We start from the raw sequence: 51805 nt of genomic DNA, 5'->3' as shown, positions 1-51805 counted from the left end.
ATAAAAAGACAAACTACAACTTTAACGAAAAAGTATAGTTTGTCTTCAATCTGAGAAGCAGATTAATAATCTGCTTCTTTTTTGTACTACAATCTAGTCTGGTCGCTAAACTAAGTTGGGATATTTTTGCGCAACAATTTATAATGCTCAATAAAATTCGTTGAGAATAAAAAAACTATCTAGGTGATTAAAAAAGCACAACGTGCTCAACTAGATAGTTTTTTTATAGTTATTGATTTGATATTGCTTGAATGAATATTTATTTTACCGGAAAAATTTATATTTCCGATTCCGAATTTCTACAAATAAGGCTAATAAAACACCAATAATGGTAAATCCAGCATCAATCCAAAATACTTTTAGCACGCTGCTTGCAGTCGAATTAATGACGAAACTAGAAACGAACGGACCAACGAAGTAGGTCAAGGCTGCTGCAAAACTGTAATACCCAGTGACTCGGCCTTTTTCATAAGGGAAGTACTTGGTTAGAACCGAAAGCCCTAATTGCCAAACCCCACCAGCGGCGAAGAAACCGATAATGGCACTGGTAACTTTTGCCAAAGCTGGATTTGGAGCAATACATAAGATGATCAAGAAAATAACAGAAATCAGTGGGTAAAAGATAACGATGTAAATTGGTTTAACTTTGGTAACCATAAATGTATTCACAAAGACAGATATCAATGAGAAGATAGCATACCAAGACATCAATGATTTGGCAGTATTTGCATCTAAGCCCAAAACGGCAGTTCCAAAGTTAGGGATGTACTGAGTATAAACATAGAATGTAAAGGAAATTGTGAAGCCTAGTGCGATTAATGCTAAGCCATCAATCTTCATACTTGGCTTTGGCCGACTGTCATCAACTTCTTCAGTTTTAGCAGTTTCCACTTTTGTGTCTTTGGTCTTTTCGCCCTTACCAGCTTGTGGTGCAAAATGACTGGTTGCAATAAAGATAATATCTAAAATAATAACGGCAGTTAAAATCCAAAGTGTGATTTTAGCATTTGGAATAGCGGCAACGATGAATGGCAGTGCAAACTGTGCCAAGGACATGGCAGCCTTAACCAAGGAATTCATACTAGCCGATTTAGCTGGAAAAGCTTCCGACAGTGCTGGATAACCAGCTGCATCTCCAAAAGAATTCATAAAACCAAGAAACAGTGAAAAAATTGATGCCATGATGATATTTGTACTGAATATTAAGCCAATGAAGAAGATTACTGTACAGCTCATACCCACAATAAAAATAGGTTTTCTGCCGAACTTATCTGAGAAAACACCTGCAAAGAGGATAGTTAAAATACGACCAATCCCCATCATCGAAATGACAGTAGAGATTCCGGCAATATTTGTGTTCCAAGAGTTCTGGAAATAAGAACTGTACTGTGAAATAATGATCTGCGCCATACTTAAAACAGCGTAAGTAATATAAATACCAGCAGCTGTGGGAATATAGCTGTGTTTTTTTGTAGTTTTTAGTGCATTTTCAGCCATCACAAAAAGCCTCCTAAGTTCGAATAGGTGAATAAAAGGGTGCAGCAAATGAGGAGAAAACAAAAAATATTGTTTCCTGACTACCTCAGTTCTGGGGAACTTAAGAGGGATGGAATTCAAACTCATGTTAAAGGGGTCACTAATCAGCTTTATTCTATCAGCTTTTATCAAACATTACAACAAAATAAAAGACTTCGCTTACGTAAAAACTAGGTCAGTTGTCCGATTTTCTTTAAATTATAGGCAGAAATGAACTCAAAGAAATCTTGTGAAAATTTGCTTTGCAATTGATTTTTATTCCGAACAATATAAACAACTCGTGTATTAGAAGGAATATCTAACGGAATTTTAACAAGATCAAACGGTGCTAGAAAAGAGGTATCCGCACAAACGCCAATACCTTGACCGGATGCAACTAGACCGGCAATACCCACTTCATCAATAGAGGTGTCATCTACGCTATCTGCTTTGATCTGACTGGTAACTTCTTCTTGAATGGTTGCACCAATAGGAATATCAGGCGTATAAGTTATTAGGCGTTCATGGGCCAACTGGTTTAATTTGATACGATGATATTTGGTGAATGGATGCGATTTAGGTGTTAAGACGATGATATCCTCTGTGTAAAAAGGTGTGAATTCTAGTTCACTGTAACCCTTCATATAGGAACTAATGCCAATATCATACTTCTCATCTCTAAGCCCATCTAATATGGGAATGGATGCTTTGCTAAAGAGCATAAAATGGATTGTTTCATCAAAATCCTTCTTAAAATCTTGAATGATTCTGGGCAACATGGTACCAAAAGTTGTAGGCAGCCAAGCTACACGAATCGTATTTTCTTGTCGTGAAAATTGTTCATTGGCTGCATTGATACCTTGATCCAATGTATCTAAAGCATCACAGACGGTTTTGTAAATCATTTTGCCATAGTTTGTCAGAATGATTTGACGGCCCTCTTTTCTAAACAATTTGCCATTAAGTTCTTCTTCAAAAGATTTCATAGAGTTACTTAAGCTAGGTTGGCTGATAAAAAGCTTGCTAGCAGCTTTAGTGTATTGCTTTTCTTCAACTAGAACACGAAAATACCGCAACTGGTTTAAATTCATAAAAAACGCGCTCCATCCTAGAATTTCGAATATTAAATTCAAAATCTCAGTCCATTAAAAAAAAGAAAACGCTTCATAAAGCGATTTTGTGAACTAATATTTTCAATAATCACTATCGATATTTTACCACAAAGATGGAAGCGTTAGTACAGCACACAAAAATATTTATAAGTTAAATAGTTAACATTCATTTTTTGAATAGTTGCATTGATAAAAGGTATTTGATTGATTATCAATCCAGGGTTACTGTAATAGTACAGGGATGGGAAAGCGTTTTCTCACTTTGCAAAGGGGAACTAATATAGCTTTGACAAGTTTCAAGAGGAGGCTAAAAAAATAATTTTTTGATTGAACTTACGGTAAGATTGTGAACTTGTTATTTAAATAATTGCGAATATTGATAGAATAATTCTATCAATCGGGTTTTATCAATAAGGAGGACTTATTTATGGTTACAAAAGTTAAGTTAACACCAGGACACAAAATGACTGAAGAACAATTCCAAAATTATTTGATTCAAATCAAAGAATTGGCTGAAGGCCCATTTGATGAAATGCAAAAAGAAGTTGAAGTTACCAATACTTTTCCAAAGGAATTCTTCCAATTAGCAATTGATAACGATTTATATAGATTTGCTTTACCTCTGAAGTATGGCGGTTTTGGTTTAAGCCAGAAACAGATTTTCCAAGTTCAAGAAATGTTTAGTCGGGGACCTGGTGGTATGCGGATGCATTTACATCATGCTGCTGATTTAAACTGGCGCATTATGGATGAATTTGGTTCTGAAGATTTAAAGAAGAAAGTTTTACCTAAAGTTCAAGACAAAGAAATCTATACGAACTTTGCTTTAACTGAAAAAACTGGTGGTACTGGTGCAGATGTACATACAACCGCAATTGAAGACGGCGACTATTACATCTTAAATGGTGAGAAATATTTAATTTCACATACAGATTGCAGTGATGCGACTTACGTTATTGCCGTTACAGATCCAGACAAAGAAGGCGACGATCGTTTGAGTGCTTTCTGGGTACCCGTTGATTTACCAGGTTATGAAATTGTGCCAATGCCTCATATGATGGGCTGTCGTGGTGCTGGTCATGCTGGCTTGAAGTTCACCAATGTTAAAGTGCCTAAAGAATACCTATTAGGCAAACGTGGTGATGGATTGCATGTTGCCATTTCCTCCTTATCTATTTCTAGAGCGCACATTGCGGATAGTAACTTAGGTATGGCTCAACGTATGTTGGAGATGTCTATTGCAAGAGCTAAAGATCGGGTCACATTTGGCAAGCCTTTAGTTAAACGTCAAATGATTCAACAACAAATCGCTGATATGGGTACTGAAATTTTCGCCTTACGGTCTATGCTTTATGATTTAGCTGAGCAATATGATAAGGGCGAAGACATTACTGAAAAAGCAGCTATGTGTAAATTACAGAGTATCAATACTGTCAGAATGGTTTCTGATTATACGTTAGAGACTTTTGGTGGTATCGGGTACTTTGAAGATAATCCTTATGGTCCAGTTGAACGTATGTATAGAGATTGCCGTGCAATGTGGCTTGAAGAAGGTCCACGTTCTGTTCAAAGAGTTACAGCAGCACGTCATTTAATTCAAGATAATGGTGTTATTAAGTAAAGATTAGTAAGTAGTCTTTATGCCGATAGCGGCAATTCGTACTTTGGAATTTAGCTGTTATTGGCATTTTTTGGAGGGACACATAATGGATGGAATTTTAAAAGGGGTCAAAGTCGTCGACTTAACAACATTTTTAGCCGCACCAACTGTTGCCAGAGTCTTAGGCGAATGGGGCGCTGATGTTATCAAAGTAGAATCACCAAAAGGCGATCCCGGTCGTATGCAAGGTTCCGTGTTCAATATGCACTATTCTGACGATGAAAACTTGGGCTTTGATATTTCTAATATGAATAAACGCTTCATCACATTAAACACAAAGACTGATGAAGGCTTAAAAATCATGTATCAATTGTTAGACACGGCAAATGTTTTTCTGACGAATGTGAGATCAAAATCTTTAGCTAAAATGGGCTTAGATTATGACACACTCCATAAAAAATTTCCAAAACTAATTTTTGCCCAGGTTTTAGGTTATGGTGAAAATGGTGATAAACGGGATGCAGCTGGTTTTGATGCAACGTGTTATATGGCTCGTGGTGGTGTTTTAGGAACAACTATGGAAAAAGATGAAACACCAATGAATCCTTCTAATGGTTATGGTGACTTTCAAGTTTCTATGTGTCTAACGGCTGGTATCTGTGGTGCTTTGGTTAAGCAAATGAACCAAGGCGTTGGAGATAAAGTAACGGTGACCCTACATCATGCAGCTTTATTTATGCAAAATGTTGCCATGGTTTCAGCACAATATGGGAATACTTATCCTAAGAGTCGTAAAGAAATTGCCAACCCGTTCAATAATACCTACAAAACTAAGGACGATCGTTGGTTGGTAATGTGCGTGCCAGTTTACGAAAGAGATTACAACAAAGTTATGACTGTCCTAGGTCGTGAAGATTTAATCGATAACCCACGCTATAACAATGTGGACAAAATCAACGCTGAACATCTGAATGCGGAATTTGTTCAAATCATGGGTGAAGCCTTTAAGAAACAGGACTTAGATTATTGGGTCAAAGCTTTTGATAAAAACGATCTGCCATTGGAACCTTGTTACGTACCAACAGAAATCTATTCTGATGAAGAAGCACTAAAAAATGATGAACTCAGAAAGATTAAATGCCCATCTGGCAACGAAAGATTTATTCCAACTAATCCAGTTAAATTTGCTTCTATTGGCAAACCAGAATTGAAAGTTTCTAAACCTCAAGGCTCAGATACTGATGCAATTTTGGAAGAGTTAGGCTACTCGAAACAAGACATTCAAAACTTGAGCGCTGAGGGTGCTGTTGGATTGACCAAACACATCTAGTTGTCAAGGCAGTATAAATAAGAATTGAGGGATTACAATGGCTTTACAATATACAGAAGATCAACAAGAATTTATTAACATGGTTAAGGAATTCGGTGAAACAGAATTAAAGCCACATGTTAAGGATTGGGATGAAGCTGGCAGATGCCCAGAAGGCGCCTTTGACAAGGCTTTTGACATGGGACTGCATATGCTAGAAGTGCCTGAAGAATATGGCGGTATCGGGTTGAACTTCGAAACCACTGCTATGATTTTTGAGGAGTTGGCAAAGTATGATGCAGGTTATGCGATTACTTTGGTTTCCAGTTTTGTTGCCTTAAGATCAGTTATTTTACGTGGTGATAAGAAGCTGGCTAAGTATTTTGCGGATATTATTGCACCAGGTAAATTTGCAGCCTTTTCTTTAAGTGAATCCAATGCAGGTTCCGATGCTGGTGCTGTTGCAGCAACAGCAACTAAGGATGGTAATGAATATGTACTGAATGGTGAAAAGACTTTTGTTACCAACGGAAATCTAGCCAGTATTTATGTAGCAATATTCAGAACTTCAGATGATGGTAACAAAGGTTTGAGTGCCTTTTTAGTCGAAAGGACTAGAGATGGTATCACTGTTGGTCACCATGAAGATAAAATGGGTTTGCGATTATCAGACACCAGCACAGTCAATTTTGATAACGTTCGAATTCCAGCTGATAACTTAATTGGCAATGAAGGTGACGGTTTTAAAGTAGCTTTGAATTCTTTGAATATCTCTAGAGCATTTGTCGCTACTTTAGCAGTTGGTATCATGCAAAGAGCTTTAGATGAATCTGTGAAGTATGCCAAGATGCGGAAGCAATTTGGTCGCCCAATCATTAAATTTCAATCTGTTCAGAATATGTTAGCAGATATGGCTACTGATGTTGAAGCATCACGTCTGATGGTCAATAACACTATGAAAATGATGGATAATGACTTATCTGTCCGTAAAGAAGGCGCCATGACTAAAACATTTGTATCTGATGTGGCCCAAGATGTAACGTCTAATGCAGTTCAAATCTTTGGTGGTTACGGTGTTTCGAAAGAATATCCAGTTGAAAAATTGATGCGGGATGTCAAGGTGTTCCAGATTTTTGAGGGAACCAATGAGATCCAACGTATGACAATTGCTACAGAATTAAATAAAGAATACGAAGAGGATTAGAGCAGGAGGCACACTATGAACATTGTTGTATATATAAAAGCAGTGGTCGATCCTGATAAGGCTAAAAATGACTTGGATCTCGCTAAGGGTACAAAAGAAGATAAACTAGCTTTGATTATCAATCCCTACGATAAGCAAGCCATCGAAGCTGCTTTACAACTAAAAGAGAAATATACTGGCAAGGTTACTGCTGTTTCGTTGGGCAGTGACCTTGCGACTGATAAGATTCTACGTGATGCACTTTCCTTGGGTGTAGATGAAGGTATCCAAATTTCTAATGATGATTTTGAATCTTTGTCTTCATATTCACCTGCTTTAGGGACTGTCTTAGCAAAAGCACCTGTTGATGATGTGGATTATTATATTACAGGTCGTGAAGCCGGGGATGATAATCAGTCCATCACTGGTGCCAGCATTGCTGCAGCATTAGATGTTGATTTTGTCGATAATGTTGATGAAGTTGAGTACAACGATGATGAAACATTAACATTGACATCACGTTGGGACAAAAGTGAATTAAAGGGAACCTATAAGCAAAAACCTTTGGTACTTTCAATTAAAGACACGGCAAATACACCAAGATTGCCAAGCTTCAAGGCTAAAATGCAAGCTAAAAAGGCTACGTTAAAACATTTTAAAGTTTCAGATTTACCTGACATCGATGTAGCCCGGATTAAAGCAATTGCTGATAGAGCAACAACAATCAATCTAGCTAAACCAGAAGTTGCAAGTAAGGAAACCGTTCTCTTTAACTTAAATGATGATGAAAATGCTGTTTCTGAACTAGTTGCTGACTTAAAGAAGCACAGTATTTTATAAAGGAGGGGGAACTTTATTATGGGTCAAGATACAATTTATTTAGTTACTACAACTGGAGATACTGCTGATGTTGAAGCCCTCCAAGCAGTGGCTCAAGCCAATTTTCCAGAGAAACAAACACGATTAGTTGTTTTTGAAAGCAATGCTGATAAAGTGGAAAATTTAAAAACGAAAACGGCTAATACTGTAGATGCAATCGATTTTCTGGCTATCTCAGGATTAGATTATCCAGATCCAAATGTTTTGGGGAAAGCTTTTGTAGCTTACTTTAAAAATGTTGATACGCCATTGATTCTATTGAATTCTAGTCGTTTCAATAATGCGGTTGCTGCTCGAATCGCTGCTGGGTTAACCGCTTCAATTGTGACGGATATTGAGCAACCAACAATTGATGGCACTAACCTGATAGTTTCAAAAAAGGGCTATTCTGGCGAGTTAAAACGTCAAGTTCAATTAGATATGAACGGAGGCATTGTTTTAACAGTTAACCCATTAAAAGATCCGGTTAAGCTACCAACAGATAAAGATACAGTTGTTCAAAATATTGCTTCTGAGGTCGTTGTGACTTTACCGGAAGATGCAACATATACTTTAACAACCAATGATCAGGATCTGAACTTAGATAATGCTGAAGTTGTTGTTGCCGGTGGTCGTGGCTTGAAGAGCGAGGCAGGGTTTAAAGAATTATATCAATTGGGTAAAATAATGAATGCTGCCGTTGGTGCTTCAAGACCTGTTGTAGATTCTGGTTGGGCGGATAGTTCACTTATGATTGGTCAATCGGGGAAGTCTATTAGTCCAAAAGTTTATTTTGCGTTTGGTATTTCTGGAACTGTACAACATACGATAGGTATTGAAAATGCAAAATGCATTGTAGCAATAAACAGTGATAAGGATGCACCAATTTTTAAATTGGCAGATTATGGTATTATTGGCGACGCTAAGGCAGTCATTCAACAGTTAGTCACAAGTAAAGTAAGTAATTAGTTTAGGGATACGAGGTGGTTGCCCATGTCTGGTGAAATAAAAGAAATTAAAAAATCGTTCAAGACACTTTCGGAGGCTTGGGCAAGTCGATGTGAATTATCCCCAACCCATACTTTTTTGATTGAGGATGGTCGTCGGATTACTTATGATGAAATGGACGAATTGACGCGTAAGTTTATCAGATTTTTTGATAAGGTCGGTGTACATGCACGGGATATTGTGGTGATACAATTACCAACCAGTCTTTTATCGATCAAGCTGATTATTACTTGTTTTAAATTGAATGTTGTTGTGATGCCAATTAGTGTTCGCTTGGATACTAAGGAATTTCAAGATATTTTAACCTCAGTGAATCCTAAATTGGTTATCTTATCTAGTAATGTTCTGGCAAACTATTTAACTTCAGGAGGTAATTTTGGCTCTTACGAAGGGTATGTACTGCCAGAATTATGTAAGACTGTGGAAAAAGTACATTATTTCATTAGCAGCCAGCCAAAGCTTACAATGCTGCCACCGGATATTGCGGCTATTTTGGCAACGTCAGGTACAACTGGTACGCCAAAAGGTGTTTTATTATCTCAAGAGAACATTCTCTATAGCGAGACTGGTTTTGTCCATACTTTTGAAATTGATCAGAATGATGTGTTATTACTTTCGCTACCAGTTAACCATGCCATTGGCTTTCATCATGGCATTGTCTCAACGATATTGTCTGGGAGCTGTTGTGTCATCTTAGAAAGTTATGATCCTAAGGCATGTTTACAATTAATCAAGAAATATCATTGTACGTACACATTATCAGTGCCGACAACGGCTTATGACTTATTTCAAGCAACATCAGAAGATGGTTTTTTAGAAAAAATCATTTGTGGTGGCTCACCAATATCCAGGCAGCTATTAAATGAATCTGTACAACGACATGTGCCAATTTACAACGTTTATGGCACAACAGAAAGTGTTCCATTTATTTGTACTACCCCTGCTTATTTCAAAGCAAAACACGGGACCACAGCTGGATTTCCAATCCAGGGAGTTATGGTGAAGCTTTTAGATAAACAAGGTCAAGAAATTAGAGATATGAATCATTCCGGTGAGATTGTTGTCAAGGGACCGATGGTATTTAAAGGATATTTCAATAACCCTACGGCTACTGCTGAAGTTCTATCAAAGGATGGCTGGTTTTATACCGGCGATTTAGCCCACTATAATCAGGACGGTGCTATTAAAGTGGACGGACGGATCAATGACATCATTATGCGTGGTGGTGAAAATATTTCCGCAGTACTCGTAGAAAAGTTTGTCTTAGCTTATCCTAAAATACAACAGGTTGCAGCGATTGGCCTTAAGGATGAACGGCTAGGCGAGCGTATCGGTATTTGTGTCATACCAGTATATCCCAATCAGCCGTTAACATTGAATGAAATTAAGAGTTTCTTGGCAAAAAAAGAAGTTTTAAAAAAGTATTGGCCCGAACGTTTAATTATCTGTGATCGTTTCCCCATGACAGATTCTGGTAAAGTTAGAAAAAAAACACTCAAACAACATTTGGACGCATATATTCGCCCAAACATTAAGCATATAGATATGAGATGATTGACATGGTAATGCCATCAAGAGAATTTAGTATCACAAGGTCCACTGCAACACAACGGCCTTCAGTCATGCGTCATACACCGCAATTCTTTAAGTTGAAAGGCCAAAATCAAGTATTTGCATCTATTTCTGGTTCAGAATTAACACAGTATCCAGACATTGCTGAACCCTTACCAATTATGATGAATGAAAATGATGACGAGCATACACCGAAGTATCAAATTATTGGTGGGTTTAATAATAATTGTGTCGAGGTCACGCTATCTGATGAACTTTTGAATTCAGAAAGTCATCACATTGAGTGGGTCTGTCTGTTAACATTTACAGGGTTTCAATTTAAATATATTGTGCATAATTCAAAGAAAAAATTACTTTTTGCTTTAGCAGATGAGGACGCTTATGCATACTGTGGTAAGGATCCCTGCGAGGAATGTCGCTTTAAATGTAAGAATGGTTTTGCGGTTTATGCAAGTTGGGGAAAAGAAGGTATTTTTGGTCGTGATATTTCGCCATTTACTAGTATTTTCGCTGACAAAAAAGATTAACGAACGTTAATGAACGGAGGCTTTCAAATGGAATCAACAAAACAAATAGACATTCTGGCTCTATTAAAGGATGTATTACCCAAAGAACAATTGCTTTCTGGTGATGAAATATCTGAAGACTATGGTCACGATGAAATGGGTACCTACTTTCACTTACCAGATCTTGTGGTCAAAGCAAAATCTACAGAAGATGTTTCTGCAGTGATGAAAGTGGCTTATGCTCAAAATATCCCTGTCGTTGTACGTGGCGCTGGGACTGGCTTAGTTGGTGGTTCAATTGCCGTGAAGGGCGGTATCTTAATAGACCTTTCAGGTATGAACCAGATCAAAGAACTGGATGAAGATAATTTAACACTAACTGTAGACCCCGGTGTTTTATTGATGGATATTAAGTCATTTACAGAAGAGAAGGGCTTCTTCTATCCACCAGACCCTGGTGAGAAATCTGCAACGATTGGCGGTAATATTTCTACCAATGCAGGTGGAATGCGGGCAATAAAATATGGTGTCACTAGAGATTTTATCCGGGCCTTAACTGTTGTTGCGCCTAATGGTGATGTCATGCATTTAGGTGGTAAAGTAGTGAAGAATAGTTCTGGCTATGATTTGAAGGACTTGGTGATTGGTTCTGAAGGTACATTAGGAATCGTAACAGAAGCCACCTTGAAACTGATTATGTTGCCAACAGTAACTACTAGTTTGTTAATTCCATTTGAAAGTTTTGAGGGTGCTATTAAGAACGTACCAGTAATCTTACGTTCTGGAATTGTACCAACAGCGATGGAATTCTTTGAAAATAATTCCGTTAAATTTTGGGAAATATTTACAAACAAAGTTTTTCCAGAAGACAACCATACTGCATATTTGCTATTATCCTTTGATGGTCAGACGACTGAAGAGGTGGAAGGCGCTTATGAAAAAGTTGCCGAGATTTGTTTAGACAATGGTGCTGAAGATGTCTATGTTTTAGATGATGATGGTCAGCGAGATACTGTTTGGACTGCGCGGGGAGCCTTTTTGGAAGCCATTAAGAATTCTACGACTGAAATGGAAGAAGCCGATGTGGTCGTACCAAGAAGTAAAATTGTGGACTTCATTCAATTTACCCATGACACTTCTAAATCTGAAGCTATTCGGATTCCAGGTTTTGGACATGTGGGCGATGGTAACTTACACTTCTATATTTGTCGAGATGATTTAGATGATCAAACTTGGCAAGCAAAATTGAACACGGTTTTTGATGCAATGTATGCAGAAGGACGCAAACTTGGTGGACAAGTTTCCGGGGAGCATGGCATTGGTATGGCCAAGCGTAAATATTTAAATCTTGCGTTGGAAGACAGTACTTTAAATATGATGCGTGCCATTAAGAAGGCTGTTGATCCAAATAATATCTTGAATCCAGAGAAAGTCATTTAGAACTCGACATTTAAATAAAACACAGGAAATCCTATGTCATTCGTTTACAATGATCGAAATAATAGCATAGGATAATTGTGTTTTATACACTTAATAGAATTGGGGCAAAGCTATGGAAAGATCACAGCGTTTAAAACTGAGCATAAGTCTTTATGTCAACTACTTAGTTCATGGGATGGCCATTGTTATCTTGGCACAGAATATGACAGCGTTAAGTCGCCAATGGGGGACGTCAGCTGCTGGTGTTTCATTTGTTATCTCATCCTTGGGTATTGGCCGGTTAATTGTGCTTTATATTTCTGGCGTACTTTCAGATAAATATGGCCGTAAGCCCTTTGTATTGTTAGGCATATTAACGTATATTCCCTTTTTCATTGGAATTACCTTTAGTCATAATATGTATGTTGCTTATTTATTCGGTATATTAGCGGGGATGGCCAATTCTTTTTTAGATTCTGGCACTTATCCGGCTTTGATGGAACTATATCCCGAGAATCCAACCACAGCGAATATTCTGATAAAAGCATTTGCCTCCATTGGGGAATTGATTTTACCGATTCTTGTGACAATGGTTGAACACTTTGACTGGTGGTTCGGTGTTTCCTTCATGGTTTGTACCATTATTTTTGCTATCAACTTTTTCTTTATCAGTAGAAGTACATTCCCGAAATTAACAACAGTACCAAAACCAAAGAAGGATACTGCTGATGAGGTTGTTAAAGAACCATTATCTTCTAATCAGAAAGTTAACGCTATTGTATTAACAATTTATGGATATATTTCTATGTCTACGTTTTATTTGGTAAGCCAATGGCTCACCAAATATGGCCAGGCCGTTTTAAATATGAATACAGCCCATGCCCGTTATCTAGTCAGCATTTATAGTGTTGGTTCAATCGTAGGCGTATTAGTCTCTGCGTTATTGACCGGTAGATTGCATATGCGCTCAACAAATTTAATGTTGATTAGTACATTTGTTTCATTCATGACCTTGATGGCTATTTCATTCATCTTGACACCTGTTGTTTTAACAGTTGGATCTTTCTTGATTGGATTTTCGGCAGCCGGAGGCGTTATGCAAATCGGTTTAACCATCATGAGTGAATTGTTCCCCCATCGAAAGGGTTTAGTTACAGGAATTTACTATACAGCCGGGAGTATTTCGTCTTTTACCATTCCAATCATTACAGGGTATCTGTTCAAAATCAGTATTCACAGTATCATGGTGTTTGACTGCGTTATAGCCGCGATTGGATTTTTACTTGGTATTATCATATTCTTCAATACCAAGAAACAAGCTATCATTTGATTTAAAGCATCTTGTTTTGACTTGTAAATTGGGCTTCGCAATAATGCTCAATGAAGTTGCGAAAGCGAATCACAGAAGGTATCATGAAGCGATTGTCACGATAAGCGAGATAAATTTGATGCTGAATCGGATTATCCTTTAAGGGTATTAGACGGACCAAACTTTGGTCTAATTGTGGTAAATTCGGAATTAATGCGATGCCATAGCCATATTGTACAAAACCAACAATAGTATGATCTTCTTCAATTTCAGCAATAATATTCGGTTTTACATGGGCATGTTTAAAAATACTGTCTATCAAGGACCGCAGACCACTATTTTTTGAAAAATAAATCATAGGATAGGTGGCTAGCTCTTGAACAGAAACACTTTCCCGATTTGCCAAGGGATGGTCTGGGGCTACTGCCAGCATAATCCGCTGTTTTACCAATGGAATAAATTCTAAACTATTGGTTGATTCTTGCTCGCCGATTTTTGGCATATAAGAAGAGACCACAAGATCATGTTCATCATTAATGAGTTGTTTTAATAAATCACGACTATTACCTTGTGAGAACTCAAAGCTGATGTGCTGATCTTTTTTTTGTGGTTGAAATTGCGTCACAATTTCAGGGATTAATTGTTGCCCCATGGTATACGTGAATCCCAATTTGACATGACCGATATTTGGATCTAGAGATTGGGCTAAAAGTTCTTTACCTCGATCTAGCTCATTGAGCCCTCTAGTAATGAATTGTAAGTAAGTTTTCCCAAGTACTGTCAATTTAATATTACGGCCATCTTTTTCAAATAAGGGCACCCCTAACTCCTTTTCCAGCTTATCAATGGCATAGCTTAGTGTGGGCTGAGAGATACCTAAGTTTTCCGCGGCTTTGGACATGTGCTGAGTACGTGCTAATTCTTTAAAAAATAGCAAATGTTTCAAATTCATTTTCATGACCTCCATTAATAGATATTATCTATTAATATATCTAAAATGTTGTATTTAATCAATAGATTAAACGTGGTAATCTGATTGTGAAATGTTTATTAAATAGTATTATTCAAAAAAATTGGAGGAACTGATAATGACAGAACGAATCGATGGGCATACAATTTTAATTGGGTTAATGGCTTATCCTATCAGGCATTCAATGTCACCAACTATGCATAATAATGCTTTTGCCAAACTCGGCTTGAACTATGCTTATCTTGCTTTTGAAATCACAAATGCGACGCTACCTCAAGCGGTTGATGCCATTCGAACATTAGATATGCGTGGTTCAAATATCTCCATGCCAAACAAACAAAAAGTTATGGACTTACTAGATAAAATTGATCCAGCTGCTGAAATGACCGGTGCCGTGAATACCATTGTCAATGATCATGGTGTATTAACAGGTTACTGTACAGATGGCACCGGATTTATGAAGTCATTAGAAGATGAAAATCTGGATATTCGTGGTGAAAAGATGACTTTAGCGGGCGCTGGTGGTGCTGGCACAGCTATTGCAATTCAAGCCGCTTTAGATGGCGTTAAGGAAATTTCCATCGTTAATAAGAAAGATGCTGAATGGGAAAATGCCAAGCGTAATGTTGAAGTCATTAATAGCAAGACAAAATGTAAAGCAACGCTGTTCGACATTGATGATCAAGCTACTTTCAAGAAGGAAATAGCAGATTCTGCTATTTATTGTGATGCTACTGGTGTTGGCATGAAGCCATTAGAAGACTTGACTCTAGTTAGTGATCCCGGCTGGTTCCGCAAGGATATGATTGTTTTTGATACAGTCTATGCGCCAAGGACTACGAAGTTAATGACTGTTGCGCAAGAAGCTGGCGTACAACATGTCTTTAACGGCTTAGGCATGATGTTAGAACAAGGTGCTGAAGCTTTCAAATTATGGACTGGTGAAAATATGCCAGTGGATTATATTCGTGATTTGTTGTTTTCTGAATAATTTATGAAATCTAATCGGAATCGTTCGATTTGAGAATAGGGGAATAGTGAATTGTCTAAACAAGGTGTTAAAGTTAGAAATATTGTTTTAGGTCAAGGCCGTCCTAAAATCGCCGTGCCTATCACCGGCAAAACCAAAGCAGCAGTTTTACAACAAGCTGAAGAAATTGCTAATGCAAAGCCTGATATTGTTGAATGGCGAATTGATTTCTTTGAAGGTATTACTGATAAGACGGCCTATATTGAAACTGCTAAGGCGTTACGCGCAACTTTAGGCGATTTGGCGTTACTTACAACTTTCAGAACGAAAGGCGAAGGCGGCGAATTGTTGCTCAGTGAAAATGATTATTTTGGAATTTGTAAGACAGTAATCAGTGCACAGCAAACCGATGCCATCGATGTAGAACTGTATCATGATGAAACCCAAATCAAAAGTATTTTACAACAAGCTAAAGTAGCAAATGTGGTTGTGATCATGAGCAATCATGACTTCAACGCCACACCAGCCAAAGCTGAGATTAAAACATGTTTAAAGAAAATGATAGCTTACGGCGCTGATGTCGCAAAAATGGCTGTAATGCCTCAGAATACTGCAGATGTCCTGGAACTACTGGCCGCTACTAATGAAGCGAGCAGTGAATTAACGCAACCTGTGATTACTATGTCTATGGGAAATATTGGTAAAGTTTCTAGAATTTCTGGTGAAGCGTTTGGCTCAGCGCTTACTTTTGCAACAGTTGGCGCTGCTTCTGCACCAGGACAGATTCCAATTCAAAATTTGCGTCAAGATTTAGAAGATTTAAAACTTTAAAGATAACTTCAAAGGGGGAAATAGTAATGACAGATTATCCACATATTTTTCAACCGTTAACTATTAATGGTATGACCGTACGGAACAGAATTATGATGCCCCCAATGGGGTCCAATTTTGCTAATTTCGATGGTTCTATCAATAAGGACCATATCAAATACTATGAACAGCGGGCTAAGGGTGGTACTGGCTTGATCACACTAGAGAATGTCTGTATTGATTATCCTTTAGGCACAAACGGAACGACTCAGTTGCGAATGGATAATGATCAATTCATGCCAGGACTTTGGACGTTTAATGAACGCATGCACGCTTTCGGTGCTAAGACTTCAGTTCAAATCAATCACGCCGGTGCTTCTGCCACCGGACTACGGTTAAACGGATTACAAACCGTTTCTGCATCTGATGTGCCTTCTAAACCAGGGATGCCACATCCAAGACCTCTAAGTATTGAAGAGATTCATCATATTATTAATTGTTATGCGGATGCAGCTAGCAGAGCACAGCGGGCAGGTTTTGACAGTGTTGAAGTTCATGCTGGGCATAGCTATTTGTTAGATCAATTTTTATCCCCACATTATAATCATCGGACCGATGCTTACGGTGGTTCTCCTGAAAAACGAGCCCGCCTCACTAAAGAAGTCTTGGCTGCTGTGCGAGCTGCTGTTGGACCTCGTTTCCCCATCTCAGTTCGTTTTAGTGCCGATGAGTTTATTAACGATGGGAATACATTAGAAGATACATTGCAATTACTAGACTATTTTGCTGATGAAGCTGATATTTTGAACGTTTCTGCTGCAGTTAATCAAACATTACAATATCAAATCGACAAGATGAACTTGGCCGATGGCTGGCGTGCTTATATGGCTAAGGCTGTGAAGCAAAAATTCCCTGATAAAGTGGTTGTAACTTCTGGTAATTTCCGTTCGCCACAAGTTACGGAAAAAGTTTTAGCAGATGGGGATGCTGATTTGATTGCTATGGGTCGGGGCTTATTGGCTGAACCAAATTGGGTCAATAAGGTTGCTGATGGTCAAGAGGCATTGTTGCGTAAATGTATCTCATGCAATATCGGTTGTGCTGATCATCGAATCGCTAAAGGCTTGCCTATCCGGTGTACAGTTAATCCAGATGTTATTAACGAAGATGACTACAAACAAGATCAAATCAAACATCAGGTGAAGTTAGTTGTTATCGGTGGTGGTACCACAGCGTTGGAAGCTGCTTGTTCTGCCGCTGAAATAGGTGCAGACGTGGTGCTATTTGAACAAAAGAATTATTTAGGTGGGTTGGCCCATGAAGTTGCTAAATTACCAGATAAAAAACGGATCGATGATTATGTTATTTATTTGAAGAATCGGGCTTCTTTGCTAGATAATTTGGATATTCATCTTGGAGAAGCTGCAGATATAGCTAAAATTGCAGCTATTCAACCGGATGTAATTTTGAATGCAACAGGTGCTAAACCGCTCTTGCCACCAATCGATGGCTTAAAAGATACAATGGCGTTGAGTGATCGCCACGTTTATGACATCTTTGATTTATTAAAGAATCCAAACAACTTCAAAACCAATAACGAAAATATTTTAGTTATTGGTGGCGGCGCTGTGGGCTTAGATGTGATGGAATTCTTTACGGAGCATCATCAATCTAATATTACCATGGTAGATATGTTACCCGAAATTGGTAAAGAACTGGATTTGATCACCAAAATCGGCATGCAAGAATTACTCAAGAAATATAATGTGAAACAGTATGTTGATACTAAACTAGAAAAAGTAACCAATCAAAATGCCACGGTTACGCACGGCAATAAGACGTTCAATATTGATTTTGACAAAGCGTTTATTTGCTTGGGTATGCGTAGTAATAATGTATTGATGCCTGGATTGACAGAGTATGCTTCAGAAAATAAGGCTTTGTTAGTTAATTTAGGTGACAGTCAACGTGCTCGTCGTATTTACGAAGGTTCTCAAGAAGCTCGGCAAATTATCAATGTTATTCATCGAGCTGATCAACGTAAGAACAATCCACAAATTCATGAAACTTTAGCAACACATTAACAATTGAAAAATGCTCCTACTTTGGAGGACAACGGTGTAATTGAACCTGTTCTTTATAAGCAAGGAGTATTTTTGTCGATTACAATAATGATTGTGAAATTTATTTTCATGGGATTCCAACGTAATTTTAAAAGAATTGAGTTAAAATAAATATTAAGGAATCGCTTACAACAATATTTACCGAGTTCCGTAAAATATCGCAAAGAAGGTTAACCAATGGCATTTTATCAAGAAAAAACAGGTGAGTTTTATGTAGAAGCAAACCAACTGAATCATCTTAATATTTTACATGGTGGGGAGCTATTTAAACATTGTGATGCGGCAATTGGTTTATTGGCTTCTCGATATGCTGGCTCTAGAGTGCTGACGGTTGCAGTTAAGGCCTTTAACTTCAGAAAAATAGCTCTAGTAGGGGAGTTGATCTGCTTTAATGTAACACTGCTTAGCACCTCTAAAAAAACCATGACCTTTTATGCGGAAATTACAGCCCGGACATTTGAAGGTGATTCAAGGGTGATAGGTGAAGCCGTTTTTGTGTTTGTAGCAGTGAATCATGACTTAGAGACGATTAAGATTAAGCCTTTTAAACCTACAGATGATGGGCAAATCGACTATATTCATAAAATTCAAAATCATTTTCATTTGAACTGATTAAACGGCCCATTGACCTATTAATTATTAGTTTGTGATGATATACTTTAAATACCGATTCCTAAATGGTGCTTTTCGATGTTAATCGAGGGATGAGACTGTGTTGTAACATATGTCGTTGGCAGTTGTCAAGTGAATAACTAGACAAATTGTTAGGGTTGAAATGATCATGACTGACATGCTCGCCTCCACGGGTGAATTGTTGATTATGGTTGCCACTATGGTCCCAATGATATTGTAATTAATGACAGACCACGAGACTGTGGGTGAGATAATCAAACGTTAGCACTCAAACGGGCGATAGGATAGGCGGACGTGAACTACGACACTGTTAGTCGAATGTTCATGTCCGATTTCAATTTTTGGAGGATGTGACAATGCAAATAGACACAGGAATCAAAGCATTGTTGACAGCAAGTCAAAAAAAATATACGCATTTTGATTTTCCGGTTCCAGAAATCGAAAAAGAGCGATTGATAAAGGAGCTCCGTTCTGACCTTTTTACACATCATCGATACCTTCCCCTTATTTCATTCAGAATTAAAATAAAGAAGTATAAGGCAAGCGAGCAAAGGGTATTAATTAAAGAACGAAATATCTCTCTCCCATCTCATCATGACACATTAGTATACCGCTTTTTTGGAGCAATTCTGAATCAGCAATATTCTATTTTTGCAAAAGCCCACGGTATTGACGAGGTGGCGGTTGCATATCGCGAGAAGGGTCATGGGTCAAATATTATTGTTGCAAGAGATGTTATTAATACTATTGTTGATAACAAAGAGTCCTGGATAATAAAAGGGGACTTTAAATCATTTTTTGACACGCTTGATCATAAAAAGCTTGAGCAAGAATTGGTTAATATCTTAGGAAATCCCTTAACTCCAGAATGGCGTTCGATGTTAAAAGCAATAACTAAGTATCGTATGATTTCTCAAAGAAGATTACATGCTCAATTAAAAGTTGCAGGGTTACGGATGTCACATCGAAAGTATGGGACAGCTTATGTGAAAGATTTGAAGACCCTTGGGAAACTCATTCGAGATAAAAAAATAAGATTGTCCAGAATTAATCAACGGGGTATACCACAAGGAACTGCTGTAAGTGCAGTGTTAGCAAATGTATATATGGGAACATTTGATCAAATATTATCCAGAAAAGTGTCCAATATGGGTGGGATATATCGTAGATATTCCGATGATTTCGTTGTTGTTCTCCCTAAAGGCAGAATTAATTTTCAATCGGTTATTGAGCTTAAAAAACTAATTATTTCGTTTAGTGTTACGAAATTAGGATTGGAAATCTCATCTGAAAAAACTAAATTGTATGAGTACAGGGGTATCAATAAAGATATTCGAGTTTGGAATGGCAGCAGCTGGGGGAAGATGGCATTCGATTATTTAGGTTTTATTTTTGATGGGTACTCAGTTTCGCTCCGATCGAAAAGTATTTATAAATTCATTTATCGTGGGAAACGAGCAGTAAATGATTTGATTACTCTTGAAACAGACCGTCAACATATATCAAGTAGAGATGATATAGACATGCTTGTTGAGAACTACAAAAAGAAAAGATATAAATATAAAACCGGTATTGAGCATTCTTGGCGTTCAGCATTTCCATACGAACGTAAACGACTTAAGATAAGACTTGAAAATGCAAAACAAATTAAGGATTCAACGCATTACAAATTGCACAAAGCCATAACCATACGATATTTAGCATCTGTACCGAAGAAAGATAGACAGTCTATGCTTGGCTATGCAAAAAAAGCTCAGCAAAAATTTGATGAAATTTCTCATCCATATCATGTTGTTATTTATAGACAGGTAATGCGGCAGATAAAAAGAAATCAAAAAAGACTGGGGAAAAGTCGTGGGAAAAATGTTTAATAATTACGGACAAGTGATGCTGAAAACAATTCATCAATAAATCTATACTTAATCGCCTTTGAATTGGAGAAATCTAAAAATGCCTAAACCACTATCCGAAATGACTTTAGAAGAACTCTGGCAACTGTTCCCAATCTCATTGACTGCACCTCAAAAACAGTGGGCTACTGAATACCGGCAGGAGGCCAATAGGGTTCGCAAAACATTACAAGACTTTGCCGTTGTTAGAATCAGCCATATTGGCAGTACGGCCATCAAGGATATCTGGGCCAAGACGATTGTGGATATTTTAGTTGAAGTGGCTCCTGAGACTAAGTTAGCCGATGTAGCTAAACAACTTACTCAAAATGGCTACATGATCATGTCTGAAGAAGAGACAAGAATCTCTTTAAACAAGGGTTATACCGTTCAGGGTTTTGCCGATGAAGTTTACCATTTGCATCTCAGGTTTGCCAGGGACAATGAGGAATTGTATTTTAGAGATTATTTAAATGAGCACCCGGTGATTGCCAAAAAGTATGAAGACTTAAAAATTAAGTTATGGCATCAATTTGAACATAGCCGCGATGGCTATACCAATGCTAAAGGGGACTTTATTCAAAAATATACCTACCTGGCTAAGGTAAAATATCCAGGTCGGTATGGTAAATGATGTCATCTGGCTGAACTTGTAATTATTGCTGTAATTGGTAACTACCGCAGTTATCTCAAGACCATTTTATGCAGCATCCGCATAGCCACCTGCGGCGTAGGTATATGGCGCAACTTCCGCTCAATGAAGAACTCTATTTGAGAATCACCGCTGGTCCGGAGTATTTCGGCGGCCCGGTCTAGGGCATAGGCGGTTCGTTTGAATTGAATTTTGTGCTGGTTCGAATCTAGCAACAGCCAGTAGGCGCCGGGTTGTTCGGCAAAGGGCATCCCCACGCTACCGGCGTTATAGATGGTCTTTTGCCCGATTTTGAGTTTAAATTGCAGGTGGGTATGACCGCACACCACGATGGGTTCTGGCACCCGACTGAAGAGTTTGGCCACGATTCTGGCATCGGATTTGGGAGTAAAGACATCTGAGTCACTGTAAGGTGTGGCGTGGCAAAATAGGGTATCTCCGATAGATCTTAAGGGGATACTGGCGGTTGGTTTTAGGTTTTCAAGAAAGGCCAGTTGATGTTGGGTCAGTTGTTGTGCCACCCAATACTGCTTGGCCTTGCCCGGGCTTGACAGATTAGTTAGGGGACCGCGTTTGATGCGCTTTGAAGCGGCGACAACTTTCCGATCCCCATTGCCTCGGATAAAAATAACGTTAGAGCTTTTTCGCAAAGCTAACAGGCGGTCTAAGGTTTGCGCCGACATGGGTCCAGAGACAATATCGCCACCAATGACGATGATGTCCGGTTTGACATAGGTTAACTCGGTTAAGACTGCTTCAAGGGCAGGGTAGTTGCCATGGATATCATAAAGTGCAGCGACTTTCATGTTAGGACCTCCTCGTATAGTTAGTTTTAATGGATAAATTGAATTTTAAAAAATAGTCTGACAGGGTACATTCTTAAGCTTACGGTTAAAAGGAAGAATGCCCTGGTCAGACTATTTTTGTGACTTGATTAGTAGAAGTTCCAGCCAACGTCAAAGGTATCGCCGTTTTGATAGACGATGTAGTTGGTGATGGCAACTGGGTTATTATAAGCGTGTTCTTGATAATTCCGGCGGATAATGTAATAGTTCGAGCCCCATTTGCCGCTGAGCAGGGCGTTCCCGGATTGGTCAGCCATATAGCCGAAAACGTAAGGGCCATAGGTGTCGCCGAATTTGATGGCCACGTCTAGACCGGCATCTGCGGCGGAATTGGCGGGTACCCGGACTTGGTTGCCTTGGATCCACTGGTTATTGCCCACATCAAAGTAAAATGCATCGGCACGTTTGGTAAAGCCGAAGACTTGCCATTGGGAGCCTCGAGGCAAGACCCGTTGAAAGACTTTGTTTTGATCATTGCCATTGAATAAATTGGCTCCCCAAGTGCCGTCCGCAGTGGCGACAGTGCTGTAGGCGTAGTAAGTATCCTGTGTTGCGACTTCCGCTTGGGCCGTATTTGGTGTTACTGCTAAGTAGCCGATGCCTAGGGCCAAGCCAGATAATACCGTCAGTAATAGCCGTTTAACGCGCATGATAAATCGACCTCCCAAGGTAGATAAATCCCCAGTTCTGCTTCCAAAGTAAGTGTCAGACTTTCTAATCAACAATAATAAAATGCCTATTACTATATGTTAATGATATCACAAATGGCTGGGTCTCAGCAATATAGAAAACTTCAACGGGCGTTTTTGAGGCAAATCAATCCCAAATGAATTAGTCATGGCATATTGACAATATGTAATCAGGCCGTTACAATAAAATGTAACTAAGTGATTACTTTAAGTCAGGAGTTCATTACTTTGATTAAAAACCGAATAAAGGTCCTTAGAGCAGAAAAAGATTGGACACAGGCGGATTTGGCCAAGAAGGTCGGTATCTCAAGACAGGCGGTTATCTCCATTGAGAAGTATAAATACACGCCGTCTTTAGAACTGGCTTTCAATATTGCCAAGGCATTTGACGTTGAGATTACGGATGTATTTGAACCGGGGGATGAGGCAGAATGACACGAATTATTATCTTCATTGTTACAGTAGCGCTGTTATTTTCATACATATATGGCATAATTTATCGAGAAAAAAAGCGCTCGTACTATGGTGATGACGAGCGCTGGCGAAAAATCGAATTCCGAGCAAGCAAATTTGGATTTACGTTTTTACTAGTACCGTTTGTTCTGATGACATTAGTCGAATTAATAGTGTTACTTATACCTAAATTGAACATTCAGATTTCTTTGGCTAACGCTCTTTCAATTGGCGTCTATACCATTATTATTAGTCAGTTAGTTGAAATGGGGGCCCTACATTTTTTTGATAAGAGGATGTAGTTAGCGGGTAGTTGTTTTCAAACCAAAGGGGGACTAGCAATGTCACAACCACTGTTATTAGCCATCATCATCATTTTGATGATTGCTTATTTTTACAACTTACATTACCGTGCCAAGAAGCAGGTTCAATATAAAAACGATGAGCGCTGGCGAGAAATTGAGCTGCTATCCAGCCGAATCGGCTATAAGTTCTTTCAATATTTGGTTATACTGATTGCCATCGGCATGGTGTACCTAACCTTTATACCATCAGTTAATATTGATATTTCTTTAAGCCGCACGCTTTTCTTGGGTTTTGCGGTCATTATATTGGGCCAGTTGGTGGAAATGGTGGCGTTAAAAGTTTTTGATCATCGCATGTAGGTTGAATAGTGTTTTCATGGCTTAAAGCGGTAAGTAGACTGCTTTGATGATAGTGGCCTACTTGGAATTTAAATCTAGCACTTATTGATTGTATTGAAAAATAAGATACCAAGACAATAGCCCGTATCCCCAATATCATCAAGATACCAGGGGATACGGGCTATTTTGAGACTTTATAGTTTGGTATTGGACCCAGTTCTTAAGAATAAGGCAGGCAATCATTCGCGTGTGAACGAAACACACTAAATATTCAAATGCGGTTTACTGTGGATAATAGGCACCAGTCGCAGTTAAAACCCATTGTGCTTCTGAGCCCAATTTTAGAGCTTGTCTGCCATTAATATAAGTTACGGCGAAGACTTGATAAGTACCACCGTTTTGTAAACAGGAAGCTAGGGTGCCATCGGTGAAAAATAATGGGGTGTTGGGGGATGTTACAAAGATACCCGAAATGGGGGCAGTTTTTGACAGTTGGGATGCTTTGACCCACTGATTGTTGCCTAAATCATAAGCTAAAATATTATTGCATGAATCCTTAGCTACATGGGTGGCGGCCCATTCGTTACAATTTGCATCTAAGGCACCACTTTGGCTTGTGGTTTCAGCATCTTGATAAATAGTTAGGGGACTGTAATTTGAATAAACGGCAGTCCCAGTCTGATTGGGGCTGATGTTTAAATTATTGTTGATTGGCGTACTCGGCTCAATCACGGAGCTACTCACAGTGGTGCTCAAATTGTCGCTTTGATTTGGACCCATATTATTCGTATTTTCTGTAGGTTGTACTGGCGCATTATCAGACTTTTGCGGGGCAGTAGCTGCCTTATCAGCAGTAGCTTGGGGCTGACTGCCGGCATCGATCCAATCGGTAACATCGTCTACGGTATTATCATATGATTCGAGAGCAGATCTGGTTTCTTTCGTAAAAGCGGCTTGCTGTTCGGGTGTATATCCAATCGACATCCCGTGTGCTTTTTCATAATTTATGATTTCAGCATCCGTATAGGTTTTGGCCAGGGCAGGCTGACTGCCACAGTATGACGGTGCTACTAGAACTGACAACAATAATGCAAGACTGATTTTTGACTTTCTTTTCAATTTTCCGCTCCTAATATAACAAATTTTGACTATGCCACTACCCCATAACTAAATACGCCGATTTAAAGGGACATAGATTTATAACTTTTTCATTGTATTAGAACGATTCATTGAATATAAGCGGCAATAATTATTGTTTGTCCACGATTGGCCAATTCTATTCTGGCGCACCATCCCCCCAAGTGTCGTATAATGGATATATCATGAGCATTCAAGGGGGAAACTATGGCTGAATTAACACGCTTTTATAATACTTTCAAACCAAAGCACTACGATATCTACCTGGACATTGACCGGGCAGCGAAGACGATTTCTGGCAAAACCACCATTGCTGGGGTTGCTCAAACTGAAAAAATTGCCATTCATCAAAAGGACTTAGCCATTGCCTCGGTTCAAGCTAACGGGCAGGCCGCGCCTTTCACCACGGACGCCGCTACCGATGCCCTGAATATTGAACTAACGCGGTCTGGATCAGTGATTTTGACCATCAAATACACGGCTAAACTCACCGACAGCATGATGGGGATTTACCCATCTTATTACGAACTCAATGGGCAAAAGCAGCAGATCATTGGCACTCAATTTGAGACCAACTTTGCCCGCCAGGCTTTCCCTTGTGTGGACGAACCTGAGGCCAAGGCCACCTTTGCCTTAGCCATCAAGTTTGACGAACAACCTGGGGAAACGATTTTGAGCAATATGCCGGAAACCCATACCGAAAACGGGGTCCATTATTTTGATACCACGGTACGTATGTCCACTTATCTGGTGGCCTTTGCCTTTGGGGATCTCCAAAGCAAACTGACCACCACCAAGAGTGGCGTCAAAGTGGGGGTCTTTGGCACCAAAGCCCATGATGCCAAGAAATTAGACTTTGCCTTGGATATTGCCAAACGGTCCATTGAATTTTACGAAGATTTCTATCAAACACCGTACCCACTACCCCATTCTTGGCAATTGGCGTTGCCGGACTTTTCCGCCGGCGCTATGGAAAACTGGGGTTTAGTCACCTATCGGGAAGCTTATTTATTGCTAGATCCTGACAATACGGCCCTGGATATGAAACAACTGGTGGCCACGGTGATCGCCCACGAGCTAGCTCACCAATGGTTCGGGGATCTAGTGACCATGAAGTGGTGGGATGATTTGTGGTTAAACGAAAGTTTCGCCAATATGATGGAATATGTGGCCATTGATGCCATTGAACCGGACTGGCACATTTGGGAAATGTTCCAAACTTCTGATGTTCCCGCTGCCTTGCAACGGGACGCCACCGATGGGGTGCAATCTGTCCATGTGCAGGTTGAAAATCCTGCCGAGATCGACTCCTTGTTTGATGCAGCTATTGTTTACGCCAAGGGGGCCCGCATGTTAGTCATGGTTCGGGCTTTAATTGGCGACAAGGCCTTAAGAGCGGGCTTGAAGCAATACTTTGCCACCCATCATTTTGGCAATGCCACTGGGGCGGACTTATGGGCTGCTTTAGGGGAGGCTGCGGGGATGGACGTGGGTGCCATCATGAATTCTTGGCTGGAACAGCCCGGTTATCCCGTGGTCACCGCCGCGGTTATTGATGGCAAGCTCACCTTATCCCAACAACAATTCTTTATTGGGGCCGGTGAAGATGCCGGCCGGCAATGGCAAATCCCATTGAACAGTAACTACGATGCCGCCCCCGCAATTCTAGCGGATCAGCAAGTAGTTCTAGGGGATTACGCCCAACTGCGCCAACAAAATGGCCAACCTTTCCGCCTAAACGTGGGCAATAATTCCCATTTCATTGTGAAATACGATGATACCCTGCTACAAGATATTTTAGCCAATGTCACTGAATTAGATGCCATCACTCAGCTGCAAATTCTCCAGGATTTACGCCTGTTAGCGGATGGCCGCCAAATTTCTTACGGGGCCATCGTGCCACTGCTGCCCCAATTCGCCAACAGTCAAGCACATGTGGTCAATGCGGCCCTTTACAGTGTGGCCGGCAACTTGAAGAAATTCGTGGCACCAAATTCACCAGAAGAGAAACAATTACAAGCTTTCTTTGATCAATTAAGTGCCGCTCAAGTTACCCGCTTGGGCTGGACGCCAAAGGCTGGGGAGTCCAACGACGACCAATTGACCCGGCCCTATGTTTTGAGTGCCGCCTTATACGCGAAAAATGCTAAAGCAGTTGCTGCTGCCCACGACTTATTCCAGGCCAACCGGGACAATCTGGCCACCATATCGGCAGATATTCGGGTCTTAGTTTTGCGCAATGAAGTGAAAAACTTCGGCAGTAGCGCCTTGTTCGACCAATTGTTAGCCGCTTATCGCCAGTCTGCAGATGCCAGTTACAAGCGGACATTCGGGCGGCCTTGACCAGCACTACTGATGGCCAACTGATTGCCCGGTTGATCCAGCACTTTGAAGACGCGGACACCATCAAGCCCCAAGATTTAAGAGGCTGGTTCCGTGGCGTTTTGGCCAATGACGACGGCCAGCAAGCCGCTTGGGACTGGATTCGCCAAGATTGGCAATGGTTAGACGACACGGTGGGTGGCGACATGGAATTCACCACTTACATCACCGTCATCGCCGGCATTTTCCGCACCCCGGCCCGCTTAGCGGAGTTCAAAGCCTTCTTTGAACCTAAAATACCAACTCCTGGTTTGACCAGAGAAATTACCATGGACATCAAGATTATTGAAAGCCGCGTGGCTTTGATTCAAGCTGAAAAGGCCGCCGTGCAGTCCGCGGTAACGGCAGCCATTCAGTAATTTTATTCTAAACAAGTGATAAATAAAGCGTTGAGATGATTGGTTTTGACCCAAGATCCCAGCGCTTTTTGTAAAGTTACTTAACGCCCAAAAGAAAGGAAAAAACACCATGCCATTAATGAAAATTGATATGCTCAAAGGTCGCCCCGAAGCTGAAATCAAACGGATTCTAGATATTTCTTATGCTGTGATGCTCAAGGCTTTCAATGCCCCAGTGGGGGACCGGTATCAAATTGTTACCCAACATGAACCTTACGAGATGCAGATTTTAGATACAGGCCTGGGGTTCGAGCGTACCGACAAAGTTTTGATATTTAGTCTGGTGACCCGGCCAAGAACCACTGAACAAAAACAAGTTTTCTACGCCAATCTGGTGCAGGAACTCCATGATAAATTGGGTTTGCGGCGGGAAGACGTGATGATCAATCTGTCGGTGAATACGGATGAGGACTGGAGCTTTGGCAATGGGGAAGCCCAGTTCTTAACCGGAAAACTTTAAGCATTTGATTCAGGTACAGCCTTGAGGACCCTTCACTGGGGTGGCCAGCAAGGCTGTTTTAATTTCCAATTAAGGCTTGACCTCTAGTCCACTCTAAGGGTTATGGTAGAACTAACTTATAAAAGGGGGTCATTATTTTATGACAGTTACAGATAAAGTCGTTGTGATCACTGGGGCGTCCAGTGGCATTGGTGCCGCTACAGCGAAATTGCTGGTGGAAAAAAGAGCCAAAGTCGTGTTGGGTGCGCGGCGGGAAGACAAGCTTAAAGCCTTGACCGCTACCTTGGGGGCCAACGCCCGCTATCAAGTGACCGATGTGACCAAGCGGGCTGACGTGACCGCTTTGCTACAACTGGCTCTGACGGAATTTGGACGCGTTGATGTGTTATATAACAACGCCGGTGTCATGCCCCAGGGCCCATTACACGATCGGGAATATGCCAAATGGCAACAAATGCTGGACATCAATATCATGGGTGTGTTAAATGGCATTGGCGAAGTTCTGCCAATTATGCGTCAGCAAAAAGATGGCTTGATCATCACCACGGATTCCGTGGCCGGCCATGTGGTTTATCCGGAATCCGCCGTGTATAACGGCACCAAGTATGCGGTGCGGGCTATTATGGAAGGCTTGCGCCAGGAAGAAAAAGAAAATGGCATTCGTTCCACCATTATTTCCCCCGGAGCAGTACGCACGGAATTAGTCCACACCATTGGTAACTCAGCGGTTTCAGCGTCTGTGCAACAATTAATGGACGCGCCAGAAGCTGCTGGGTTAGCGTTAAACCCTGAAGACATCGCCCAAGCGGTGTTATATGCCATCAATCAGCCCAAACATGTGGCGGTCAGTGAAGTCCTCGTGCGGCCAGCCCAACAACAAGTTTGAAGTTTGGTATTCATTAATATGATGGCGTCGTAATTTACTAGCAGCCTACTTTCAAAATTGGTGAGAGAAGGCTGCTTTTTGCATGTCCAGATGGCAGTATATTGGGCGATTGTATAATCATGCACAAAATAATGCTTGCGCTTACATAGATGGGGGTCTATATTAGACATATAGATAAATGTCTATCTGTTAGAGGAGGTGTTTCACATGGATTATCAAAGTTATGTACCCATGCTCAAAGCTATGGCCGATCCCAATCGTTTGAAAATTATTGATTTATTATCCTGCGGTACCTTGTGTGCTTGTGATATTTTGACCCATTTTGAATTTTCCCAACCCACTTTATCCCATCACATGAAAGTCTTGCAACAAGCGGGGATCGTCACAGCTCAAAAAGTGGGCAAGTGGCAGCATTATACCTTGAAACCAGCGTTTGTCATCGCCTTTTTACAGGACACCAAGCAATTGTTGGCCAACGACGCCGATTGCATTTGTCATGACGGCAGCTGCGACAATTGCCAAGATCAGGCGACAAGAAAGGATGTTATTACGAAATGAAAACAGTTGAATTATTTGAGCCAGCCATGTGCTGTGCCACCGGTGTTTGCGGGCCCAGCGTGAACCCAGAATTATTGATGATCACCGGCGCTTTTGAAGCTATGAGCAAGGTTGACGGGGTCCAGGCCACCCGCTATAACCTCAGCAACAATCCTGATACCTTTAGTCAGCGGGCCGATATTTTAGCGGCCATGGCTGATGATACCGAGACGAATTTGCCCATTACCGTGGTGGACGGAGAAATTGTGAAACAGGGTACATATCCCACTTTAGAGGAACTAGGCCACTATACCGGTTTGGTTTTTGTCCCAGCGGACGAGAATAAGGGCTGTTGTGGCGGCAGTGGCTGCTGCTAAGTCATGGAAAGATTGGCGGGAGCCAATTTTTTTAAGTGTTATATATAGATAATCATCTATATATGCAAAGGAGTTTTAAAATGAATACTTACCAACCCTTAAAAGAAGCTTTGACCCATTACTTATTTTTCACCGGCAAGGGCGGCGTGGGTAAGACCACGGTTGCCAGTGCCACAGCTATCCAACTGGCGGATGCCGGCCAACAAGTCATGTTGGTATCCACGGACCCGGCCAGTAATTTACAAGATGTTTTTGAAACGAGCCTGTCCAATCACCCTAAGGCCATCCCTGGGGTCCCTGGCTTATTTGCGGCCAACTTTGATCCGGTCACGGCCGCAGCGGCTTATCGGGAAAGTGTCATCGGCCCTTATCGGGGGATTTTACCGGATTCAGCCCTGCAAAATATGGCGGAACAATTATCCGGGTCTTGTACGGTGGAGATTGCGGCCTTTAATGAATTCACTAATTTCTTAACTGATCCCCAAGTCGCCCAGCGCTTTGATACGATTATTTTTGACACCGCCCCCACCGGCCATGCCTTAAGAATGTTGCAATTACCTGCGGCTTGGGATAATTACTTAGCTGAAAATAGCCATGGGGCCTCTTGTTTAGGTCAGTTGGCCGGGCTAGGTGATAAAAAGGCCAGCTATCAAAAAGCCGTGGCCACGTTAAATGACCCCGACTTAACCACATTGATGATCGTCACCCGGCCCCAAAGTGCCGCCTTGTTAGAGGCTAGCCGGGCTGCTGAGGAATTGGCGGCCATTGGGATGCAGCACCAACAACTGATCATCAATGGCACCTTGATGGACCCTATGGACCCGCCTTCCCAGGCAATTTTTGCCCAACAGCAAAATGATCTGGAAAATATGCCGGCGATCCTGACCACTTTACCTCAATCTGAAATTCCTTTGCGGCCCTATAATGTCACCGGGTTAACCAATTTAAGATTGGTCTTGAAGGCCCAACAGCCCGCCAAGGTCAAAACGCTAGACCGCCAGTCTGAAAATTACCACACCTTAGATGTAATTGTGGCTGATTTGATTAAAACCAACAAGAAAATTATTTTTACCATGGGCAAGGGGGGCGTGGGAAAAACCACCGTTGCCGTGCAAATTGCCCAGAAATTGGCGGCACAGCACAAAACGGTTTGTTTAGCCACTACAGATCCAGCGGACCATCTGAATTTCTTCAAACTCAACGACCCGGCCATTACGGTGCGGCATATTGACGAACCCCAGGTTTTAGCTGCGTATCAGAAGGAAGTTTTAGCTACGGCGAAGCAAACCCTGGGCGCCAACGAGGTGGCTTATATCGCTGAAGATCTGCGGTCGCCTTGTACCCAAGAAATCGCGGTATTCCGGGCATTCGCCGACATTGTGGCCCAAGCCGACAGTGACGTGGTGGTCATCGACACCGCCCCCACTGGGCATACATTACTGTTGTTAGATTCCACTCAAAGCTATGCCAAAGAAGTTCAGCGCAGCACGGGGGCCGTGCCGGCAGCTATTGCCAATTTGTTGCCCCGCTTGCAAGATGCCAGTCAGACAGAAATTATCATGGTCACCTTACCTGAGGCCACGCCGGTTTATGAATCCTTGCGGTTAAACGCCGATCTGAATCGGGCGCATATGGCCCATACTTGGTGGGTCGTTAACCAAAGTCTAGGCGCAACTAAAACCCAGCATCCTTGTCTGCAGGCCCGGGCCCAAAATGAAGGGCAGTGGCTGGCGAAGGTTCAGGCCGTTTCCAATGGACACCTGGCCGTGGAACCCTGGCGCCCAGATTTTGAAACCGCGTTGTTGCAGATTTAAGGCACCCGCGGACCAGTACGAAAGTTAACAAACATAAGCAGGGATTGATTATTGACTTTGGAGGCATTATGCAAGTCTTTTTTGCGATTTTTATATTTTTACTCACGTTACTATTTGTGATTTGGCAGCCTAAGGGCTTATCCATTGGTTGGACGGCCATTGGTGGGGCTGTTTTAGCTTTACTGTTTGGGGTGGTGACCTTTAAAGATGTAGGCACCGTCACGGGGATTGTTTGGAACGCCACCTTGTCCTTTGTGGCCATCATCTTGATTTCTTTGATTTTAGATCAAATCGGCTTCTTCGAATGGGCCGCTTTACATATGGCCCGCTTGGCGAAGGGCAATGGCATTCGAATGTTTGTCCTAATTGCTGTCCTGGGGGCCATTGTGGCCGCTTTATTTGCCAACGATGGGGCGGCTTTGATCCTGACACCCATTGTGTTGGCCATGGTGCGGGCCCTGCATTTTGATGAAAAGCGGGTTTTTCCCTTTATCATTGCCGGTGGGTTTATAGCCGATGCCACTTCGCTGCCCTTAGTGGTCAGCAACTTGGTAAATATTGTATCGGCAGATTTCTTTGGCATTACGTTTTCGGAATATGCTTTGAGGATGTGGCTGCCGGATCTGTTTTCACTGGTGATCAGTGTGACCATTCTTTTCCTTTATTTCTGCAAGGCGTTGCCACGGCATTATGAGATGGCTCATGTGGCTACCCCAAAATCCGCCATCAAAGATCAACGCTTATTCCGCTTTTCTTGGGTGGTCTTAGCAGCGTTATTAGTGGGTTACTTTAGCAGTAGTTTCTTGCATATTCCGGTGTCCTTTATTGCCTTGACAATTGCGGCAATTTTCCTATTCGTGGGGGCCAAAAGTCCCCAGGTCAATGTCCAAGCCGTGGTGAAGGGTGCGCCCTGGAATATTGTGTTCTTTTCAATTGGCATGTACGTGGTGGTCTATGGCCTGCAAAACGTGGGCTTGACCACCTTGCTAGCGGGCTTGATTGCCAAAATTGCCTCGGGGAGTCGTTTCCTGGCCACCATGGGCATGGGCTACTTAGCAGCCTTTTTATCATCAGCCATGAACAATATGCCCACGGTGATGATCAACGCCTTGGCCATTAAAGGCGCCGATGTGTCGGGGCTAATGCACCAGACGCTGGTGTATGCCAATATCATTGGTTCTGATTTAGGGCCTAAAATCACGCCCATCGGTTCTTTGGCCACATTGGTCTGGTTACACGTCCTGGCCCAAAAAGGGGTCAAGATAAAATGGGGCACTTATTTTAAAATTGGGATCACCATTACGATTCCGGTTTTGTTCGTCACCTTGTGTGGCCTTTGGTTATCCTTGAGCGTCTTCGGTTAAACATGTTTTGGAGGTGGCATTATGCCGCAAATTTATTTCTTATGCACGGGTAATTCCTGTCGCAGTCAAATGGCTGAAGGCTTTGCCAAACACTTATTAGGCCCTGACTGGCGGATTGCCAGCGCGGGACTTGAAGCCCAGGGGTTAAATCCCAAGGCTGTTAAAGTGATGGCTGAAAAGGGTATCGATATTTCCCAACAGCGCTCTAAGGTCATTGACTTGGCTTACTTGAACAGCAGTGACTTCGTGGTGACCCTGTGTGGGGATGCCCGGGATCGCTGTCCTGTCGTACCAGCAACCGTTGAAAAAATACATTGGCCGTTACCTGACCCCGCCCAAGCCCAAGGGACGGATGCCGAGGTGTTAACCGTTTTTCGGCAAGTTCGTGACGAGATTGAGCATCGGGTGATTGCTTTAGCTAAGGTGGTCAATTGATGGGGCAGCTTATTAGTATCGCAGTTGCCGTTGCAGCCACTTCATTAGGGCCATTTTTTTGAAGTAGCTGTTTAACTTGGGCATTTGAAAGGCCTTTAATTATTTTGGTTTGCAACGTAGGCACCTCCGTCAAGATAGGCCCAGCAGTTTGAATGAAAGCTGCTGGGCCAATTTGTTGTGGCTTAAAGATAGCGACTCAAACTTGGCTAATCAAATTTGACGTTATCTGGGAAATGGGCCAAGCGTGTACCGTCAGTCCCTAATTCTTCTTCAATGCGCAAAAGTTGGTTGTACTTTTCCACCCGTTCGGAACGGGCAGGGGCACCAGATTTCAATTCAGCGGCATTGGTGGCCACGGTAAAGTCAGCGATAAAGGTATCACCAGTTTCCCCAGAACGATGAGAAATCATCGTGGTGTACCCATTTTTACGAGCCAGGCGAATGGCTTCTAAGGTTTCAGTGACTGTGCCGATTTGATTGAGCTTAATCAAAATACTGTTGGCCATCCCTTGTTCAATGGCTTCACGAATCAATTTAGGATTGGTGCACACCGGATCATCGGCCACGATTTGAATTCGTTGACCATAGGCTTTAGTGAATTTCACGAAGTTGGCCCAATCTTCTTCACCGTAGGGATCTTCGATGGAAATGATTTCGGGGAATTTGTCCAAGAGCTTGTGGTAATAGGCCCCGAGTTCATCGGGGGTGTAGGTTTGACCTTCAAAGTCATAGTTCTTCGTGTCCCGATTATAAAAATAAGAAGCGGCAGCATCAAAGGCGATGGCAATTTCTTTGCCTGGGGTATAACCGGCTTGCACAATGGCATCGTGGAGCATCTGTAAAGCCGCTTCAGAGGATTTCAAATTCGGGGCAAAGCCACCTTCATCCCCCAGACCAGTGGTAAAACCAGCGGCTTCAATAACTTTTTTCAAAGTATGGTAGGTGTTGGTGATTTTTTCAAAACCATCTCGGAAACTAGTGCGTTCAACCGGCGTGATCATAAATTCTTGAATATCAATCCCGTTGTCCGCGTGCTCGCCACCGTTGATGACATTGTGAAAGGTTTGGGGCAATTCTAAATCTGTTCCCCCAAGGTAGCGATAGAGGGGTTGATGCAAGGCATTGGCGGCAGCCCGGGCCGTGGCCATGGACACCCCTAAAATGGCGTTGGCCCCAAGCTTAGCTTTATTGGGCGTGCCATCCAGTTGAATCATTAGTTGATCCACGTGGGCTTGGTTAAAGGGATCGCTGTCATGCAACGCTGCATTGATGCTTGTATTGACATTGTTGACGGCCTTTAAAACCCCCTTGCCCTGTAAGCGACTGCCACCATCACGGAGTTCCACGGCTTCTTTTTCGCCGGTAGAGGCGCCGGAAGGGACCTCAGCCCGACCCCGGGTGCCATCTGAGAGAATAACGTCTGCTTCAACAGTTGGATTGCCCCGTGAATCAAAGATTTCCCGTGCTTTAACTGAGTCAATAAATAATTTCATAAATGTAATACCCCTTTCGTCTTGCAAAAAGAAAAGACGTCTACTGTATAGGGGGTGGCTAAACCCGATTACAGTAGACGTCATCAAATTGTTTGAACAATTATTTTATGGCGAACATCATCGCCTATTAACTTTTACAAGGTGAGTGTACACCTTTGAGGAAAATAGGACAACCCATTTTCTGAAATTTCACAAAGCTTACTTCAAAAATAACACGAGGATAAATTATGCTAATATCTGCATACAATGAAAAAATAGTTATCAATTATAGCAACTTAATCTTGGAAAAAGCTTGACCTTCTAGCTGAGATTGGTACCATCAAATTAGCACTTATTTTAAGATGGGAAGGTTGACCATGACAGATATTTACGATGATCCTGATTTTTTTGACGCCTATAGTCACATGGCCCGTTCTGAGCAAGGCTTAAAAGCAGCCGGGGAATGGCATGAATTACAGCAAGTTTTGCCGGATTTTACCGGTAAGACGGTTTTAGACCTGGGCTGTGGTTATGGTTGGCATTGCCGCTATGCGGCTGAACATGGGGCTAAGCAGGTATTGGGCATTGATTTATCCCACCGGATGATTGCAAAGGCCAAAACCATGACTAAAGCGGCCAATATCACTTACAAAGTGCTATCCATGACGGACATCGATACCTTGCAACAGCAATTTGACGTGATTATCAGCTCCCTAGCCATTCACTACATTGCCGATTACGCCAGTCTGGTCCAAAAAATCGACGCCTGTTTAGCGTCCCAAGGCCATTTTGTCATGTCTGTGGAGCATCCCATTTTTACTGCCCAGGGCCAAGAGCAATGGGTTAGAAATGACGCTGGGAAGATTTTATATTGGCCGGTGGACCGGTACTTTGACGAGTCACTGCGGGAGACGGATTTTTTGAACCATCAAGTGGCCAAGTATCATCGCACCGTCACCACTTATGTGAACACGTTGTTAAAACAAGGCTTAACGCTGACGGCTTTGGTGGAACCCACGCCCACCAAAGCCATGCAACAAGCCAGTCAAGAAATGCGGGATGAATTGCGGCGGCCCATGATGTTGATCGTGGCGGCCGTTAAGCCATAAGGCCAACCTGATTGCACTCGTTTTAAACCAACTATTTGAGGAGGTCCACCTGATGCCAAATGTTTATGAAAACTGTCCCGACTTGCAAAGCCAACACTTCTTATTGCGGCAGACTATCCTGACCGATGCGGCGGACTTGCTACGCGTTTACAGTGATTCGAAAGCCTGGCCGTTATTTAATAGCGATAATTGTGGCGGCGATGATTTCCACTATACCGATCTGGCTAAAATGCAGGCGGTTATTGATTATTGGGGCGAGGAATACCAACAGCAAGGTTTTGTTCGTTGGAGCATCGTTCATACTAGAACAAAGGCTGCGGTAGGCACCGTTGAGCTATTCGGTCGCCAAGCCACGGATTATTTTGACGATACGGCCATTTTGCGCCTGGATTTGCGCAGTGATTATGAACAAGCTGACGTAATCAGCGAAATCATTGCCACTTATTTGCCTTATCTCAAGGCCCTATTTAAAACTAGTAAAGTTGCCACCAAGGCCATTCCAGCGGCTGGGATTCGGCGCCAAGCTTTGCATGAACTCGGCTTTCAACCGACTGCCGAAGTGTTATTGGGTCATGATGGGGTGGCTTATTCGGATTATTATGTCCGGGCTTTAAAGTAGCTAACGGGTGATGATTGTAATTAATTATTTTTTGGGAGATGTCTTATGGGGACCACACGCTTAGAAACAAAACGCTTAATTTTACGCCAACTCACACCGACCGATGCGCCACAAATGTTGCAAAACTGGGCTGCCGATCCGGCTGTCACCAAATATTTAACCTGGCCCGCCTATCAGGACCTGGCCCAGGTAAAGGCCCGCTTGACCCAGCAGGCCCAGCACTATCAAGAACCAGATTTCTTTGATTGGGGGATCGAACTTAAGGCCAGCGGCGAATTAATCGGCACCATTTCCGTGGTCATTGCCTATTTGTTTGCCAGCACCGACGTGAATCGCATTGAAGCTAAACACGACACGGCGAATACATTTTCCGGCAAAGTGATGCAGAAAAGTGGCCTGACCTTTGAAGGGGTACTGCGGCAGCGGGGGCTAAATAACACTGGTTTGGTAGACGAAGCCATGTATGCCATTTTGCGGGCTGAGTTTCAAGCAGCCAGTCACCGGGAATAAACACCAAAAGAGGGCCAAATGTGGCCCTCTTTTTTGCCCTTTAACGCACCGCAATCCCCAGGGTGATGCGGCCCAAGCGGCTGATTCGGGTCATTTTCCAAGCTGGGGACCAGACCACTTCCACGGTGACTTTGCTAATGGGGTCTAATTGCATCAAAGCGGCAATCAAATCCTTGGGCAGGGTATCGGTACAGCCGCAGGCGATTTCGGTGAAGGTGATGACCATGTGACAGTGGCCGGTGGCGTCTAAATCAATTACGTAAATGAGACCAAGATTATAAATATCTAAACCCAATTCGGGATCGTAAACAGTTTGTAATTTGTCAATTAACTGGTCGCTGATGGCGGCGGCTCGGTCATTGATTTGAATGTCATCACGCATATTATCAGTCCTTTTTGAAAAATAGTGTAGTTGTATTCTTTCATACATTCCCGGTATTTTCAAGTGCACAATTTAATTGTGCTGTAATTTTATCTTAAAAACTATGGCATTTACATGAGAATAAGCTTATAATCAAAACCACATGATTATAAGCACTTACTGAAAGGGGTTTATATAATGGCTGATCAACAACCAAAAGATCTTAGAATTCGCAGTCATGTCTACGATGGCATGGTTAAATCACCTAACCGGGCTTTAATGCGGGCCACGGGGATGCAAGACGCTGATTTTAAAAAGCCCATCGTGGGGGTCGTCAGCACTTGGTCAGAAAACACACCTTGTAACATGCACCTGCGGGGTTTTGGGGATATTGCTGAAAAGAGTGTCACGGAAGCTGGGGGTTGGCCGGTACAATTTGGCACGATCACCGTGTCCGATGGGATTGCCATGGGGACCCCAGGGATGCGCTTTTCCCTGCCATCCCGGGATGTAATCGCTGATTCCGTGGAAACCGCCATCCGGGGTCATAACTGTGACGCCTTTGTGGCCATTGGCGGCTGTGATAAAAATATGCCCGGCTCCATGATTGCCATCGCCAACGCCGAAGTCCCGGCCATCTTTGTCTATGGGGGCACCATTGCGCCGGGGAATCTAGACGATAAGGATATCGACCTGGTCTCGGTTTTTGAAGCCGTGGGCCAATGGAATCACCACGACATCTCCGCCGAAGAAGTCCGCAAAATTGAATGCAACGCCTGTCCGGGCCCTGGTGGTTGCGGCGGGATGTACACGGCCAACACCATGGCCTCCGCCATCGAAGCACTGGGTATGAGCCTGCCGGGTTCTGCCTCTCACCCCGCCGCCACGGATGGCAAAAAAGCCGATGTGGCCGCTGCCGGCAAAGCTGTTTTGAATTTACTGAAAAAGGGCATTTATCCTAAAGACATCATGACCCGTGACGCCTTTGAAAATGCCATCACTGTCATCATGGCCCTGGGCGGTTCCACCAACGCCACTTTGCACCTGCTGGCCATGGCCCATGCGGCCAATGTGGACCTGACCTTAGATGACTTTAATACTTTTCAGAAAAAAGTACCCCATTTGGCGGATCTAAAACCCAGTGGCCAGTACGTCTTTCAAGATTTGTATGAAGTTGGCGGCGTGTCTGCCGTGATGAAATACCTAAATGAAAATGGCTTCTTACATGGGGATTGTCTCACGGTGACGGGGAAAACTATCGCCGAAAACTTAGCCGAGGTGCCTAGTCTGACGCCAGGTCAAAAAGTCATTATGCCTTTGGATCATCCCAAACGTAAAGATGGCCCCCTGATTATCTTACACGGTAACTTAGCACCAGAAGGGGCCGTGGCCAAGGTTTCTGGCGTTAAAGTCCGCCATCATGAAGGCCCGGCTAAGGTTTACAACACGGAAGAAGATGCCATTGACGCGGTCTTAGCCGATGAAGTGGTGGACGGGGATGTGGTTGTGGTCCGCTACGTAGGGCCTAAAGGCGGTCCGGGGATGCCGGAAATGTTGTCCCTGTCTGGCATTTTAGTGGGCAAGGGCCAAGGTGAATCCGTTGCCCTCTTGACCGATGGCCGCTTTTCCGGGGGGACTCACGGGTTAGTCGTGGGCCACATTGCCCCTGAAGCCCAAGATGCTGGACCTATTGCCTACTTAAAGACTGGGGATATCGTGGTCATTGATCAAGATACCAAAGAGTTGACCATGAAAGTTTCCGACGCCGAAATTGAGAAACGGCGCCAAGCTACTAAGATTCCACCGCTATATACCCGGGGCGTATTGGGCAAGTATGCCCATATCGTCTCCAGTTCCGCCAAAGGTGCGGTCACGGATTTCTGGCGGGGTGGGGAGAAGTAATTTTTTTGCCAAGTGACACCTAAATTTAAAGCAGATAACCATTGACTGATTGTACGGTTAATGGTTATTTTTTTGCGCCAACGGCTAGTTAGGGTGCAGCCAAATGGGTTGGAAGATTACTAGAAAAAAGGCTGAAAAATCGTTATTTAATATGCTGAAAAATTGTTTGTAAAAATCAACCAATTGAGACTTGAATTTAAGATAAACATTGTGATATATATATAACAATATCAAGTATTTGTAAAGCGCTCTTTTGGCGAAAAAGTCAGAAAGGGATGAGTGATTTTATAATAAATGATGTTATTCCTTGGGGATTATTTTCGGTGTTTTTTTCTTTTGAAAAATGAATGCGAATTGATGTGTTGAATTTGGAGGGATGGCACATGACCAAAAAATGGTATGGGTTTATTGGGGCTCTGGTGACGTTGTTGGCGGTGAGTTTAGGTTTACATACCAACACGAATAAAGTTCAAGCAGCAGTGGGGACCACGACGGCGCCAACGCAATTGTATAATGGCTTTGGTAATAAGGCACAGCCGGCAGACCGGGTGCTTTGGACTGGCTCAGCCTGGCAGTTAAATTGGGGCATCATTTCAAGAAATGGTGAAAAATGGTTTAATGTTGGCGGGAACCAGTACGTAAATGCCAACACTTTAAACGTTGGGGATACCAGTGATATTAAAATTTATGATAATCATGATGAGACGAAAAAAGATGGTACTACCACAACCGGGACAGTCCTGTGGGGAGGTTCAGGATTTTGGGACCTTTTCAATAATGAACCCACTCGAGACGATACAAAAGTCGCAGATTCCACAACGTTAGACCAGAAGTATATTAGTTATAATGGCACAGTTTTTTATCACAGTACTAAGGGTGGCTATTCGTTATCTAGAGACATTGACGTACCAAATCCAGGCGTATTGCCGGTTGTAGATGAGAGAACAGATGATAGTCCAATGGTTATTGTATATTGGCACGCTCGCGCTAATTACTGGTTTGATCCTGCTGATGTCACAAATACGCAACAACTTGGTGGATCTATACCTGGATATGGTTCAGAATGGTTAGCGTTTTCCTACATCCATGTTACTGGCGTGACTTATGCAGAGATTGGCAAAAATCAATGGATTCCGGTCGATGTCAGTTATGGAAAAGAGTATAGAAAAAGTGGTGAAGATTTTTCAGCCGCCTTCAGAGCTCTCCCATCAAAAAATATTGACGTGCCTGAATTTACCAATTTCTTTTGGCCAGAGTATCGCCAGTTTTTAGATGGAGATTGGCGTTAAGTTGTTTGATAAGTAGAATAAATGGTCCACCGCGTGAAGAGATTATCCTTTACGCAGTGGGCTATTTTTCGCGGTATCAGTTAGAGCATCTCCCTAAGCCTGGACAACTTCACCAACTTGTCCATTATTTGGAAGCGCATACATTGTTATAATCGCATTATAAACTAATGAAACTGAGGTGAGTGCTATGAAGAAAATTATCAATGCCGTAGCCGACATCGTACCGGAAATGGTCAGTGGGTTAGTGAAAAGCTATCCCCAATTGGTGGCACAGTTGCCTAATACCCAGGCTATCGGGCGGCGGGATGCGGCTTTTAAAGCCGGGCACCAAGTTGGTTTGGTATCTGGCGGGGGTTCTGGTCATGAACCGCTACACCTAGGCTATGTGGGTTTAGGCATGCTCAGTGCCGCAGTGGCTGGTCAAATTAACACGTCTCCCACACCGGATCAAATTTACGCGGCGATTCGCTATGCGGATCACGGCGCCGGGGTACTGTTGATCGTGAAAAACTATGCCGGGGATGTGATGAATTTCGCCATGGCCCAGGAATTGGCGGAGTATGATGATATCCAAGTCAAAGCCATCACCGTAGACGATGATGTGGCCTTTGATGCCACGGATACCCAAGGCCGCCGGGGTGTGGCTGGCACGATTTTGGTGGAGAAGATTTGTGGCGCTGCCGCTGAAGCTGGGGCAAGCCTAGATGAATTAGCGGCCCTAGGGCAAGCCGTCATTGACCATACCAAGACCATTGGCATTGCCTTGACGGCAGCTACGGTACCTGGGGTAGATCATCCTGGGTTCGAGCTGCAAGCCGATGAGATGGAATATGGGGTGGGTATCCATAACGAACGGGGCTATGCCACCGAAAAAATGGCGCCCTCCGCTACTATTGCCGCCCATCTGGAGGATAAAATTCTAGGCAATTTTGACCTGCAGACCACCGATGAGTTTGCCGTGGTGGTGAATGGTCTGGGGGCCACGCCGTTGATGGAACAGTATGTTTTCGCCAATGATGTCTTGGCCGACCTAGCTAAGCGGGACGTTAAAGTGACCTTCACGAAGGTGGGGAATTTAGTGACGGCCATTGATATGCACGGCGTGTCCTTGACCTTATGTCAGCTGCAGGACAATTGGCACACGCTATTAAACGCCCCGGCAAATACCATTGCCTGGTAAGCCCAGTTTGAAGCCTAAGCCAAAAAATGAAAAAAACTAAAGTAAAGTGGTTAGACAAGGTATAATGCTTTTATGACAAATCGGCAGGAGGTGAATTCGATGAGTTACATCACGCAAAAAAAAGTTGCTATGGTGGTGAAACAAATGCTGATTGCAAAGGACTTCGATACGATTACGGTGACCCAAATCATGCACCAGGCCCAGGTTCGACGGCAGAGTTTCTACGACTATTTCCGCGATAAATACGATGTGCTCACTTGGATTTACAACGATGAAATCAAGGCGGTCCTCAACGACAACCTGGATTATGAGCATTGGACCTTAGTGTTGACCCACACTTTACGTTATTTTCAAAACAATCGGGATTTTTATATTAAAGTTTTTGCGATTCATGATCAAAATGCCCCTGAGGCTGTGATTGCCCAACATATTGAGAGCTTGATTCGCACAGTTTATACGGATATTAGTGCCCAGGCCCACCTCACCACCAGTGACGCCCAAGCGGCCTTTTCCCAGCGGGTGATTGCCATGGGCTTAGTGGCTGAAGTGAAGCGCTGGTTGGTGACGGATACTCAAGCGACCTTAGATCAAGAAATACAATTGCTGCAAAATTATTTGAATGACAGTATTCAAGGCTTGTTGGCCAATCATAGGCAATAAGGCCGGTGACGGACATACTGAAAAATTTGTCCATTATATTTTTGAAAGCGGTGTCTTATGATCGACTTGTAACTAAGAACTGGGTCAACTTCAAAGCAGCAGTACCCAGAGGGGGGATTTCAATGCTTGATGAGACATTACTTTTTAAATGGATGACTGAATTTGATCACCAGATTCAAACCGATAAGGCTTATCTTAGCGGCTTGGACGCGGAAATCGGTGATGGGGATCATGGCGATAACATGGCCCGGGGGATGAGTGCGGTGATGCACACCTTCAAAACACCCAATCAATCTGTGGCTGAACAGCTCAAGGCCATTGCCTTTGCTTTGATCAGCAAAGTGGGCGGGGCAGCTGGCCCGCTTTATGGCTCGGCATTTTTAAGAATGTCTAAGGCCGCTGTGGATACCCAACAATTGGACCAATTGATTCAAATTGGTGCGGATGCCATCGCCGACCGGGGTGGCGCCAATTTTGGGGATAAAACCATGCTAGATGTTTGGGCCTATGTGCCAGCCATGTTGGAACATCATACCCTGTCTTCAGCTGGGTTGGCTCAATTAGCAGCGCACACCAAACCGATGCAGGCTAAAAAGGGCCGGGCTTCTTATCTTGGGGAACGGTCGGTAGGCCATTTAGACCCTGGGGCCGTTTCTTCGCAAGAATTGTTCCAAGCCCTACTTAAAGCCCAAAGTGCCCTAAAAACTAGTCCCAATCAGGCCTTGAAAAACGGGACTGATTAAAAAGTATTAGGAAAAATTGAAAGCGCCCTAAAGGAGTTGACCAAGATGACCATCGGTATTGTATTGGTATCCCATGTGACTGAACTGGCCCAAGGGATTGCCAAGTTGATTCAACAAGTGGCCCCAGACGTCCCCCTGACCGTAGCGGGAGGGACCGCAGATAATGGCGTAGGCACGGATGCGGCCAAGATCACCCAGGCCATTGATGCCAATCCTGGAGATGAATTAATGGTTTTCTACGATTTAGGTAGCGCTAAAATGACCTTGGACCTGGTGGCTGAAATGAGTCCCTGGGTCATTCAGCGCTACGATACGGCCTTTGTTGAAAGCGCTTATTCTGCGGCTGCCCTGGCTCAAGCTGGGGTTGGACGGTCGGAAATTGAAACTCAGTTAAAGCCCTTAATCATCAAATAATAATGGATTTACCATGTCAAATCTGAAAGGAAGTTATATCATGAGTGACGCATTAATGTTTGTTAGTCCAGATAAGTATTTACAAGGTGCTGGGATTTTGGAACAGTCGCAAGGGTATTTACACCAGTTGGGTGAAAAAGTATTGATGATGGCTGATGAAGTTGTTTGGCCAATAGCCGGCGTTGATTTTGCCAGTTATTTGGAGAACAATGGTTTCACAGTTACGCGCGCCGAATTTGGCGGCGAAGCCTATGTAGAAGAAATTACCCGGATCACCAAGATCGCCCGGGATGCTAAAGTGGACATGATCATTGGCCTTGGTGGTGGTAAAACCCTCGATACCAGCAAAGCCATTGCCCAAGCCCTAAATGCTCACTTGGTCATTGCGCCCACAGCGGCTTCTGCCGATGCCCCTACGGCGGGCTTATCTGTGCTCTATACCCCAGACGGTCAATTTGATCAGTACGAATTTTATAGTCGGCACAGTGACTTGGTCTTAGTGGATACCCAAATTATTGCCAATGCCCCCGTGCGCACCTTAGTATCGGGTATTTCTGATGCCATGGCCACCAATATTGAAGCCAAAGCCACGGCTAAAAAACATGGTGTGACCATGGGTGGTGGCCAGGCCACTTTTGCGGGGCGGGCCATTGCCGCTGAGTGTGAACGGGTTTTGTGGGAATACGCTTATGAAGCCGTTGAATCTAACAAAGCCCATGTGGTTACGCCAGCCTTAGAAGCCATCGTGGAAGCCAATACCTTGCTGTCTGGCTTAGGTTTTGAAAATGGTGGGTTGGCCGCCGCCCATGCCATTCATAACGGATTTACAGCGGTTCACGGTGAGATTCACAGCTTGACCCATGGTGAGAAAGTCGCTTTTGGTACCATGGTGGAATTGGTGTTGCAAGGCACACCCCATGCGGAACTGAACAAATATATTGAGTTTTACCTGACCCTAGGCTTGCCCATCACCTTGGAAGCAACGCATTTGGATCAATTATCCGATGCCGATTTGCTTAAGATTGGCGCGTTAGCCACGGCACCAGATGAAACCATGAAAAACATGCCCTTTACGGTGACCCCTGAGATGGTGGTCAACGCCATGAAAGCTGCTTCAGCTTATGCCCATGGTTATGAAAGTAGCCACGAAATTCGCCCAGTATTTGTCAATAAAGCTCTTGCAATGGCGGGGGTAAATCAGTAGGATTAAGAAAAAGGGCCCTCAGCGGTCTTTTTTCGACTGATGATGGTGATTTGGAAAGGATTGGTCCTGATGAAAAAATTAATTAATGATCCAGCGCTGGCCATTGACCAGATGATTCAGGGCATTCAATATGGCCATCCTGAATTACGGCGGTTGGGTGAAGTGAGTGCCCTGGCTAACCCCAACAGCGGCCGCAAAGTCTTGTTGGTCAGCGGCGGAGGCAGTGGCCATGAGCCTCTGGATTTCGGCTATATCGGGCCTGGCCTCCTAGATGTTGCCATCACCGGCCTGATCTTTACACCACCTGATAGCACGGCCATTATCCGGGCCATCACCGCCTTGGATAGTCAACATGATTATTTATTTATCGTGAAAAATTTCCAAGAAGATGTGCAAAACTTCTCCGCGGCAGCCACTTTTTTAAACGCCGATGGTTATAACGTGAAGGTGGTCTTGGTATCTGACGACCAATCCGTGGACCCTAAGACCCTCCAGACCCGAGGTCGGGGTGTGGCGGGAACGGTGTTCATGTTCAAGTTATTAGGCGCCGCTGCCGATAAAGGGGCCACGTTAACGGAATTAGCTGCCCTGGCCAAGGTCATCAACGATAATCTCTATACCCTGGGAGTGGCTTTATCCGGCACCGAAACCCCCGGGGCCCAAGCACCCAGCTTCGTTTTAGCCGACGATGAGGTGGCTTACGGGGTGGGTATCCACGGCGAACCCGGCTATCGCAACGAACCTTTAGAATCTTCCGAGTTATTAGCCCGGGAATTGGTGAATAAAATTCGCATTGCGGCCCAATTTGCCACAGGGCAGAAATTAGCCGTGTTGATCAACGGTCTGGGGGGCTTACCCCTGATGGATCAATATGTCTTCACTAATGATGTGGTCCAGTTGTTAACGCTAGAAGGTCTGGCCCCAACCTTCATTAAAACCGGGACTTACTTAACTTCTTATGGCATGCGGGGGGCTTCCGTGACTGTTCTGCGTTTGCAAGATGATCAATGGTATGACTGGTTGAAACGATCCGTTGGGGGCTATGGTTGGTAGAAATTTAAATACTGTATGTATAACAGCCATCATCCTATGGTAATCGTGGGGTGATGGCTGTTTTTGACTGGCAGATTGTTTAATTGATTAGCTGAAAAAAATGTGTTATATAATAGTTATCTGTATCAGTTAGCAGGTTTGTTTAAGGGGCTGATTTGATATGACAACCGTTAAAACCATTTTATGGCGCTACGTTTTACCAATTGCAGTTATTTTAATCATTATGGTTGCAACCGCTGATGGCCAAATGCCGGTTAGGACATTGGTTTTGACAGCCGTTGTAATGGTTGTTGCGATTTGGCTGCATTACACAATAAGGGATACTTATCGGAAACGTCACAAATAGATATTAGACTGCCTTTGCTTTTAAAAGTAAGGGTAGTTTTTATTTAATGTTAATTCCAGAGATTATTACCCAGCAGCGCCAATATGTCAGGCAAGAAAAGCAAGCCAATCACCTGCCAGATCCCTTTCAGAAATTAAACGGTTGATCAAATTGTCCCAGAATATGGGACTTTTTTTGTGGGGAGGCATTATAACAAGCGTTATTCTGAGTGATCAGCCTTGCGAGCCTGTCCTGTTTCAATTAAGATTGAAGTATCATAGGTCTTAAACAAGGGGAGCCGGAACATGGATTTTGTTCAAGCGTTACAAAGACTTAATTATTCGGATTTAAAGCTACAGGCCCAAGATATCGGTATTTCATTGGCCACCTTAAAACGGATATTGGCCGGGAAAAATATTTCCAAGCAGACGGAAAAGAAGCTGACTGCTTTTCTGAAAACGCATATTCATCATGCTAAGCTTTACATTGATGAAACTTTTCTGGGCAATGCCGGCCATACTAAAAGAATGAATGTATCCTGCGTCTTTGCTACCTCCAGCCATACTTTTAATAATTTTAAAAATACCCTATATCCGTTCGGCTGGCGGCCGGGGGATGAAGTCAAGGCGGCGGGTAAAAATGTGAAGGTTGTCAGCCAGGTTTTGTCGGGCACAGCTACGGATGAATTGAAGGCTTTTTATACCACGGTGGAAACCCAATATCATGAGGTTTCGGAATTGACGTATCTAGCGCCTTATTTGCTGGCGGCTTTAGACGCCATTTCGGTATTAGACTTTGCCAGTATTGATAACTTTGAAATTGTGTTAGATATGCGGCTTGAATTTAATGCTGATAGTTTGGTGGTTGCCGAACAAATCATGCAAGCCTATTTGCCTTTACTGGGCTGTCGAGTGAAACATTTGCAATTGACGGCTAGAAACAGCCGGGAGGTCATTGGGTTACAATATGCGGATTTTGTGGTGAACCTGTCTTCCCGGGCCACTTCCCAACAATTGACCGCTGCTCATATCAGTTATCTACCGGATAAGCCCAATACCCGCAACCAGGAGTTGTTGATTTTGTCCGGTTTATACCAACGGCTATGGCAACATACCGTGGCACCGGAAACCAACGTCCCAGTGGTTGAACCGAAAATGCCTACGAATATTGAATATCTGCTGGACAGCATTCGCGAAGCAGCTTATCAAGAGCGCAACAGTACTGATCGAGAATATTTTGGGAAGTTGAAACAAGCTTTGAAATTATGTGTGGATAAATTGCCCAAGTCCGCCCAAAACCCCATCAACCAAGTCAAAGGTACTGAGTTTATTGACCTGGAAGCTAGAGCCTGCGTGGCCTTACACAATGATTTGGGTATGATCAAATTGAAAAGAACCCATTTCAACAGTATTAAGCGCTTGATTGAATCAAAATAAGGATTCGGTGTACTTGATAAAGTGATTCCGGCAATCCCTCGTGGGTGTATCAAGCTTAGAAAAATGAATAAGTTATCGTGAAGTTCAAGCTGGATAAGGATTCAGCTTGTTTTTTTGGCAATTATTTAGAGGGTGCATATATTGGACAAAGAAAATTTATGATAATTTTGCGATAATCGTATGATAATAGGGGCGTAATTCCCGTAGATTTTGAGGAACAGCGGCGATACACTTTATTCGTGGAAACAAATATACGAGGAGAGATTGCCATGTCAAAAGAATCAGAATTTTGGGATCTATATTATCAGGAGTTTGATAAGTATTGGGATGATTTTAAACAGAGCAGTGAATACGAGCAAGTAATGACCCTATTTTTAGGTCGGAAAACGATGATCAAGACTGCCGTTGAAAACATGCTGAATTTTGTTTTATACGATACACCAAAGCCGATTGATCAATGGAAATTTTCGGATATCAAGCCGGTACGATCAAGCTTTCACTATTTATATCGCAATAAAAGCACTAATAAGAATTATCGCTTGATTGTGACTGATTTAACGGTGGTTCGTTACTGGTTACAATGGTTAACGGAAATTGGGGCACTGCACATCGAGTATCGTTTCATTGAAAATCTCTTTAAAGACGAAATTGCCTTTTACACGCGCTATGATTACTTTAGAGACTATGAAACTTCTTGTGAAGCCGAGGTAAGTTCTAATAAAAGTGCTGAGAAGCGGCGGATAGAGCAGAAGAGTGCTAGGAAAAATGCCCGAAAGCAAAGCGCCAAAACGGGTATGGAAAAAGCTCTAACGGGGCATACGCGAAAAAATTCGAAAAAGATATCAAAGCCGGCGATAATTACTGACAAGGCGGACAGATTAGCAAAGGAAGATAGATTGCTCAATGAGATGGATAGTGAGCTTTTAAAATTAATCAAGGCGTTTGAAAATGATCCCAAATGGCGTATATTTACCCAACAGTTTGAATCAGAATATATTGAAACACTTATCACACGAATTGCGGACAAAATGTCATTCACTTTCCATGAAGATCCAGACCAATGGGATGAAGAAGGGTTTCAAGAAACTTTGAAGTGGCGCTTTGCCTTGGAAATGAACTACTTTTTGGATGAACTGCCAGGCGTCGCCCAAATATTACAGAATTTTCTAACTTTTGAAGGCGAAGTAGGTTATCTTAAGCCAGCCAAGGCCGAAAGTTTAAAGCAAGCTCTGATTAAGATTTTGCCTAAAGTTAAGGCAACCTTATCAGATGAGGCCAATTTTGAATCCGAGAAGCGGTTGGTATTGGGCATGCGTCGTGCGGGCATCGATGAACAGAAGGATTGGGATCTAATGGATCAATTTATCGAGGACTATAATGTTGCTAGGCAAACTGCGCGAGCCGCTGAGGGACGGGCCTTTTTTCCGGAAATAGTGTATATGCCCGCTCTTAAGTATAAAAAACTGGCCCATTCACGTCAGGGTTACTCAAAACAAATAGCCACTAAAGTTCACAACGAAATATTAGCTCGGGCTTGGCAGTTATGGAGTACGCATCAAGAATGGTATCATAAATACAAGCAGGCCCAGATAGTTGATTATATCGTGGATTTAGGCGACTTGATTTACGCGCGATACTTGCAGACGCCAAAGCAGTGGCAACTTAAAGATTTTGCAGGGGTTTTGCCAGATTTTGTTAAACAATTATCGCCAGCAGACGTTGCTGTATTCAAATTAGTTTGGACAACATTGCTTGATACACTGGCAAAAAATGGCAGTTTGGAACCCGCGATTGCTTACGATGTGGCCAGATTAGTGCAAGAGACCAGCGTTATAGGTATCAAACCAACATCAAGCAACATATAAAGTTAAAACTTGTGTCATTTGTTGTGCTAGTCTTGTAATTACCAGCAGCGAATGGCAAATGGTGATGCGGCCATAACGCTGCCATAACGGGCACTAAATCCAGCTCTACAAAACATAGGGCTGGATTTAGTGTATCTATGGGGTTTGTAGGTCGTTATGATGACCGTTCTTTGCTAAATTGAAATGGAGGAGTGAGGGAAAATGGCACTTAAGACGCAACTGAAGAAATATCGGCAGCAATTTGGCTGGACCCAAAAACAACTGGCTGAAAAATTACATGTCTCAGATAAGACAATTTCAAGTTGGGAAAACGGCCGGACTTATCCGGACGTGGGGATGCTGCTGGTCTTGAGTGACGTTTTCCAAATCTCCATTGATCAATTTATCAGGGGGAATGACGTTATGGTAAAGAAAATTGACCGGGATATCAAAGTCAATGATCTCGGCACTAAAGTACCGAGCTTGTCTCTCACCACCAAGTGGCGAGGGTATCTGGATAGATACCTTTAGACTTACGCCTAACGCTATGTGGTCTAACGGCCTTCCGGTCTTCCACGTAGTTTGCGTGTGATAAGCACGCGCTGTGTTGGCGTTACTTACTGCTGGGCCTTACTTATCTAAGGGTCCCAACAGCCCGATGATCGACTTCACCGGCAATTGAACAGGTTTACCCGTTCGCACTTTTTTTCTTATTGAATTTGGGCTTTTTTACGCCAGCGATATATTGAGTACCCAAGTATTGAATGTTCATGGCACCGACGCGATCATCATTGGACTGGTAACCGCAGTTTGAACATTGGTAGGCGTGCAGTTGGTGGTCGCGATTCGTCTTTTTGATCTCACCGCAAGCAGGACAGCGCTGACTGGTATAAGCCGCACTAACCGTGATAACTGCAGCGCCTGCTTGAATAGCCTTGTAAGTCAACATCTGTTCCAGTTGGTAAAATGCCCAAGATACTTTTTCATAACGTTTATCTTTGACCGTCTTTTCCGTGGCAAATCGAACATTAACCAGATCTTCTAAAACAAACAAGGTATTCGGCCCATACTTCGCAACAAGTGTCTTAGATAGCTGATGGTTGAGATCAGTCATCCAGCGGTTCTCTTTATTGCCCATTTGACGGATACGCCGTTTGGAATTTTTGGTATTGTGTCTTTGCAGACTAGCCCGCAGTGCTTTATAGTGACGCCGTTTACGATTGATAGCTTGACCATTGAAAAACGTTGTTTTTCCTTGGTCATCATAGGTAGTGACTAATTGCCGGATTCCCCGGTCAAGTCCTACAACGTGTTGCATATCATTACGGGCCAATTCAGGAAATTCTTTATTAACTGCAATGTGTAAAAACCAATTGGTCCCAGACTTAATCAGTTTTGCGCCGCCAAACTCCCAGGTGCCATCCAGATATTGTTCAAAGCCAGTTTTTAACACAAAACGAGCTTTCACCCGGCCTTGAAGTGTATTGATGGACAACTTTTTACCATCTGCAACGATAGACCAATCCCGGTTACGGACTAAGTCAGCTTGCGGGCGCTGGAAACAGATTGGTTTCCAAAGCCAATGCAGGTCTCTGGGGACTATTAGATAAATCTCTTTACCCTTTTTATCTTTTTTACCGGTGGCATAGTGTATGGGTTTGCGCCGCAGCTGTGTCTGAACTGTTTTATAACGGGCAACCGTCGTTTTGATCGCGGAAATAGCCAATTGTGATTTCGGCCCAAAACGTTGCCGCAAGTTTCGATAAAGCCTTTTGTGAATTTTGAGAACACTCAATTCAAAACCATTGTTAAAAATGTACTCAGC

Annotated in this window: 49 protein-coding genes, 1 pseudogene and 1 riboswitch; of the genes and pseudogenes, 40 read left to right on the top strand and 10 right to left on the bottom strand. The window is 42.9% G+C overall.

Annotated features, from left to right (window positions below; translation table 11 throughout):
* Positions 1 to 264: 264 nt before the first annotated feature.
* Both FC83_RS11050 and FC83_RS11045 read right to left on the bottom strand, forming a co-directional pair.
* Positions 265 to 1497, bottom strand: coding sequence for an MFS transporter (locus FC83_RS11050; protein ID WP_057002777.1), 1233 nt, complete (start codon positions 1495 to 1497; stop codon positions 265 to 267).
* A gap of 209 nt (positions 1498 to 1706) precedes the next feature.
* On the bottom strand, positions 1707 to 2606 hold the full coding sequence (locus tag FC83_RS11045; protein WP_035453972.1) for a LysR family transcriptional regulator: 900 nt from the start codon (positions 2604 to 2606) through the stop codon (positions 1707 to 1709).
* 448 nt (positions 2607 to 3054) lie between these two features.
* Here FC83_RS11045 and FC83_RS11040 point away from each other — a divergent pair, with 448 nt between their 5' ends.
* The 9 genes from FC83_RS11040 to FC83_RS11000 all read left to right on the top strand — a co-directional run bounded on the left by FC83_RS11040 (position 3055) and on the right by FC83_RS11000 (position 13412).
* Positions 3055 to 4248, top strand: coding sequence for an acyl-CoA dehydrogenase family protein (locus tag FC83_RS11040; RefSeq protein ID WP_052004795.1), 1194 nt, complete (start codon positions 3055 to 3057; stop codon positions 4246 to 4248).
* Between the two features lie 85 nt (positions 4249 to 4333).
* Positions 4334 to 5557 carry a CaiB/BaiF CoA transferase family protein gene (locus FC83_RS11035; RefSeq protein ID WP_035453970.1) on the top strand — a complete coding sequence of 408 codons (1224 nt, stop codon included), beginning with the start codon at positions 4334 to 4336 and terminating at the stop codon, positions 5555 to 5557.
* A 37-nt stretch (positions 5558 to 5594) separates the two neighbouring features.
* Positions 5595 to 6740, top strand: coding sequence for an acyl-CoA dehydrogenase family protein (locus tag FC83_RS11030; protein ID WP_035453967.1), 1146 nt, complete (start codon positions 5595 to 5597; stop codon positions 6738 to 6740).
* A 15-nt stretch (positions 6741 to 6755) separates the two neighbouring features.
* Positions 6756 to 7559 (top strand): electron transfer flavoprotein subunit beta/FixA family protein, encoded by an 804-nt coding sequence (locus FC83_RS11025; RefSeq protein ID WP_035453964.1) that lies wholly within the window; start codon positions 6756 to 6758, stop codon positions 7557 to 7559.
* Positions 7560 to 7577: 18 nt separating this feature from the next.
* Positions 7578 to 8546 carry an electron transfer flavoprotein subunit alpha/FixB family protein gene (locus FC83_RS11020; RefSeq protein ID WP_052004793.1) on the top strand — a complete coding sequence of 323 codons (969 nt, stop codon included), beginning with the start codon at positions 7578 to 7580 and terminating at the stop codon, positions 8544 to 8546.
* 24 nt (positions 8547 to 8570) lie between these two features.
* A complete protein-coding gene (locus FC83_RS11015; protein ID WP_035453962.1) occupies positions 8571 to 10139 on the top strand; it encodes a class I adenylate-forming enzyme family protein in 1569 nt (522 codons plus the stop codon).
* Positions 10140 to 10144: 5 nt separating this feature from the next.
* Positions 10145 to 10684 carry a hypothetical protein gene (locus FC83_RS11010; RefSeq protein ID WP_052004791.1) on the top strand — a complete coding sequence of 180 codons (540 nt, stop codon included), beginning with the start codon at positions 10145 to 10147 and terminating at the stop codon, positions 10682 to 10684.
* A 27-nt stretch (positions 10685 to 10711) separates the two neighbouring features.
* Complete coding sequence (locus tag FC83_RS11005; RefSeq protein ID WP_035453960.1) at positions 10712 to 12103, top strand: FAD-binding oxidoreductase; 1392 nt, start codon at positions 10712 to 10714, stop codon at positions 12101 to 12103.
* Positions 12104 to 12215: 112 nt separating this feature from the next.
* A complete protein-coding gene (locus FC83_RS11000; RefSeq protein ID WP_035453958.1) occupies positions 12216 to 13412 on the top strand; it encodes an MFS transporter in 1197 nt (398 codons plus the stop codon).
* Between the two features lies 1 nt (position 13413).
* Here the strand turns inward: FC83_RS11000 and FC83_RS10995 are convergent, their stop codons facing one another.
* Positions 13414 to 14343 (bottom strand): LysR family transcriptional regulator, encoded by a 930-nt coding sequence (locus FC83_RS10995; RefSeq protein WP_035453955.1) that lies wholly within the window; start codon positions 14341 to 14343, stop codon positions 13414 to 13416.
* A gap of 136 nt (positions 14344 to 14479) precedes the next feature.
* Here FC83_RS10995 and FC83_RS10990 point away from each other — a divergent pair, with 136 nt between their 5' ends.
* The 6 genes from FC83_RS10990 to FC83_RS10965 all read left to right on the top strand — a co-directional run bounded on the left by FC83_RS10990 (position 14480) and on the right by FC83_RS10965 (position 21420).
* Positions 14480 to 15352, top strand: coding sequence for a shikimate dehydrogenase (locus FC83_RS10990; protein WP_035453952.1), 873 nt, complete (start codon positions 14480 to 14482; stop codon positions 15350 to 15352).
* Between the two features lie 51 nt (positions 15353 to 15403).
* Positions 15404 to 16162, top strand: a complete 759-nt coding sequence (gene aroD / locus FC83_RS10985) for a type I 3-dehydroquinate dehydratase (RefSeq protein ID WP_035453949.1) — start codon at positions 15404 to 15406, stop codon at positions 16160 to 16162.
* A gap of 26 nt (positions 16163 to 16188) precedes the next feature.
* Positions 16189 to 18225, top strand: coding sequence for an oxidoreductase (locus FC83_RS10980; RefSeq protein WP_035453946.1), 2037 nt, complete (start codon positions 16189 to 16191; stop codon positions 18223 to 18225).
* Between the two features lie 216 nt (positions 18226 to 18441).
* Positions 18442 to 18876, top strand: a complete 435-nt coding sequence (locus tag FC83_RS10975) for an acyl-CoA thioesterase (RefSeq protein WP_035453943.1) — start codon at positions 18442 to 18444, stop codon at positions 18874 to 18876.
* 377 nt (positions 18877 to 19253) lie between these two features.
* On the top strand, positions 19254 to 20768 hold the full coding sequence (locus FC83_RS10970; RefSeq protein WP_035453940.1) for a reverse transcriptase/maturase family protein: 1515 nt from the start codon (positions 19254 to 19256) through the stop codon (positions 20766 to 20768).
* A gap of 79 nt (positions 20769 to 20847) precedes the next feature.
* Positions 20848 to 21420, top strand: a complete 573-nt coding sequence (locus FC83_RS10965) for a GrpB family protein (protein ID WP_035453937.1) — start codon at positions 20848 to 20850, stop codon at positions 21418 to 21420.
* 50 nt (positions 21421 to 21470) lie between these two features.
* Here the strand turns inward: FC83_RS10965 and FC83_RS10960 are convergent, their stop codons facing one another.
* Positions 21471 to 22244 carry a metallophosphoesterase family protein gene (locus FC83_RS10960; protein ID WP_035453934.1) on the bottom strand — a complete coding sequence of 258 codons (774 nt, stop codon included), beginning with the start codon at positions 22242 to 22244 and terminating at the stop codon, positions 21471 to 21473.
* 128 nt (positions 22245 to 22372) lie between these two features.
* Positions 22373 to 22933, bottom strand: coding sequence for a hypothetical protein (locus FC83_RS10955; protein WP_035453931.1), 561 nt, complete (start codon positions 22931 to 22933; stop codon positions 22373 to 22375).
* Positions 22934 to 23200: 267 nt separating this feature from the next.
* Between FC83_RS10955 and FC83_RS10950 the strand changes: the two genes are divergently transcribed.
* Both FC83_RS10950 and FC83_RS10940 read left to right on the top strand, forming a co-directional pair.
* Positions 23201 to 23407, top strand: a complete 207-nt coding sequence (locus FC83_RS10950) for a helix-turn-helix transcriptional regulator (protein ID WP_035453928.1) — start codon at positions 23201 to 23203, stop codon at positions 23405 to 23407.
* A gap of 359 nt (positions 23408 to 23766) precedes the next feature.
* Positions 23767 to 24090, top strand: coding sequence for a hypothetical protein (locus FC83_RS10940; protein ID WP_035453922.1), 324 nt, complete (start codon positions 23767 to 23769; stop codon positions 24088 to 24090).
* Positions 24091 to 24351: 261 nt separating this feature from the next.
* On the opposite strand, the gene FC83_RS10935 is transcribed toward FC83_RS10940, so the two are convergent.
* Positions 24352 to 25188: a hypothetical protein gene (locus FC83_RS10935; RefSeq protein WP_035453919.1), complete on the bottom strand. Its 837-nt coding sequence runs from the start codon at positions 25186 to 25188 to the stop codon at positions 24352 to 24354.
* A 225-nt stretch (positions 25189 to 25413) separates the two neighbouring features.
* On the opposite strand from FC83_RS10935, the pseudogene FC83_RS10930 reads away from it, so the two are divergent.
* From FC83_RS10930 to arsC, 8 genes and pseudogenes are all read left to right on the top strand, one after another.
* Positions 25414 to 27947: pseudogene (locus FC83_RS10930) on the top strand (M1 family metallopeptidase).
* Between the two features lie 109 nt (positions 27948 to 28056).
* Positions 28057 to 28446 (top strand): tautomerase family protein, encoded by a 390-nt coding sequence (locus tag FC83_RS10925; protein WP_035453916.1) that lies wholly within the window; start codon positions 28057 to 28059, stop codon positions 28444 to 28446.
* A gap of 139 nt (positions 28447 to 28585) precedes the next feature.
* Entirely contained in the window at positions 28586 to 29332 is a 747-nt protein-coding gene (locus FC83_RS10920) for an SDR family oxidoreductase (RefSeq protein ID WP_035453913.1), read from the top strand.
* Positions 29333 to 29539: 207 nt separating this feature from the next.
* Entirely contained in the window at positions 29540 to 29890 is a 351-nt protein-coding gene (locus tag FC83_RS10915) for an ArsR/SmtB family transcription factor (protein ID WP_035453910.1), read from the top strand.
* Positions 29887 to 30246: an arsenite efflux transporter metallochaperone ArsD gene (arsD, locus tag FC83_RS10910; RefSeq protein WP_035453907.1), complete on the top strand. Its 360-nt coding sequence runs from the start codon at positions 29887 to 29889 to the stop codon at positions 30244 to 30246. Before FC83_RS10915 ends, arsD begins: the two co-directional genes overlap by 4 nt.
* An 80-nt stretch (positions 30247 to 30326) precedes the next feature.
* Positions 30327 to 32060 (top strand): arsenical pump-driving ATPase, encoded by a 1734-nt coding sequence (gene arsA / locus FC83_RS10905; RefSeq protein WP_057002776.1) that lies wholly within the window; start codon positions 30327 to 30329, stop codon positions 32058 to 32060.
* Positions 32061 to 32128: 68 nt separating this feature from the next.
* A complete protein-coding gene (locus FC83_RS10900) occupies positions 32129 to 33424 on the top strand; it encodes an arsenic transporter (RefSeq protein WP_035453904.1) in 1296 nt (431 codons plus the stop codon).
* Positions 33425 to 33445: 21 nt separating this feature from the next.
* Positions 33446 to 33859 carry an arsenate reductase (thioredoxin) gene (gene arsC / locus FC83_RS10895; RefSeq protein ID WP_035453901.1) on the top strand — a complete coding sequence of 138 codons (414 nt, stop codon included), beginning with the start codon at positions 33446 to 33448 and terminating at the stop codon, positions 33857 to 33859.
* Here arsC and FC83_RS17610 read toward each other — a convergent pair.
* Positions 33852 to 33983 (bottom strand): cation-transporting P-type ATPase, encoded by a 132-nt coding sequence (locus FC83_RS17610; protein WP_369346149.1) that lies wholly within the window; start codon positions 33981 to 33983, stop codon positions 33852 to 33854. The genes arsC and FC83_RS17610 overlap by 8 nt on opposite strands.
* 82 nt (positions 33984 to 34065) lie before the next feature.
* Positions 34066 to 35352: a phosphopyruvate hydratase gene (gene eno, locus FC83_RS10890; protein ID WP_035453898.1), complete on the bottom strand. Its 1287-nt coding sequence runs from the start codon at positions 35350 to 35352 to the stop codon at positions 34066 to 34068.
* 67 nt (positions 35353 to 35419) lie between these two features.
* Positions 35420 to 35486: riboswitch (Fluoride riboswitch) on the bottom strand.
* Between the two features lie 222 nt (positions 35487 to 35708).
* Between eno and FC83_RS10885 the strand changes: the two genes are divergently transcribed.
* Genes FC83_RS10885 through FC83_RS10875 form a run of 3 tightly spaced genes read left to right on the top strand, consistent with a single transcriptional unit; the run spans position 35709 to position 37569 of the window.
* A complete protein-coding gene (locus FC83_RS10885; protein WP_035453895.1) occupies positions 35709 to 36440 on the top strand; it encodes a class I SAM-dependent methyltransferase in 732 nt (243 codons plus the stop codon).
* Positions 36441 to 36492: 52 nt separating this feature from the next.
* Complete coding sequence (locus FC83_RS10880; RefSeq protein ID WP_035453891.1) at positions 36493 to 37059, top strand: GNAT family N-acetyltransferase; 567 nt, start codon at positions 36493 to 36495, stop codon at positions 37057 to 37059.
* Between the two features lie 45 nt (positions 37060 to 37104).
* Positions 37105 to 37569 (top strand): GNAT family N-acetyltransferase, encoded by a 465-nt coding sequence (locus tag FC83_RS10875; protein ID WP_035453889.1) that lies wholly within the window; start codon positions 37105 to 37107, stop codon positions 37567 to 37569.
* Between the two features lie 40 nt (positions 37570 to 37609).
* On the opposite strand, the gene FC83_RS10870 is transcribed toward FC83_RS10875, so the two are convergent.
* On the bottom strand, positions 37610 to 37951 hold the full coding sequence (locus FC83_RS10870; protein WP_057002775.1) for a metal-sulfur cluster assembly factor: 342 nt from the start codon (positions 37949 to 37951) through the stop codon (positions 37610 to 37612).
* Between the two features lie 177 nt (positions 37952 to 38128).
* Here FC83_RS10870 and ilvD point away from each other — a divergent pair, with 177 nt between their 5' ends.
* The 12 genes from ilvD (at position 38129) to FC83_RS10810 (ending at position 50511) form a co-directional block, all read left to right on the top strand.
* Positions 38129 to 39832, top strand: coding sequence for a dihydroxy-acid dehydratase (ilvD, locus tag FC83_RS10865; protein WP_057002774.1), 1704 nt, complete (start codon positions 38129 to 38131; stop codon positions 39830 to 39832).
* A gap of 383 nt (positions 39833 to 40215) precedes the next feature.
* Positions 40216 to 41121 (top strand): SLAP domain-containing protein, encoded by a 906-nt coding sequence (locus FC83_RS10860; RefSeq protein WP_057002773.1) that lies wholly within the window; start codon positions 40216 to 40218, stop codon positions 41119 to 41121.
* Positions 41122 to 41308: 187 nt separating this feature from the next.
* Positions 41309 to 42301: a dihydroxyacetone kinase subunit DhaK gene (gene dhaK / locus FC83_RS10855; RefSeq protein WP_035453881.1), complete on the top strand. Its 993-nt coding sequence runs from the start codon at positions 41309 to 41311 to the stop codon at positions 42299 to 42301.
* Between the two features lie 99 nt (positions 42302 to 42400).
* Complete coding sequence (gene dhaS, locus FC83_RS10850; protein WP_057002772.1) at positions 42401 to 42961, top strand: dihydroxyacetone kinase transcriptional activator DhaS; 561 nt, start codon at positions 42401 to 42403, stop codon at positions 42959 to 42961.
* Between the two features lie 122 nt (positions 42962 to 43083).
* Positions 43084 to 43704, top strand: a complete 621-nt coding sequence (gene dhaL / locus FC83_RS10845; protein WP_052004787.1) for a dihydroxyacetone kinase subunit DhaL — start codon at positions 43084 to 43086, stop codon at positions 43702 to 43704.
* Between the two features lie 45 nt (positions 43705 to 43749).
* Positions 43750 to 44118, top strand: coding sequence for a dihydroxyacetone kinase phosphoryl donor subunit DhaM (gene dhaM / locus FC83_RS10840; protein ID WP_035453878.1), 369 nt, complete (start codon positions 43750 to 43752; stop codon positions 44116 to 44118).
* Between the two features lie 40 nt (positions 44119 to 44158).
* On the top strand, positions 44159 to 45322 hold the full coding sequence (locus FC83_RS10835) for a glycerol dehydrogenase (protein WP_052004786.1): 1164 nt from the start codon (positions 44159 to 44161) through the stop codon (positions 45320 to 45322).
* A gap of 69 nt (positions 45323 to 45391) precedes the next feature.
* Positions 45392 to 46375, top strand: coding sequence for a dihydroxyacetone kinase subunit DhaK (locus FC83_RS10830; RefSeq protein WP_035453876.1), 984 nt, complete (start codon positions 45392 to 45394; stop codon positions 46373 to 46375).
* Positions 46376 to 46535: 160 nt separating this feature from the next.
* Positions 46536 to 46721: a hypothetical protein gene (locus tag FC83_RS10825; protein ID WP_035453874.1), complete on the top strand. Its 186-nt coding sequence runs from the start codon at positions 46536 to 46538 to the stop codon at positions 46719 to 46721.
* A 284-nt stretch (positions 46722 to 47005) separates the two neighbouring features.
* A complete protein-coding gene (locus tag FC83_RS10820) occupies positions 47006 to 48136 on the top strand; it encodes a hypothetical protein (RefSeq protein WP_057002771.1) in 1131 nt (376 codons plus the stop codon).
* A gap of 269 nt (positions 48137 to 48405) precedes the next feature.
* Positions 48406 to 50001, top strand: a complete 1596-nt coding sequence (locus tag FC83_RS10815) for a hypothetical protein (RefSeq protein WP_035453866.1) — start codon at positions 48406 to 48408, stop codon at positions 49999 to 50001.
* 201 nt (positions 50002 to 50202) lie between these two features.
* Entirely contained in the window at positions 50203 to 50511 is a 309-nt protein-coding gene (locus FC83_RS10810; RefSeq protein ID WP_052004784.1) for a helix-turn-helix transcriptional regulator, read from the top strand.
* A gap of 157 nt (positions 50512 to 50668) precedes the next feature.
* Here the strand turns inward: FC83_RS10810 and FC83_RS10805 are convergent.
* On the bottom strand, positions 50669 to 51805 hold a 1137-nt coding region (locus FC83_RS10805; protein ID WP_236700831.1), incomplete at its 5' end, for a transposase.

Origin of the sequence: Agrilactobacillus composti DSM 18527 = JCM 14202, from assembly GCF_001436375.1 — a bacterium.
Taxonomy (GTDB): Bacteria; Bacillota; Bacilli; order Lactobacillales; family Lactobacillaceae; genus Agrilactobacillus; species Agrilactobacillus composti.
This window is presented reverse-complemented; position numbering and strand designations above follow the sequence as displayed.

Coding starts and splice junctions, on each gene's coding strand:
- FC83_RS10915 (WP_035453910.1), top strand. CDS start 29,540: ATGGATTATCAAAGTTATGTACCCATGCTCAAAGCTATGGCCGATCCC.
- FC83_RS10835 (WP_052004786.1), top strand. CDS start 44,159: ATGAGTGACGCATTAATGTTTGTTAGTCCAGATAAGTATTTACAAGGT.
- arsD (WP_035453907.1), top strand. CDS start 29,887: ATGAAAACAGTTGAATTATTTGAGCCAGCCATGTGCTGTGCCACCGGT.
- FC83_RS11015 (WP_035453962.1), top strand. CDS start 8,571: ATGTCTGGTGAAATAAAAGAAATTAAAAAATCGTTCAAGACACTTTCG.
- FC83_RS10940 (WP_035453922.1), top strand. CDS start 23,767: ATGTCACAACCACTGTTATTAGCCATCATCATCATTTTGATGATTGCT.
- FC83_RS10860 (WP_057002773.1), top strand. CDS start 40,216: ATGACCAAAAAATGGTATGGGTTTATTGGGGCTCTGGTGACGTTGTTG.
- FC83_RS11005 (WP_035453960.1), top strand. CDS start 10,712: ATGGAATCAACAAAACAAATAGACATTCTGGCTCTATTAAAGGATGTA.
- FC83_RS11025 (WP_035453964.1), top strand. CDS start 6,756: ATGAACATTGTTGTATATATAAAAGCAGTGGTCGATCCTGATAAGGCT.
- FC83_RS10830 (WP_035453876.1), top strand. CDS start 45,392: ATGAAAAAATTAATTAATGATCCAGCGCTGGCCATTGACCAGATGATT.
- FC83_RS10880 (WP_035453891.1), top strand. CDS start 36,493: ATGCCAAATGTTTATGAAAACTGTCCCGACTTGCAAAGCCAACACTTC.
- FC83_RS10980 (WP_035453946.1), top strand. CDS start 16,189: ATGACAGATTATCCACATATTTTTCAACCGTTAACTATTAATGGTATG.
- dhaM (WP_035453878.1), top strand. CDS start 43,750: ATGACCATCGGTATTGTATTGGTATCCCATGTGACTGAACTGGCCCAA.
- FC83_RS11000 (WP_035453958.1), top strand. CDS start 12,216: ATGGAAAGATCACAGCGTTTAAAACTGAGCATAAGTCTTTATGTCAAC.
- FC83_RS10820 (WP_057002771.1), top strand. CDS start 47,006: ATGGATTTTGTTCAAGCGTTACAAAGACTTAATTATTCGGATTTAAAG.
- FC83_RS11035 (WP_035453970.1), top strand. CDS start 4,334: ATGGATGGAATTTTAAAAGGGGTCAAAGTCGTCGACTTAACAACATTT.
- dhaK (WP_035453881.1), top strand. CDS start 41,309: ATGAAGAAAATTATCAATGCCGTAGCCGACATCGTACCGGAAATGGTC.
- dhaS (WP_057002772.1), top strand. CDS start 42,401: ATGAGTTACATCACGCAAAAAAAAGTTGCTATGGTGGTGAAACAAATG.
- FC83_RS10965 (WP_035453937.1), top strand. CDS start 20,848: ATGCCTAAACCACTATCCGAAATGACTTTAGAAGAACTCTGGCAACTG.
- FC83_RS10825 (WP_035453874.1), top strand. CDS start 46,536: ATGACAACCGTTAAAACCATTTTATGGCGCTACGTTTTACCAATTGCA.
- FC83_RS10995 (WP_035453955.1), bottom strand. CDS start 14,343: ATGAATTTGAAACATTTGCTATTTTTTAAAGAATTAGCACGTACTCAG.
- FC83_RS11010 (WP_052004791.1), top strand. CDS start 10,145: ATGGTAATGCCATCAAGAGAATTTAGTATCACAAGGTCCACTGCAACA.
- FC83_RS10815 (WP_035453866.1), top strand. CDS start 48,406: ATGTCAAAAGAATCAGAATTTTGGGATCTATATTATCAGGAGTTTGAT.
- FC83_RS10970 (WP_035453940.1), top strand. CDS start 19,254: ATGCAAATAGACACAGGAATCAAAGCATTGTTGACAGCAAGTCAAAAA.
- ilvD (WP_057002774.1), top strand. CDS start 38,129: ATGGCTGATCAACAACCAAAAGATCTTAGAATTCGCAGTCATGTCTAC.
- arsA (WP_057002776.1), top strand. CDS start 30,327: ATGAATACTTACCAACCCTTAAAAGAAGCTTTGACCCATTACTTATTT.
- FC83_RS10955 (WP_035453931.1), bottom strand. CDS start 22,933: ATGCGCGTTAAACGGCTATTACTGACGGTATTATCTGGCTTGGCCCTA.
- FC83_RS11045 (WP_035453972.1), bottom strand. CDS start 2,606: ATGAATTTAAACCAGTTGCGGTATTTTCGTGTTCTAGTTGAAGAAAAG.
- FC83_RS10990 (WP_035453952.1), top strand. CDS start 14,480: ATGACAGAACGAATCGATGGGCATACAATTTTAATTGGGTTAATGGCT.
- FC83_RS10900 (WP_035453904.1), top strand. CDS start 32,129: ATGCAAGTCTTTTTTGCGATTTTTATATTTTTACTCACGTTACTATTT.
- FC83_RS10920 (WP_035453913.1), top strand. CDS start 28,586: ATGACAGTTACAGATAAAGTCGTTGTGATCACTGGGGCGTCCAGTGGC.
- FC83_RS11050 (WP_057002777.1), bottom strand. CDS start 1,497: ATGGCTGAAAATGCACTAAAAACTACAAAAAAACACAGCTATATTCCC.
- FC83_RS10875 (WP_035453889.1), top strand. CDS start 37,105: ATGGGGACCACACGCTTAGAAACAAAACGCTTAATTTTACGCCAACTC.
- FC83_RS11040 (WP_052004795.1), top strand. CDS start 3,055: ATGGTTACAAAAGTTAAGTTAACACCAGGACACAAAATGACTGAAGAA.
- FC83_RS10975 (WP_035453943.1), top strand. CDS start 18,442: ATGGCATTTTATCAAGAAAAAACAGGTGAGTTTTATGTAGAAGCAAAC.
- FC83_RS10810 (WP_052004784.1), top strand. CDS start 50,203: ATGGCACTTAAGACGCAACTGAAGAAATATCGGCAGCAATTTGGCTGG.
- FC83_RS11030 (WP_035453967.1), top strand. CDS start 5,595: ATGGCTTTACAATATACAGAAGATCAACAAGAATTTATTAACATGGTT.
- eno (WP_035453898.1), bottom strand. CDS start 35,352: ATGAAATTATTTATTGACTCAGTTAAAGCACGGGAAATCTTTGATTCA.
- FC83_RS10960 (WP_035453934.1), bottom strand. CDS start 22,244: ATGAAAGTCGCTGCACTTTATGATATCCATGGCAACTACCCTGCCCTT.
- arsC (WP_035453901.1), top strand. CDS start 33,446: ATGCCGCAAATTTATTTCTTATGCACGGGTAATTCCTGTCGCAGTCAA.
- FC83_RS10870 (WP_057002775.1), bottom strand. CDS start 37,951: ATGCGTGATGACATTCAAATCAATGACCGAGCCGCCGCCATCAGCGAC.
- FC83_RS10885 (WP_035453895.1), top strand. CDS start 35,709: ATGACAGATATTTACGATGATCCTGATTTTTTTGACGCCTATAGTCAC.
- FC83_RS11020 (WP_052004793.1), top strand. CDS start 7,578: ATGGGTCAAGATACAATTTATTTAGTTACTACAACTGGAGATACTGCT.
- FC83_RS10925 (WP_035453916.1), top strand. CDS start 28,057: ATGCCATTAATGAAAATTGATATGCTCAAAGGTCGCCCCGAAGCTGAA.
- dhaL (WP_052004787.1), top strand. CDS start 43,084: ATGCTTGATGAGACATTACTTTTTAAATGGATGACTGAATTTGATCAC.